The organism is Niabella pedocola, from assembly GCF_021044425.1.
GTDB classification, from domain to species: domain Bacteria; phylum Bacteroidota; class Bacteroidia; order Chitinophagales; family Chitinophagaceae; genus Niabella; species Niabella pedocola.
Map to the genome: position 1 here is coordinate 1,095,756 of NZ_JAJNEC010000005.1, position 57,307 is coordinate 1,153,062.

At 47.7% G+C, this 57,307-nt stretch carries 59 protein-coding genes and 1 tRNA gene (2 of these 60 only partly in view); 24 read left to right on the forward strand and 36 right to left on the reverse strand.

What is annotated here, in order from left to right:
• From LQ567_RS12140 to LQ567_RS12160, 5 genes are all read left to right on the forward strand, one after another.
• Positions 1-772: the 3' portion of a Gfo/Idh/MocA family protein gene (locus LQ567_RS12140; RefSeq protein WP_231004779.1), read on the forward strand. Its footprint begins 653 nt before the window's first position; 772 of the gene's 1,425 nt are visible here — the last part of the coding sequence; its start codon lies off the left edge, out of view; the stop codon is at positions 770-772.
• Positions 773-2,164: a putative oxidoreductase C-terminal domain-containing protein gene (locus tag LQ567_RS12145; protein WP_231004780.1), complete on the forward strand. Its 1,392-nt coding sequence runs from the start codon at positions 773-775 to the stop codon at positions 2,162-2,164.
• A gap of 4 nt (positions 2,165-2,168) precedes the next feature.
• A complete protein-coding gene (locus tag LQ567_RS12150) occupies positions 2,169-3,413 on the forward strand; it encodes a DUF6807 domain-containing protein (RefSeq protein WP_231004781.1) in 1,245 nt (414 codons plus the stop codon).
• Between the two features lie 9 nt (positions 3,414-3,422).
• Entirely contained in the window at positions 3,423-4,259 is an 837-nt protein-coding gene (locus tag LQ567_RS12155; RefSeq protein ID WP_231004782.1) for a ThuA domain-containing protein, read from the forward strand.
• 393 nt (positions 4,260-4,652) lie between these two features.
• Positions 4,653-7,088: a TonB-dependent receptor gene (locus LQ567_RS12160; RefSeq protein WP_231004783.1), complete on the forward strand. Its 2,436-nt coding sequence runs from the start codon at positions 4,653-4,655 to the stop codon at positions 7,086-7,088.
• Positions 7,089-7,170: 82 nt separating this feature from the next.
• Here LQ567_RS12160 and pncA read toward each other — a convergent pair whose 3' ends face one another.
• A complete protein-coding gene (gene pncA, locus LQ567_RS12165; RefSeq protein ID WP_231004784.1) occupies positions 7,171-7,770 on the reverse strand; it encodes a bifunctional nicotinamidase/pyrazinamidase in 600 nt (199 codons plus the stop codon).
• A gap of 473 nt (positions 7,771-8,243) precedes the next feature.
• Here pncA and eno point away from each other — a divergent pair, with 473 nt between their 5' ends.
• The 10 genes from eno (at position 8,244) to LQ567_RS12215 (ending at position 16,867) form a co-directional block, all read left to right on the forward strand.
• Positions 8,244-9,536, forward strand: a complete 1,293-nt coding sequence (gene eno, locus LQ567_RS12170; protein WP_090391398.1) for a phosphopyruvate hydratase — start codon at positions 8,244-8,246, stop codon at positions 9,534-9,536.
• Between the two features lie 110 nt (positions 9,537-9,646).
• The gene (locus LQ567_RS12175) at positions 9,647-10,030 is read left to right on the forward strand and encodes an FtsB family cell division protein (RefSeq protein WP_231004785.1); all 384 of its coding nucleotides are present in this window, start codon (positions 9,647-9,649) and stop codon (positions 10,028-10,030) included.
• A gap of 284 nt (positions 10,031-10,314) precedes the next feature.
• Complete coding sequence (locus LQ567_RS12180) at positions 10,315-12,039, forward strand: tetratricopeptide repeat protein (protein ID WP_231004786.1); 1,725 nt, start codon at positions 10,315-10,317, stop codon at positions 12,037-12,039.
• A gap of 392 nt (positions 12,040-12,431) precedes the next feature.
• On the forward strand, positions 12,432-12,956 hold the full coding sequence (locus LQ567_RS12185) for a hypothetical protein (protein WP_231004787.1): 525 nt from the start codon (positions 12,432-12,434) through the stop codon (positions 12,954-12,956).
• Between the two features lie 46 nt (positions 12,957-13,002).
• Positions 13,003-13,524: a phage tail protein gene (locus LQ567_RS12190; RefSeq protein ID WP_231004788.1), complete on the forward strand. Its 522-nt coding sequence runs from the start codon at positions 13,003-13,005 to the stop codon at positions 13,522-13,524.
• 19 nt (positions 13,525-13,543) lie between these two features.
• A complete protein-coding gene (locus LQ567_RS12195; protein WP_231004789.1) occupies positions 13,544-14,119 on the forward strand; it encodes a leucine-rich repeat protein in 576 nt (191 codons plus the stop codon).
• 56 nt (positions 14,120-14,175) lie between these two features.
• Positions 14,176-14,985, forward strand: a complete 810-nt coding sequence (locus LQ567_RS12200; protein ID WP_231004790.1) for a hypothetical protein — start codon at positions 14,176-14,178, stop codon at positions 14,983-14,985.
• Positions 14,986-15,077: 92 nt separating this feature from the next.
• Positions 15,078-15,620, forward strand: a complete 543-nt coding sequence (locus LQ567_RS12205) for a Crp/Fnr family transcriptional regulator (protein ID WP_231004791.1) — start codon at positions 15,078-15,080, stop codon at positions 15,618-15,620.
• A 73-nt stretch (positions 15,621-15,693) separates the two neighbouring features.
• The gene (locus LQ567_RS12210) at positions 15,694-16,284 is read left to right on the forward strand and encodes an NAD(P)H-dependent oxidoreductase (protein WP_231004792.1); all 591 of its coding nucleotides are present in this window, start codon (positions 15,694-15,696) and stop codon (positions 16,282-16,284) included.
• 181 nt (positions 16,285-16,465) lie between these two features.
• The gene (locus tag LQ567_RS12215) at positions 16,466-16,867 is read left to right on the forward strand and encodes an FKBP-type peptidyl-prolyl cis-trans isomerase (RefSeq protein WP_231004793.1); all 402 of its coding nucleotides are present in this window, start codon (positions 16,466-16,468) and stop codon (positions 16,865-16,867) included.
• Between the two features lie 40 nt (positions 16,868-16,907).
• On the opposite strand, the gene LQ567_RS12220 is transcribed toward LQ567_RS12215, so the two are convergent.
• The 4 genes from LQ567_RS12220 to LQ567_RS12235 form a co-directional block, all read right to left on the reverse strand.
• Positions 16,908-17,699 (reverse strand): phosphatase PAP2 family protein, encoded by a 792-nt coding sequence (locus tag LQ567_RS12220; protein ID WP_231004794.1) that lies wholly within the window; start codon positions 17,697-17,699, stop codon positions 16,908-16,910.
• A 155-nt stretch (positions 17,700-17,854) separates the two neighbouring features.
• Positions 17,855-18,916, reverse strand: coding sequence for an adenylate/guanylate cyclase domain-containing protein (locus LQ567_RS12225; protein WP_231004795.1), 1,062 nt, complete (start codon positions 18,914-18,916; stop codon positions 17,855-17,857).
• Positions 18,917-19,036: 120 nt separating this feature from the next.
• Positions 19,037-20,164 (reverse strand): hypothetical protein, encoded by a 1,128-nt coding sequence (locus LQ567_RS12230; RefSeq protein ID WP_231004796.1) that lies wholly within the window; start codon positions 20,162-20,164, stop codon positions 19,037-19,039.
• A gap of 162 nt (positions 20,165-20,326) precedes the next feature.
• Positions 20,327-22,684, reverse strand: coding sequence for a 3-hydroxyacyl-CoA dehydrogenase/enoyl-CoA hydratase family protein (locus LQ567_RS12235; protein WP_231004797.1), 2,358 nt, complete (start codon positions 22,682-22,684; stop codon positions 20,327-20,329).
• Positions 22,685-23,093: 409 nt separating this feature from the next.
• On the opposite strand from LQ567_RS12235, the gene LQ567_RS12240 reads away from it, so the two are divergent.
• Both LQ567_RS12240 and LQ567_RS12245 read left to right on the forward strand, forming a co-directional pair.
• Positions 23,094-24,008: an ABC transporter ATP-binding protein gene (locus tag LQ567_RS12240; RefSeq protein WP_231004798.1), complete on the forward strand. Its 915-nt coding sequence runs from the start codon at positions 23,094-23,096 to the stop codon at positions 24,006-24,008.
• A gap of 54 nt (positions 24,009-24,062) precedes the next feature.
• Complete coding sequence (locus tag LQ567_RS12245; RefSeq protein ID WP_231004799.1) at positions 24,063-24,881, forward strand: ABC transporter permease; 819 nt, start codon at positions 24,063-24,065, stop codon at positions 24,879-24,881.
• On the opposite strand, the gene LQ567_RS12250 is transcribed toward LQ567_RS12245, so the two are convergent.
• The 26 genes from LQ567_RS12250 to LQ567_RS12375 all read right to left on the reverse strand — a co-directional run bounded on the left by LQ567_RS12250 (position 24,870) and on the right by LQ567_RS12375 (position 49,339).
• Positions 24,870-25,808, reverse strand: coding sequence for a TIGR01777 family oxidoreductase (locus LQ567_RS12250; protein WP_231004800.1), 939 nt, complete (start codon positions 25,806-25,808; stop codon positions 24,870-24,872). The genes LQ567_RS12245 and LQ567_RS12250 overlap by 12 nt on opposite strands.
• A 58-nt stretch (positions 25,809-25,866) precedes the next feature.
• Positions 25,867-26,769 (reverse strand): hypothetical protein, encoded by a 903-nt coding sequence (locus tag LQ567_RS12255; RefSeq protein WP_231004801.1) that lies wholly within the window; start codon positions 26,767-26,769, stop codon positions 25,867-25,869.
• A gap of 129 nt (positions 26,770-26,898) precedes the next feature.
• Entirely contained in the window at positions 26,899-27,726 is an 828-nt protein-coding gene (locus LQ567_RS12260) for an energy transducer TonB (protein ID WP_231004802.1), read from the reverse strand.
• Positions 27,727-27,782: 56 nt separating this feature from the next.
• Positions 27,783-28,424 carry an ExbD/TolR family protein gene (locus LQ567_RS12265; RefSeq protein WP_231004803.1) on the reverse strand — a complete coding sequence of 214 codons (642 nt, stop codon included), beginning with the start codon at positions 28,422-28,424 and terminating at the stop codon, positions 27,783-27,785.
• A 37-nt stretch (positions 28,425-28,461) separates the two neighbouring features.
• Positions 28,462-29,115, reverse strand: coding sequence for an ExbD/TolR family protein (locus LQ567_RS12270; protein WP_231004804.1), 654 nt, complete (start codon positions 29,113-29,115; stop codon positions 28,462-28,464).
• Positions 29,116-29,184: 69 nt separating this feature from the next.
• Positions 29,185-30,039: a MotA/TolQ/ExbB proton channel family protein gene (locus LQ567_RS12275; protein WP_231004805.1), complete on the reverse strand. Its 855-nt coding sequence runs from the start codon at positions 30,037-30,039 to the stop codon at positions 29,185-29,187.
• 229 nt (positions 30,040-30,268) lie between these two features.
• Complete coding sequence (locus tag LQ567_RS12280) at positions 30,269-31,549, reverse strand: ABC transporter permease (protein ID WP_231004806.1); 1,281 nt, start codon at positions 31,547-31,549, stop codon at positions 30,269-30,271.
• Positions 31,550-31,676: 127 nt separating this feature from the next.
• The gene (locus LQ567_RS12285) at positions 31,677-33,050 is read right to left on the reverse strand and encodes an NADH-quinone oxidoreductase subunit N (RefSeq protein ID WP_231004807.1); all 1,374 of its coding nucleotides are present in this window, start codon (positions 33,048-33,050) and stop codon (positions 31,677-31,679) included.
• Between the two features lie 10 nt (positions 33,051-33,060).
• Complete coding sequence (locus LQ567_RS12290) at positions 33,061-34,539, reverse strand: complex I subunit 4 family protein (protein ID WP_231004808.1); 1,479 nt, start codon at positions 34,537-34,539, stop codon at positions 33,061-33,063.
• Positions 34,540-34,588: 49 nt separating this feature from the next.
• A complete protein-coding gene (gene nuoL / locus LQ567_RS12295; RefSeq protein WP_231004809.1) occupies positions 34,589-36,496 on the reverse strand; it encodes an NADH-quinone oxidoreductase subunit L in 1,908 nt (635 codons plus the stop codon).
• 22 nt (positions 36,497-36,518) lie between these two features.
• A complete protein-coding gene (gene nuoK, locus LQ567_RS12300) occupies positions 36,519-36,845 on the reverse strand; it encodes an NADH-quinone oxidoreductase subunit NuoK (protein ID WP_231004810.1) in 327 nt (108 codons plus the stop codon).
• Positions 36,846-36,958: 113 nt separating this feature from the next.
• Positions 36,959-37,459: an NADH-quinone oxidoreductase subunit J family protein gene (locus LQ567_RS12305; protein ID WP_231004811.1), complete on the reverse strand. Its 501-nt coding sequence runs from the start codon at positions 37,457-37,459 to the stop codon at positions 36,959-36,961.
• A gap of 19 nt (positions 37,460-37,478) precedes the next feature.
• Complete coding sequence (gene nuoI, locus LQ567_RS12310) at positions 37,479-38,036, reverse strand: NADH-quinone oxidoreductase subunit NuoI (RefSeq protein ID WP_231004812.1); 558 nt, start codon at positions 38,034-38,036, stop codon at positions 37,479-37,481.
• Positions 38,037-38,169: 133 nt separating this feature from the next.
• Positions 38,170-39,225, reverse strand: a complete 1,056-nt coding sequence (nuoH, locus tag LQ567_RS12315) for an NADH-quinone oxidoreductase subunit NuoH (protein ID WP_231004813.1) — start codon at positions 39,223-39,225, stop codon at positions 38,170-38,172.
• A gap of 18 nt (positions 39,226-39,243) precedes the next feature.
• Positions 39,244-40,389 (reverse strand): 2Fe-2S iron-sulfur cluster-binding protein, encoded by a 1,146-nt coding sequence (locus LQ567_RS12320; RefSeq protein ID WP_231004814.1) that lies wholly within the window; start codon positions 40,387-40,389, stop codon positions 39,244-39,246.
• Between the two features lie 43 nt (positions 40,390-40,432).
• Positions 40,433-40,813, reverse strand: a complete 381-nt coding sequence (locus LQ567_RS12325) for a GxxExxY protein (protein WP_231004815.1) — start codon at positions 40,811-40,813, stop codon at positions 40,433-40,435.
• 90 nt (positions 40,814-40,903) lie between these two features.
• The gene (nuoF, locus tag LQ567_RS12330) at positions 40,904-42,265 is read right to left on the reverse strand and encodes an NADH-quinone oxidoreductase subunit NuoF (RefSeq protein WP_231004816.1); all 1,362 of its coding nucleotides are present in this window, start codon (positions 42,263-42,265) and stop codon (positions 40,904-40,906) included.
• Between the two features lie 36 nt (positions 42,266-42,301).
• Positions 42,302-42,721 carry a VOC family protein gene (locus LQ567_RS12335; protein WP_231004817.1) on the reverse strand — a complete coding sequence of 140 codons (420 nt, stop codon included), beginning with the start codon at positions 42,719-42,721 and terminating at the stop codon, positions 42,302-42,304.
• Between the two features lie 11 nt (positions 42,722-42,732).
• Positions 42,733-43,230 (reverse strand): NADH-quinone oxidoreductase subunit NuoE family protein, encoded by a 498-nt coding sequence (locus LQ567_RS12340; protein WP_231004818.1) that lies wholly within the window; start codon positions 43,228-43,230, stop codon positions 42,733-42,735.
• Between the two features lie 26 nt (positions 43,231-43,256).
• The gene (locus LQ567_RS12345) at positions 43,257-44,477 is read right to left on the reverse strand and encodes an NADH-quinone oxidoreductase subunit D (RefSeq protein WP_231004819.1); all 1,221 of its coding nucleotides are present in this window, start codon (positions 44,475-44,477) and stop codon (positions 43,257-43,259) included.
• Between the two features lie 72 nt (positions 44,478-44,549).
• Positions 44,550-45,053 (reverse strand): NADH-quinone oxidoreductase subunit C, encoded by a 504-nt coding sequence (locus LQ567_RS12350; protein ID WP_231004820.1) that lies wholly within the window; start codon positions 45,051-45,053, stop codon positions 44,550-44,552.
• Between the two features lie 123 nt (positions 45,054-45,176).
• Positions 45,177-45,758, reverse strand: a complete 582-nt coding sequence (locus LQ567_RS12355; protein WP_231004821.1) for an NADH-quinone oxidoreductase subunit B — start codon at positions 45,756-45,758, stop codon at positions 45,177-45,179.
• A gap of 72 nt (positions 45,759-45,830) precedes the next feature.
• On the reverse strand, positions 45,831-46,223 hold the full coding sequence (locus LQ567_RS12360; protein ID WP_231004822.1) for an NADH-quinone oxidoreductase subunit A: 393 nt from the start codon (positions 46,221-46,223) through the stop codon (positions 45,831-45,833).
• 116 nt (positions 46,224-46,339) lie between these two features.
• Complete coding sequence (locus LQ567_RS12365) at positions 46,340-48,100, reverse strand: tetratricopeptide repeat protein (RefSeq protein WP_231004823.1); 1,761 nt, start codon at positions 48,098-48,100, stop codon at positions 46,340-46,342.
• Positions 48,101-48,159: 59 nt separating this feature from the next.
• Complete coding sequence (locus LQ567_RS12370) at positions 48,160-49,080, reverse strand: PstS family phosphate ABC transporter substrate-binding protein (RefSeq protein ID WP_231004824.1); 921 nt, start codon at positions 49,078-49,080, stop codon at positions 48,160-48,162.
• Positions 49,081-49,084: 4 nt separating this feature from the next.
• Complete coding sequence (locus LQ567_RS12375; RefSeq protein ID WP_231004825.1) at positions 49,085-49,339, reverse strand: hypothetical protein; 255 nt, start codon at positions 49,337-49,339, stop codon at positions 49,085-49,087.
• Positions 49,340-49,505: 166 nt separating this feature from the next.
• On the opposite strand from LQ567_RS12375, the gene LQ567_RS12380 reads away from it, so the two are divergent.
• The 7 genes from LQ567_RS12380 to LQ567_RS12405 all read left to right on the forward strand — a co-directional run bounded on the left by LQ567_RS12380 (position 49,506) and on the right by LQ567_RS12405 (position 53,198).
• Positions 49,506-50,120 (forward strand): polysaccharide deacetylase family protein, encoded by a 615-nt coding sequence (locus LQ567_RS12380; RefSeq protein WP_231004826.1) that lies wholly within the window; start codon positions 49,506-49,508, stop codon positions 50,118-50,120.
• Positions 50,121-50,255: 135 nt separating this feature from the next.
• Positions 50,256-51,020 carry a TatD family hydrolase gene (locus LQ567_RS12385; protein ID WP_231004827.1) on the forward strand — a complete coding sequence of 255 codons (765 nt, stop codon included), beginning with the start codon at positions 50,256-50,258 and terminating at the stop codon, positions 51,018-51,020.
• Positions 51,021-51,213: 193 nt separating this feature from the next.
• Positions 51,214-51,300, forward strand: a tRNA-Ser gene (locus tag LQ567_RS12390).
• Positions 51,301-51,319: 19 nt separating this feature from the next.
• Entirely contained in the window at positions 51,320-51,616 is a 297-nt protein-coding gene (locus tag LQ567_RS12395; RefSeq protein WP_231004828.1) for a GIY-YIG nuclease family protein, read from the forward strand.
• Between the two features lie 124 nt (positions 51,617-51,740).
• Entirely contained in the window at positions 51,741-52,037 is a 297-nt protein-coding gene (locus LQ567_RS12400; RefSeq protein ID WP_231004829.1) for a GIY-YIG nuclease family protein, read from the forward strand.
• Between the two features lie 124 nt (positions 52,038-52,161).
• Positions 52,162-52,413, forward strand: a complete 252-nt coding sequence (locus LQ567_RS26275; protein ID WP_394800373.1) for a GIY-YIG nuclease family protein — start codon at positions 52,162-52,164, stop codon at positions 52,411-52,413.
• Between the two features lie 23 nt (positions 52,414-52,436).
• Entirely contained in the window at positions 52,437-53,198 is a 762-nt protein-coding gene (locus LQ567_RS12405; protein ID WP_262909599.1) for a sulfite exporter TauE/SafE family protein, read from the forward strand.
• A gap of 455 nt (positions 53,199-53,653) precedes the next feature.
• Here LQ567_RS12405 and tssD (LQ567_RS12410) read toward each other — a convergent pair whose 3' ends face one another.
• From tssD (LQ567_RS12410) to LQ567_RS12430, 5 genes are all read right to left on the reverse strand, one after another.
• Positions 53,654-54,049, reverse strand: a complete 396-nt coding sequence (gene tssD / locus LQ567_RS12410) for a type VI secretion system tube protein TssD (RefSeq protein ID WP_231004831.1) — start codon at positions 54,047-54,049, stop codon at positions 53,654-53,656.
• 96 nt (positions 54,050-54,145) lie between these two features.
• Entirely contained in the window at positions 54,146-54,535 is a 390-nt protein-coding gene (gene tssD, locus LQ567_RS12415) for a type VI secretion system tube protein TssD (RefSeq protein ID WP_231004832.1), read from the reverse strand.
• 148 nt (positions 54,536-54,683) lie between these two features.
• Positions 54,684-56,078 (reverse strand): DUF5458 family protein, encoded by a 1,395-nt coding sequence (locus LQ567_RS12420; protein ID WP_231004833.1) that lies wholly within the window; start codon positions 56,076-56,078, stop codon positions 54,684-54,686.
• A gap of 32 nt (positions 56,079-56,110) precedes the next feature.
• A complete protein-coding gene (locus LQ567_RS12425) occupies positions 56,111-56,563 on the reverse strand; it encodes a hypothetical protein (protein ID WP_231004834.1) in 453 nt (150 codons plus the stop codon).
• Positions 56,564-56,814: 251 nt separating this feature from the next.
• Positions 56,815-57,307 carry the 3' portion of an ATP-dependent Clp protease ATP-binding subunit gene (locus LQ567_RS12430; RefSeq protein ID WP_231004835.1) on the reverse strand. It continues 1,985 nt past the right edge of the window, so only the last 493 of its 2,478 coding nucleotides appear in the window; its start codon lies beyond the right edge, outside the window — the gene reads right to left on this strand; its stop codon occupies positions 56,815-56,817.

Consider the following 57,307-nt stretch of genomic DNA (forward strand, 5'->3'; position numbering starts at 1 on the left):
CAATACCACGGAAATGCCCATACCCGAAGGCTTCAACTATGATATGTGGCTGGGATCTACACCCTATATTTATTATACACAGGACCGGGTGCATAACCAGAAAGATGTGGAATCAAGAGGCGGCTGGCTGCGGATGGAGCAATTCGGCGCCGGTATGATCACGGGCTGGGGAGTACACCATATCGACATCGCACATTGGGGAATGGACACGGAGTTAACCGGTCCCATTGAAGTGGAAGGCAGCGCACAATTTCCTAAAACCGGTTTATGGAATGTGCACGGAGACTACGAAGTAAAAGCCAAATATGCCAATGGAGTAACCATGCTCATTAACAGTAAGAACCCAAATGGCGTTAAATTTGAAGGCAGTAACGGATGGATCTTTGTATCCCGGGGCAATGTGGGCGTAACCGCTTCCGATCCCGGCGCCGGTGCGGGCGCGCAGAACAAAGCCTTCAATGCCAGCGACCCAAAAATCCTTACTTCAGTTATTGGTCCTAATGAGGTACATTTGTATGAAAGCCGGGAGCAGCACCTGAACTGGGTAGACTGCATCATCAATAAAAAACCGAACATCAGCCCTGCAGAAGTGGCACATCGCTCCTGCAGTGCCTGCCTGGTGGCCCATACCGCCATGAAGCTGGGAACCAAATTATACTGGGATCCTAAAAAAGAGGTTTTTAAAGATAATATTGAGGCCAACAAACTCTTGTCAAGACCGCAACGATATCCATATGGAACCAATTATGTATTGAATAAATTAAAAAAATAAATGAAACAACTCCTTCTACCGGTTGCACTGCTCACTGTTATGATGTCCTGTAAAAACAACGAATCCGGCAGCGCTGCTACAGCAGACTCATCCCGGATCACACTGATCACACTGGATCCCGGGCATTTTCATGCAGCCCTCGTGCAAAAAGAAATGTACCCCGATGTGGACAGCAATGTGTATGTGTACGCACCCGAAGGTCCGGATGTGGGACTGCATCTGAAAAGGATCGAGGCTTACAATACCCGTGCAGCGAATCCTACACATTGGAAAGAGAACGTGTATACCGGGGCCGATTTCTTCCAGAAGATGATCGCAGAAAGAAAAGGCAATGTTGTAGTCATGAGCGGCAACAACCAGAAGAAGGCAGAATATGTGCTCAATACGGTGGATGCCGGGCTGAATGTGCTTGCCGATAAACCCATGGCTATTGATAAAGCAGGGTTTGAGCAGGTAAAAAATGCCTTTGCAAAAGCCGCCGAAAAAAAGGTACTCCTTTATGATATCATGACCGAGCGCTTTGAGATCAACACCCTGTTGCAACGGGAGTTTTCACAGATCAAAGCGGTATTTGGCGACCTCGAAAAAGGCACGCCTGAAAACCCTGCTGTTACCAAAGAGAGTGTGCATTACCTGTATAAACTGGTTTCCGGGGCTGTATTGCAGCGCCCGGCCTGGTTCCTGGATGTAACACAACAGGGCGAAGGCATTGTGGATGTAACCACACACCTGGTAGACCTGGTACAGTGGGAGTGTTTCCCCGAGCAGGTCATCGATTATCAGAAAGACATTGAAATGGTATCCGCAAAACGCTGGACCACCCCCATTACCCTCAGCCAGTTTTCGGATCTTACCAAACAGGCCGCATTCCCGGATTACCTGAAGAAGGATGTTAAGAATGATTCCATACTCAACATCTACAGTAACGGAAGCTTCAACTATAAATTGCGCGGCGTAAATGCCAAGGTATCGGTAACCTGGGGCTATAAAGCACCCGAAGGAACGGGCGATACGCACTATTCCATCATGAGAGGAACCCGTGCCAACCTGATCATCCGTCAGGGAGCCGAACAAAAATACAAGCCGGTATTATACATTGAGCCGGTTAAAAAATCCGATGCCGGTTTTGAAAAGGACCTCACTGCTGCATTAGCAGGTGTACAGGCAAAATACCCGGGTGTTGAGCTTACGAAAACCGCAACAGGATGGCAGGTGATGGTACCCGAAAAATATAATACCGGGCATGAAGCACATTTTGGTCAGGTAATGCAGCGCTACCTCCAGTTCCTGAAAGAAAAGAAAATGCCCGACTGGGAGGTGCCCAATATGATTGCCAAATATTTTACCACCACCTCCGCATTGGAACTCGCAAAAAAATCAGAAACCAAATAGTACAATGACAAAGACCATCCTTTGCCTGCTGGCTTTTATCACATTAGCCGGGAGTGCCCCGCTTTGTGCCCAACGCATCCACAGCTGGCAGGTGAAAACCGCGGGAACAGAAACATTTTCCATTCCAATGAGCGTGGACCTGGACGCGGTTACGTTTGAAGCAGACAGCAGCCTGCAGCTCCTGGAAACGACAGGAGGCCGGAAAACACCGGTTCCGTTCCAGGTTGAAACCAATGGCGGCCGCAGGCTTTACTGGATGCTGGAACCGGCAAAACAAACAACCCGCAATTTTGAGCTGGCCAAAACAACCTCCGCCAAAGATGCAGCCACCAGCATGCAGACCCGTTTAAACGACGGAGCCCTTACCGTTCAATACGGCAGCAAAAACCTCCTCCGTTATCATTCCGAAACGGTATACCCGCCCAAAGGGATCGATACCGCCTACAAACGCAGCGGGTTCATTCATCCTTTATGGACACCCAACGGCGAAGAGCTGACAAGGATCAACGCTCCGGATCATTATCATCACTGGGGTATGTGGAATCCCTGGACACATGTATTGTTTGAAAAAGATACCGTTGACTTCTGGAACCTCAGGGACCGCAAAGGAACCGTACGGTTTGCCGGATTCGGAGCCCTCTTCAATGGCCCGGTTTATTCCGGTTACGAAGCCCTGCACCAGCATATTGCCTTTAAAAAAGACGGCACGGAAAAAAATGCGCTCAACGAATTGCAAACCGTAAGGATCTACCGGCCGGATGACCGCAATAACAACTATTATATCATGGATGTAACGGTGCAATTGAGCTGTGCAGGATCCAGCCCGGTAAAATTGCTGGAATATCGTTATGGCGGATTGGGCATCCGGGCTACGGCTTCATGGAATAAAGACAACAGCATTATTTTTACCTCTGAAGGCAAAGACCGGAAGGCCGCCGATGGCAGCACCGCGCGCTGGTGCGTAGCACAGGGGCAGCTCAACCAGCAGTACGGCGGGCTGGAGATGATGAGTTTCCCTGCCAATTACAATTACCCCGAACCTCTGCGGGTATGGCCCGAAAATATGAATAACCGGGGCGATGTATTTTTAAACTTCTCCCCCACCAAGAATAAAGACTGGCTGCTGGAACCCGGCAAACAATACCTATTGCGGTACCGCTTCCTGGTATTTAACAACCGGCTTCCAAAAGAACAAGCCGAGGAAGCCTGGCAGGCCTTTGCACATCCTCCAAAAATCACTTTTAAATAATATATGCTGATGAAAAAAATTGCTTCCGTACTGGTTTTTGCATTGTTTTGGATAACCGGTATCCATGCCCAAAACGCATTCAACTGGCAAAAAGTGCGCGTACTGGTATACACCAAAAACGGTAAAGGCTATGTGCATGATAATATTCCGTTTGCCGTAAAAGCCATTCAACAGTTGGGCGCCGTTCACAAATTTAAGGTAGATACCAGCTCCCGCGCGGAAGTGATGACGGAAGCCAACCTGAAACAGTATACCCTGCTGATCTTCCCCAGTACCAATAACGATGTATTTGATACCGATGACCAACGGCTGGCCTTCCGGCGCTACATTGAGGCCGGTGGCGGTTTTGTAGGACTGCACTCCGTAACCGGAACGGAACGGAACTGGCGCTGGTTCAAAATGATGCTGGGGGGTACTTTTTCCTGGCATGCCAAATTCCAGCCCTTTACGGTTAGGGTCATAGATACCCGTCATCCTTCCATGAAAGGAGTGCCGGCCGTTTGGGAAAAAGGTGATGAATGTTATTTTGCCAAGGAAATGTATCCGGGCCCGCGGGTGCTGATGGTACACGACCTGCGCACCATTGACACCTCCAGCATCCAGCAAAAAGAAACGCTTCAGAAAAACCGCGGCAATTACGGCGACTTTTATCCCACCGCCTGGGAATATGCCTTCGACGGCGGACATACCTGGGTAACCACCCTGGGCCACGACAAAAAGGACTACAGCGACCCCGTTTACCTGAACCATATCCTGGGAGGGATCCGGTTTATTGCCGGCCAGGTAAAACCGGTCGACTTTAAAAAGGCCTACGCCCGGCACCGGGACGACGAGGTACGGTTTTAAGCGGTCGGCTTTCAGTTATCAGATTTCAGATTCGAGACTTCAGATTCGAGACTTCAGATTTGAGATTTCAGATTAGATTCGGTTCCCTATGACCTGGAATTTTTAAATAAATAGAGCGGCTGGTTATGGTTGCTCAGGTTCCCTGTTGCCCGCCCCGGGAGCCGGGCAATAACCGAGCGGGGTTTCTTTGCTTTGAGGTTTAACGTTCAAAATTGAATCCTGTGAAGCAGGACGGGGATCGAACCATGGAACTTTGGACCGGAAACATTAAACCACCGGGTCCCCTTTTCCCGATTTCGTAAACGATTTTTTCCCGATTTCGTAAATGAATTTCCGCATTTAGAAAATGAATGCTGGGAAAATGAACGTCTTTCGCGGCGAAAATTAGAATAAATGAGAAGATTTTTGCTGTTTTTAGTGGCGTTTGTAACGTTCTTAGGTGTAAATGCGCAAACCAATACCGGTAATATTGAAGGAGTGATCACCACTCCGGAGGGAAACCCGGTTCCCAATGTGAACATTACGATAAAGGGAAAAAAGAAACATGCCGTTACCAATGAGAAAGGCTATTTTGAATTTACAGAAATTCCTTATGGTGAATATACACTGATTTACTCCTTTGAAGGCGAAACCAGCCAGGAAGTACCGGTTACCGTTCCTCCGGTTAGCTCGGAAGCAGCCAAATACAATCTTTCGCTGAATGCCCGTGAACTGAAAGAAGTGATCGTACGCATCGGGGGCAGCATCAACCAGGGTACTGCGCGCATCGGAAAATCCAATATTCCCATTATGGACCTGCCGCAGGCGGTTACCATTATCGGGCAGTCGACCATTGAAAACCAGCAGGCACAGCGGTTGAGCGATGTAATCAAAAATGTGAACGGGGTATACCTGGGCGGGGCCCGCGCCAGCACCCAGGAAACTTTTTACGCCCGCGGTTATAACCTGGGCAATACCAATACTTTTAAGAACGGATTTCGTGTAAACAGCGGTGCCATGCCCGAAATGAGCGCCATTGAAAGCGTAGAGGTTTTAAAGGGCGGTGCAGCGCTGTTATATGGCAACGTGGCACCCGGCGGCATCATCAATATGGTTACCAAGAAACCCCGTTTCAACTTTGGCGGTGAGGTAAATATGCGGGTGGGCAGCTATGATCTTTACAAACCATCGGTTGATATTTATGGCCCCATCAGCCAGTCGGTAGCCTACCGGTTGAACGGTACTTATGAAAAGGCCAACAGTTACCGCAACGGGGTACATTCCGAGCGTTACTATGTAAACCCTTCACTGCTGTTCAAATTAAGCGATAAAACTAAATTGCTGGTGCAGGGCGATTACCTGCAGCACGAGTTTACACCGGATTTTGGAATTGGCTCCATGAATGCAGATGCATCCAAACCTGCAGCTGTGGGTGGCAAGAAAGTAACGCCGGTATCACGGAACACCTTTTTCGGAGCGCCCTGGCAATATGCAAAAACAACACAGGCTACGGCTTCACTGGAGTTAAATCATCAGTTTAATGACCGTTGGGCCCTGAATGCATTGGGAGGCTACCAGAATTATGAAAGGGATTATTTCTCCACTGAACGGATACAGGCCGATATCAACGGGAAATTTTTACGCCCTTTAGGGAAAACCAACAATAAAGAAGACTACCTTACAGGACAACTGAATTTAAATGGAGATGTAAAAACAGGGGCAGTCGGTCATAAGTTACTGATTGGTGCCGATGTAGAGAAAGTGACCAGTACCGCTCTTGCATCTGATATTGCTACAGTAGTTCCTAAAGGGATCTATGATTCCATCAACCTGCTGGACCCTACCATGTATGTACGCAGAACGGATATGCCACAGGCCAACTGGATCACAAGCACCAAAACTCCGGTAACCCGTTTCGGTGCCTATGTACAAGACCTGGTTTCACTTTCCGAAAAATTCAAATTACTGGCAGGCGTACGTTGGTCATTCCAACAGTCGGATCGTTCTAAAACAACGACTCTTGCGACCAATGCTGTAAAAGAAGGCGCTGTATTTCAGATCGATAAAGCATTTTCTCCAAGGATTGGCTTGGTTTACCAACCCACGAATCATACAACTGCTTTTGCAAGCTACTCCAACTCGTTCTCCCCGAACTCCGGACTGGATATCGACAGCAATACCTTAAAGCCCTCCATTATCGACCAATTTGAAATTGGTGTTAAGAATGACTTTTTCGACGGGCTGCTGAGTGCGAACCTGACCATATATCGGATTATCAACAACAATCTTTCGCAGCCGATTCAATCCTTTAGAAATGGAGATCCTGTTGTCGGAACAACTACGCTGCGCGAACTTACAGGGCAAACCACCAGTGACGGTATTGAAATAGATCTCAAAAGCCAGCCTATAAAAGGATGGGACGTCCTTGCCGGCTATAGCTACAACAATATGCGCTATACCAACACTTCCGGTAAGATCGGAAGCTATGTAGAGGATGAGCGGCTGGTAAACAGCCCCGCACACACCGCCAATGCCACCACCTTTTATACCTTCCAGGACGGATCGGTTAAAGGTCTTAAATTAGGCGCCGGGTTCTATTATGTGGGCGAGCGCAACGCAGGTTGGAACACCACCTACTCAGATAATAATGGCACGCTGAATGACCGTTTATTTCAGGTAAAAGGCTTTGCAACGGTGGATGTATCTGCAGGTTACACGTTCCAGAAATGGTCCTTGCTGGCAAAGCTGTCGAACATTACCAATACGTTTAACTACTATATACACGAGAACTACAGCATCAACCCCATTCCCCCGCGGAGTTTTGTGGTAACCGCTGCCTTTAAGTTCTGATGATCTTTTTTAAAATAAGCGCGCCCTGCAATACATGTTGCGGGGCTTTTTTTATGAGGACCGAGATACAATATTCCGGCTTTTAGCCTTCAGCTTTCAGTTCTCCGCCCCACTCAACAAACTGCTGTTTCGTTCTTGCATAGGTTACTGCATCGATCGGCAGCGTGGCATGGTCTGCAATCACGGACTTCAGCCCCAGTTCCAGCGCGTCCAGCGCCGTAAAATACACACAAAAGTCGGCGGCCAGTCCGCATACATGTACTTCCGTTACCCCCCTGCCCTTCAGGTAATCGCCGAGGCCGGTCGACTTCAGATGACCATTGTCAAAAAAGCCACTGTAACTGTCAATCTCAGTGTTCATCCCCTTGCGGAAGATCGCTTCGATCCGGTGCTGGTCCAGTCCGGGGTGTAATTCCGCACCATGCGTGCCCTGCACACAATGATCCGGCCAAAGGGTCTGCCGGTCGCCCTTCCATTCGATCACCTCAAAAGGCTTTTTCCCTTCGTGCTGGGATGCAAAGCTTTTATGATCCGCCGGATGCCAGTCCTGGGTAGCTACCACCAGTTCATAATCCGGCTGCAACCGGTTGATCACCGGGATGAGGGCATCACCCCCCGCCACGGGCAAGGCGCCACCCGGCAAAAAGTCATATTGCATGTCTACAATGATCAGGCATTTCATAATGCGTTATTTTAGAAGGAAAGGTAGGATATAGATATGAGATTCGAGAGGCCAGAATTGAGAGGTCAGCTTTTAGCCCTCAGCCTTCAGCATTCAGCCTTCAGCATTCAGCATTCAGCCTTCAGCATTCAGCCTTCAGCATTCAGCCTTTAGCATTCAGCCTTTAGCTTTGCAATCAGCCCTCATGGATCCGGTATCGGACCTGGAACCTGGAACCTGGAACCTGAAACCTGAAACGTCACATTTCACACCTCCCAACCCACTTCTCGCAGCATACCTCACAAACCAGAATGCTCAACGCCGGAATCTGGATTCTCAATTCTGGATTCTCAATTCTGAAATCTGAACTCCAAAACTCTCAACCGTTCGTTACCCTATTCTAATTTTTTCCCCATAGTGTTTCCCGTACGCAAACGATTCGTTAACTTGCGGCCACAAATCAAATTTTCAAAAAATCACTTCAATTTTTTCCAATGAGCTACATTTCAGAGGTATTTGCCAGACAAATTTTGGACAGCCGCGGTAATCCTACTATCGAGGTGGATGTACTAACAGACGAAGGTGCCCTTGGCCGCGCCGCCGTTCCAAGCGGAGCCAGCACCGGTATCCACGAAGCCGTAGAGCTGCGTGACGGCGACAAGAAAAAATACCTGGGAAAAGGTACCTTAAAAGCTGTTAAAAACGTTAATAATACCATCGCTCCGGCATTGCTGGGCTATGATGTAGCTGATCAAACCGGTATCGACCAGTTAATGATCGAACTGGATGGTACACCCAATAAAGGAAAACTAGGCGCCAACGCCCTCCTGGCGGTGAGTATGGCGGCTGCCAAAGCGGCTGCTGAAGAAGCCGGTTTGCCTCTGTACCGCTACGTAGGCGGCACCAACGCCAAAACCCTGCCCATCCCGATGATGAACATCCTCAACGGGGGTGCGCACGCCGATAACAAAATCGACTTCCAGGAATTTATGGTAATGCCCATCGGTGCATCTACCTTCAGCGAAGGACTGCGCTGGGGTGTGGAGATCTTCCATGCACTGAAATCAGTACTGAAGAAAAAAGGCTTTAGCACCAACGTGGGTGATGAAGGTGGCTTTGCCCCCAATATCCAAAGCAATGAAGAAGCCATCGAAACCGTACTGGCTGCGATCGATGCTGCGGGCTACAAAGCCGGTTCTCAGATCGTAATTGCCATGGACGCTGCCAACAGCGAACTTTGGGACGCCAAAAAGAAAAAATATGTATTCCATAAAAGCAGCGGCAAAGCTGTTAGCAGCGACGAGCTGGTAAAATTCTGGGAAAGCTGGGTAAAACAATACCCCATTGCCAGCATTGAAGATGGTATGGCCGAAGACGACTGGAAAGGATGGGCCGCTCTCACACAGGCAGTAGGCGATAAATGCCAGCTGGTGGGCGACGACTTGTTTGTAACCAATGTAACCCGCTTACAGCAGGGCATCGACAAAAGCATTGCCAACGGATTGCTGGTAAAAGTAAACCAGATCGGTACCATTACCGAAACCATCAACGCGGTAACCCTGGCACAGCACAATGGCTACAACACCATTATGAGCCACAGAAGCGGTGAAACAGAAGATACAACGATCGCGGACCTGGCGGTAGCGCTGAATTGCGGACAGATCAAAACCGGTTCTGCAAGCCGTACCGACCGGATCGCGAAATACAACCAGCTGATCCGTATCGAGGAACAACTGGGCGAAAGCGCGGTTTATCCGAAAGGAACCATTAAATTTGGTAAGAAATAATTATTTGATCATCGCCAGTGCTGCTATCAGCTTCCTTGTGTCACTCCCTTGTACCCCGGTACAGGCATCAGCAAAAGCCCAGATAGCGCACGCGCAAATCAGCAATCAGCATGGAAACATTTGTTGACTTTGTTCCGGAAAAAGAGCCCGCGCGGGAAGCGGCTCCGCAAAAGCCGCGCAAGGCGCTCAGCAAAATTTCGCGGTTCCTCACCAATAAGTTTTTCCTGGCTACTATTGGCTTTTTAGCGATCATGCTGTTCCTGGATAAGAACGACCTGTTCTCCATCATGGAGCGCCGGAAGGAGCTCAACGACCTGGAACTGAGCAAAGAGCATTATAATAAAGAGCTGATCGAGCTGCACAAGATCAAAAACGATCTGGAAACCGATCCGGCCACTATTGAAAAACTGGCCAGGGAAAAATACCTCATGAAACGGAACAATGAAGATATTTTTCTCACAGAAGATCAAACCAAGTTAAAACAGGCTGATTAATTTTTCAGACGTTATACAAACACCCGGACTACCTCCGGGTGTTTTTTTATGCAGCTACTTTTCAGGGAACTCCGGGCCACACCGTAATAACCGCAACCGGGAAGGTATGCAAAGTGCCCCGGCAGATCGTAATTCTGCGCTTAGGCCGTCCACAACAGCCTCACCATTTTTAGCTATCCCTGTTTTTAACCCCTTTTGTACCTTTACCAACGGGCAATATGTTTCCCGCCTGCAGGTGCACCATTGCGTTGGCATTCTTTGTAACAGCTTCCAAAATTACCAGCATGAACCATTTTGCAATTCTATTTGCCGCATGCCTGTTCACTGCCGGCTGCAAGGTATCCCCCAAAAAAACGGAGCAGGCCTCCGTTACTACAGCAAAAGAAAAGACAGGGTGTGCACCGGCCACCACCGATAAGGCATGGTATACGGCCGGCACCAAGGCACCCTTGTTTAAAGGGCTAGATGGCATCCGGTTTCAGATTTCCACCTCCAGCAAAGAAGCCCAGGATTATTTTAACCAGGGCATGATGCTGGCTTACGGCTTTAATCATGCAGAGGCTGCCCGCTCTTTTTTTGAAGCCGCCCGTATTGACTCAAACTGTGCGATGGCCTATTGGGGATTTGCCTATGTGTTGGGGCCGAATTACAATGCCGGCATGGAAGACGACAATTATCAACGCGCCTGGCAGGCGGCTCAAAAAGCGCTTTCCCTTAGTGCAGGCTGTACGGCAAAAGAAAAGGCCCTCATCCAGGCCCTGGGCCACCGGTATACAGCGCAGGTTCCCAAAAGCAGGGGGCACCTCGACAGTGCTTTTGCCAGGGCCATGAAAACGGTGTATGATACCTATCCGGATGATCCGGATATCGGCGCCCTCTATGCCGAATCGCTGATGGACCTGCACCCCTGGGACCTGTATGATAAAAAAACAAAAGCACCCAAACCCTGGACTCCTGAAATTGTAGCCATACTTGAAAAACTGATCCGTCAATATCCCAAACATCCCGGCGCGCCGCATTTCTACATTCATGCTGTGGAAGCATCCGCAACGCCTCAAAAGGGATTGGCCAGCGCGCAGCTGTTGATGCAGCTGGTGCCCGGCTCCGGACATTTACTGCACATGCCCTCCCATATCTACATCTGGACCGGTGATTATCACCTGGGCTCCGTTGCCAACCTCAATGCCATCAAAGCAGACAGTATCTATGTAACCACCTGTCATGCCCAGGGCGCCTATCCCCTAGCCTACTATCTGCACAATTACCACTACCTGGCAGCTACAGCCACCTTTGAAGGAAACACAAAGCTTGCATGGATGGCAGCGAAACAGGTTCAGGAAAAAACGGCAAAGGACGTGATGACGCAGCCCGGATGGGGCACCCTGCAACATTATTATACGATCCCCTATTTTGTAGCCGTAAAGCTGGCGTTATGGGACAGCATACTGGCCATGAAACCGGAACGAAAAGATCTTGTTTACCCCCGCGCCATACGGCATTATGCAAGGGGCATGGCCCTTTTGGGGAAAAAGGATATTGCCGGCGCACAGGAGGAACTGGTGCAGCTCAATGAACTGGCCGCCGACACGGTCTTAAAAGAAATGACCATCTGGAATATTAATACCATGAACGACATTGTACAAATTGCGGTGCATACCCTCACAGCAACACTGCAACTGAATAAAAAGGAATATGATCGCGCTGTTGCATCCTTCAACAAGGCCATTGTTATTGAAGACAACCTGAATTATAACGAACCTCCGGATTGGTTCTTTTCTGTACGGCACCACCTGGGAGCGGCGCTGATACAAGCAGGGAAATACAGCCAGGCAGAAAAAATATACCGTGAGGATCTGAAAACCTGGAAGGAAAACGGCTGGGCCCTGGCGGGTTTGCAACTGGCCCTGCAAAAACAGGGAAAGGAACAGGACGCCCGGCTTACCGGCCAGCGGCTGGCCAGGGCCTGGCAATATGCTGATATTAACCGAACATCTGTATTGTTTCCCTGAGTATTCCAATTTGCGTTGCAGAAACAATGAGGCGATGACAATACCTGCTTATAGTTATCCTGAAGATGTTATCCCGGACTTGTTCCGGGATCTGTTCTTATGCAAAGAACGTTTGATGCTCAAAACAGCATATCCATCATTGCCCCTTTTCTAAACGTCCCACGGACAGCCACCCGGTTTATGCCGGTTTCAACCTGTGTATACGAAAGCGCTTTATTTGATCATTGTCATCTACACGCACCAGCTTCGGCCAACAGCGCCGGAGGCCGGCTTTCGGTATCACCAGATTCAGCTATTTTCATCCACATATTTCTTTATTATTTTTATAGCTACAGTTGTTCGAATGGTAGATAAAGGTGATATTTGTACTGAGCTTATCTAAACGGAAACGAATGCAAACGATCCAATCAAGCCGAAGAGGCTTTTTAACCAACCTGGCTGTACTAACTGCAGGTACCGTGTGGGGCAGTGCTGTTTCCCCGTTCTTTTCAGAAAGCCATGTTGTACCCGGCCCCGAATCAACCTGGCAGGCCATCTGCACCCTCTATAAAAGCGTTCCGGGTAAGCTGGCCATAAAAGAAAAAAAAGAATTACAGCCCTGTAAAGGGCATACGCATGAAGAGGGACCACTGGTTTATTTTCCTGCGGAAAAAATAAGCGCACAACCCGTTTGGATTTACTGGGCCGGCAGGAAACGCCCTTCAGACCTTATCGTTCATTTTTATAAACAGGATGATTCTATTATTACCCTGAACCAGTACGAGCTCCAATCGCTGTTGCGCCCCGAAAATGCAGCACAAAAAAGCGTCAACCATCCGATAACAGCGCTGCTGAAGATAAACGACAACGGGCAGCGGGTATTGATCACCCAAACCTCCGTTTATAGAAATAAAACAAGAACCGTTTACATATCCTGATGCCGCAAGCCCGGTATATTTCCTCACCAATTCTAAATATTCAATTATGGAACCTTATTTAAGTATGATCGTATTGTTTGGATGCAATTTCGCACCGCGTGGATGGGCTTTCTGCCAGGGACAAATCTTATCCATTGCCCAGAATACTGCTCTTTTTTCCTTACTGGGAACCACCTATGGCGGTAACGGACAAACCACGTTTGCCCTGCCCGACCTGCGGGGCAGAGTACCCATCGGGTTTGGACAGGGACCAGGGCTTTCCAACTATGTCCTTGGGCAACTGGGAGGCATAGAAAACGTGACCCTTACAATCAATCAGATCCCTGCACATACCCATGCCCTTATGGCCACGGCGGAAGCGGGCGATACGTCCGACCCTACCGGTGCATTTCCGGCCAATACAGGTGCACTGGATAAGGAGTACAAGCAAGCGCCGGTTAACAAGGCCGCAATGAATGCTGCTGCAGTGGAAACCAAGGGAGGCAGCCAGCCGCATACGATTATGCAGCCCTACCTGGCGCTGAATTATTGCATTGCGCTTGAAGGCATTTTCCCATCGAGGAACTAACATTAAAAAGCAGTAACACATGATCGGCTTAAATTGGTGGAACGCTTTGGAACTGCAGTGGAAAAATGCATTTTCAATGACGGTTTTTCAACAGCCGGAAGTACCCGCTATCGCCGATATCGAACAATTTTACACTGCAACAGCCCTTCGCCTCGCCGGCCCCCGCGCCCCCTATCCCAATATGTCATTTGAGCTTACCAATCTCTCTGGCATTGCACAGCTCGATCAACTGGAGATACTGGTGATCACCCATCACCAGATAAAAACAATAACCGCGCTGCAGTCATTAAAACGCCTTAAAGCCCTCTTCCTGTTCAATAACCAGATCGAAAGTCTGGCCGGTATAGAGCAGCTCGCCAATCTGGAGCAGCTCTACGTACAATACAATCATATTCATTCTCTGGAACCGCTGAAGCAACTGATCCGCTTAAAAGAGCTCTATGTGCACAACAATGCCATCACAACGCTCAGCGGGTTAACGGAGGCTCATGCAGATGAGCTGACGCAGTTTTTCTGTACCCCCAATGCCAACCTCAAACAGAAAGAGCTCCTTGATGTAGAGCACCGGTTGGGTATCCGGTGCAGGAGCGTATAAATTTCAAGTCTGCTGGTCAATGCGCTTTACATAAGTTTCCTCTAAAAAGGCATAAGATGAAAAAGATTTATTTACTATTTACTGCGCTGGTCGTTTTTATGACAACGGCGGCACAAACCATACTGGTTTCCGGAGGCTGCATAGAAAGCCCCGTAACATTAACAGTTGCACCGGAAAGCCCGATTGGTGGCAAAACCGCCTATTCCGGAACCGGAACCATTGCGGGAAAAGCCACCCCTATCAGCATATACTGGATCGGCGCACCGGATAATGTTTGGGCGCTGGCATATGACGGACAGCCCTATTATTCCTGTCCGAAAGATACGCCGCTTCCTCCCGGTACCAGCTCCTTTTCGTGGACGGCGGTAACGCCAGCGCCCTGCCCATCGCCTGCCGCTTTAACGGTAGCCGGAAATGTGGCGTTATGGGTAACTTTTGGCTCCATTACAGCAAACCTTCGGGGGCACCAGCTTTCATTACACTGGGAGGCGCTCACCGAAGTAAACAATGATCACTTTGAAATAGAAGCCTCAAAAGATGGGAGCGAGTTTACGGAAATTGCAACCGTACAATCAAAGGCTGAAAATGGCAACAGCGATGCCACCATCACCTACGACTGGAATTCCGGAGGGGTGATTTCGCTGGCGGCATTAACGGGTATTTTCCTGCTCGTTCTTTTGATGCTGTGCTCAAAGCGCAATAAAATGATGCTGGCTGGCGCCTGGCTGATTTTACTGGTTGCACCGAATTGCACCAAGACAAAGGACATTGATTCAAAAGACAAACCCCAGTATATCCGCATCGCACATGTTGCGAAAGATGGCGTTAAGCTCTACTCCAGGATCGTAAAGATTGTAGAGGAATAGGGCCTGCCGCACGGCGCTCCGCGGCCCGGTTATCAAAAACCGCGTATATTTAGGGGTCTCCATGGCATCAGAAAGCCATGGAGGCCTCTAATATGGACATCCGTTCAATATCCCCCTCCGGCGAATGGGACCGCTTCTTCCATCTTTTTCAGCAACAGGAAATTCCTGCAAAAACAATGCTGTTACGGGAAGGGCAGGTTTCAAGAACAGCCTATTTTATTGAAAGAGGAGCACTGCGCATCTGGTTCAATAACAATGGCAGGGACATCACGTTCCAGTTCTTTTTCGAGGGCGAAGGCGTTTCATCCATAGAAAGTTTCCGCACCGGCCAGCCCAGCCTGTTCAACCTCGAAACGCTTGAACCCTGTACGCTGCACAGCATTTCCCACATCAGCTTTCAATACATCCTCGATCATTCGCCCATTATAAAAAATGAAATCGAACAGCAAATGCTGCACCGGCTCATCTTTTACCAGCGGCTATTCCTTTCGCGCATCAAGGACAATCCCCAGAAGCGCTACAAAGAACTGCTGGAGCAACGCCCCGATATCCTGCAACGGGTACCGCAGCACTATATTGCATCCTACCTGGGTATCACTGCCGTTTCGCTCAGCCGGATCCGCAACCGGCGTTAGGGATTTCTTTACAATTGTTATCGTGTAACCTGCCGGGATATGGCAGCTTTGTGTGGTAACAAACAGTAAAAAAATGCATATAGTAATCATCTTCAATCATCCCTATGAGGGCAGTTACTGCAACGCTATTTTAAGATCCGTAAAGACCGGACTTGAGCGCGCGGCACACACGGTTGACACGATACATCTCGACAACGAAAGGTTTAACCCCGTAATGACCGCCGCAGACCTGCAAGCCTTTAGGAACAGGGTGCCTGTTGATCCAACAGTAATCGCGTACCGGCAGCGGCTTGCCGCGGCAGACCACTTGGTCTTTATCTTTCCCATCTGGTGGGAGCTTATGCCGGCCCTTACGAAAGGTTTTATTGACAAAGTGATCTTTCCGGGTGTGGCTTATGATTACACGCCCCGCGGGTATGGAATGATCCCACTTTTCAAAAAGATCCGGAGCATCACCGTAATCACCACGATGAACACACCGGGCTTTTTATACCGGCTGGTGTTTGGCAATGCGATCCGGAAAGCCGTTATTACCGGCACCTTCTGGAAAATGGGTTATAAAAACCGGAAATGGATCAATCTTTCCGGGGTAAAACAGGCATCAGAAAAAAAACGCAGCAACTGGCTCAGGAATATTGAACACCGGTATGCACAACTCCGGTAATGCGGTGATGCTTGGATGCCGCCTTATCCACAGATAGCGGCTCCCCCCATGCGCGCAAAAGAAAATGCAGGTAACAACCATTACTTTATTAACTTTAGAACAGCCAATGAGCGCCTGTGTTTGCAGATATGGCAATGGGCTAAAACACGTCTTTACGATACGCTTAAATTCATGAATGCGCATGATTCAATATCGCTGTATGTTTCCCGTGTTGTTTTTATTAGCCAGCTGTTCCGCCGGCATGATCAGCACCAGCTCCGGTCTGCAATATAAGGTGCTGCAACGGGGTACAGGGAAAAAAGCAGTAGCCGGAGATGAGGTCCTTATTTATGAAACCACCAGCTACCGTAACGGGAACGTGCTGTATTCAAATTTTAATTCCACCAGTCCGGTCAAGGTGCTGATCGGAGGCAACCAGGCCACGCAGGCCGTAGACGAAGGCCTTAGAGGAATGCAGGCAGGAGAAATACGTGAGCTCATTGCGCCGCCGGAACTGGTAAAACGGAAAAGTTATCCCAAAAATGTCTCCCCGGATTCTACGCTGGTTATAAAGATGAAATTAGACCGGATCCTTTCAAAATAGTCGAAGACCGGCAAGGCCGCTGTTCAACAGGCGCATATGTTCATCGCCAAACAAGCTGCAGTCCCGTACGCCTCTTTACCCGGTTATTTTTAAATACAGACCGGGTTACAAAATACCCCAGGCTGGCGCCGATCCATACATCACTGGACCAATGCCGGTTATGATAAATGCGGGAAACACCGGTAAGCCCCGCAATACTGTAGGCCACCCAGGGTATCCACCGGTGCTCCTTCCCGTAAGCTTCGGAAACGGCGGTGGCCAGTGTCATTACCGTTAGCGTATGACCGGAGGGAAAGGAGGTATGATACCGATCGTTGGAAAAAGGCGGGTGAAAATCCAGGTTATTATCGGTATAAGCCGGCCGGTTCCGCCGGATCATTGACTTTGTTAACAGGTATAAGGATGTAGAGATCGCGTATGATTTAAAGGTAAGCAGTGCCGTGTTTTTGAGTTTCCGGTTCTTAATAACGGCTCCGGCTACATACATCCCGGCCATGATATACGGCGAATACCGGTTGCCGAAAGGCTCAACGATATTGGCCACGCTGTTTACAAAGGGATTGTAATTCCGTTGGGCCATCCGTTTGATCTCCTTGTCGGCCAGCAGCAGTGCACCGGTTGTTCCCAGCACAATACCCAGGTTCCTGAAATCACGGCCCTGCCAATGCGCCGGCCGGCTAACCACATACGCCGCATCTGAAAAAATACTTTTAAAAAAGGCACCGTTCAGCCGGTACTGGATCAGGCTGTCTTCCATCTCCGCTGCTTTCGGATCCGGCGCGCTGTAAAACAGGTTGCCGGCCACGCTATCCGGTACCGGCGTACCCGCCATAATACGCACGGAATCTTTATAGGAAACATCCGAAGAGGTTTGCGCTCCGCATAAACCGGATATCGTTAAAAAAAACCAGCAGTACAGGATATATTTTACAGGATACAGGCGCAAGTTGTTTCTTACAAAAATAGGGGAATGTACGGTGCGGAAGATCACTCAAATTCCAATGAAAAAAGCGGCTCCTTTTCCAATCGCCCTTTTAGTTCCATTTCCCCGATGGCGGTAATTTTATAGGCAAAAGGCTGGTAAAAATCCTGCATGAATCCTCCGGATAAAATAAAGGACTGCTGCAGTTCATGGCATTTTCCGCGGAGCCTTGCGGCAGTATTCAGTGTGTCGCCGCTGTACACCAGGTCTTTTTTTATAATGCCCACAAAACCGGATGTTACAGCCCCGCTGTGTATACCGGCTTTAAAAGTAGGTGCCACGGTATACTGCTGCAGGTAGTACTTTTCCCTTCGTTTTAAAATGTAAAAGGCCTGCCGGATAAACCGCAGCGCATAGATCTTGTTCTCCGGTGATTCCTTCCAGGACAGCACCACTTCATCGCCCACATACTGGTAAATTTCCCCGCCGTTAGCCAATACAGGGTTGGTGATATCCGAAAAAAAATCTTTCAGCAGCAGAAAATATTGTTCATGCCCGATCTTTTCGGCAATGGTAGTGGCATTGTTAATATCCAGGAAAATAAAGATCCTACGCTCTTTCCGCGGCTGATGATATTCTCCCCGCATCATGCTCCAGAACCCGCCCGGCCCGTACTTATCGGTTACCTCCAGCAATACCAGCGAAATCAACGTCAGTAACCCGAGGTCTGCCATCAGGATCAGGAATCCTTTTGTTAAAAAAACCGTTTCAAAAAAGCGGTTGGCAAAGGCCGGCAGGCTTCCATGATAGCTGAACACAAAATAACCTGCCAGCATGCAAAAAGCCACCAATACAAACAAGCCGAAGGCCAGTGCCAGCTTTAACAGGAATGCGATCCATAACGGATACCTGCGGAAGGCCGCTTTTAAATAAAAGATCAGCGCGGAAGAGATCACTAGGCCAACCAGTGCAAAGCTGAGGCAAAAGATAACCAGGGACCGGTTACTCAGCAGCTGCTTTTCAATTTCAAGAATGTTGAATAAAAAAAGAAATCCGAACAGGATCCAGATCACGCACAGGATCAGGAGCATCTTCAGGCGGAAATATAGGATACGTTTGGAAAGCATGATCGTTACAGTATCTTAAAGACGTTCCTGCAAAATTAAGACGAAACGGCATACAAAGCCTAGGATATGAAGCAGACCGGTTATTAAAAAACAGGTATGTAAAAAAACAGCGTCCGCAGGTTATGCTTCACTGATCTTTTTTGCGGCTTCCAGGATGATTTGTTTCAGATCGTTGCCCTTACCGATCAGTATAGGCAATGCTTCCTTCATATTGCTGCAGGATAGTGCCAGGAATTTCCGCCAGCCTTCCAGTCCCTGCCTTGTGTAGATAAGTTTTGCCAAAACGCCGCCGGTAGCATATAACCGGGATACATCATCATCCGTGCGCATGTCTTTAAACAGCAGTTCATCAACCGGCACATTGGGGTATTTCAACAAATACCGGTAAAGGGATCCGGCCGTTTCCTTAAAGGTTTTCGGGTCGCTTCCGCCAAAACAGGTAGCAATCCCTTCGGAGGCAAGGGTACATGAGGCGCTTTTTCCTTCAAGTTCGGGAATATAAAAATGAGCGATCTCATGCGGATAAGATTCTGCATTCCGGGCCGAATACAGCCGGTTCCCGATACGCATGCCGCCCGTTCTGGATAAAAACATTTCATACCGGAAATCATACCCCATCAGGTTAAACATCTGAACCGGGTCTTTACAGGAATAGTAAATAATCTTTTTAGGCGGCACTTTAAAAACAGCGGCAATGCTGTCGTTATACCGGCTACAGGCGGCTGCCTCCCGGAAATTAAAGGATTCCCGGCGTTCTTTATAAAAGCAGATCGTTCCTACCTGCTGCTGGTACCAGTCTTTTATAAAATAGTTCGTATACTGCTCAAATGTAAATTGGCCGGTAATCCTATCATAGTTGGCGATCAGATTGAGTACACGCCCCATGTTTCTTTTTAAAGAATCGATGGCCGGCAGAAAAGCAAGCTTAACCAGGTATTGTCGCTGCGGAACAATATCAATTGCTCCCAGGTAAACAGGTGGAAAATTATCTTTTCCTTTATCCGTATATCCAAGATATGCGATCTCCCATGGATAACCGAATTGTTCCAGATCTGCCTTACTCCAGTATTGCACCGCTTTCTCTGCCGTCCGGCTGTTTGTAAAAAAAGAGTCCAGCGTCCGGATCAGTATATCCTTTTTATAAAGCGGATTGATGTTGTATTGGTCTGCAAGATTTACTGATAAACGCTGGGCGCCGACACCGTGCGCTATGGTTACAAAAAAAATCAGCAGGAAGAGGCGATTCATAAATTGAATGTATTGAGGAACAATATACAGGATGTTTAAGCCGATTCATGACTCATCGACGCATTGGTACTGTTGCCATTTGTACTGCCGCACAAGCGAGCGTGGCAACGAAGCCGATAGCAGCACTCCGGCCGATCCAATCATAAACTGCGGCAACATGTTTTAATTCCTTACCGGCTTCCCGGTCTTGATCACACTTTGCAGGCGTTCCAGCGTTTTACGTTCACCACAAAGCGATAAAAAGTTTTGGCGCTCCAGGTCGAGCAGGTATTGCTCAGATACCAGGGTGGGCTCGCTAAGATCTCCGCCGCACATCACGTAAGCAAGTTTCTTCGCCACCAGTGCATCATGATCGGTTGCATAGTTTCCCTTCTGCATGCCATTGATACCTGCCAGCAGCGCACCCAGCGCGCTCCGGCCCAGTACCCGGATATCGGTTCTTGGAACGGGTGCTACATAACCGCTGTCGTACAACTCGGTTACGCTCCGCTTGGCTTCTGCGATCCGGCGGTCCTGGTTGGGCACCACCACATCCGTTCCGTGCCGGTAGATACCCAGCTCAAACGCTTCGGCTGCCGATGTGCTCACTTTGGCTGTTGCAATGGTCAGAAAGCGGTTCTGCAACGGAATATTGTCGGGCTCGCCATGCTGCACCTCGTCGGCCGCGCGCAATGCAAATTCTTTTGTTCCGCCACCACCGGGAATCAGTCCCACCCCCAATTCTACCAGGCCGGTATACGTTTCTGCTGCTGCACATACTTTATCCGCATGCAGGCTCAGTTCACAGCCGCCACCCAGTGCCAGGCCGTGGGGTGCCACAACCACCGGAACCGATGCATACCGGGCACGCATGGTCGTATTCTGAAACAGGCGTACGGCCATATCCAGCTCATCATACTCCTGTTCTATCGCCAGCATAAAGATCATTCCCACATTGGCTCCGGCAGAAAAATTAGCGCCTTCATTGGCAATCACCAGGCCTTTAAAATTCTTCTCCGCCTTTTCAATAGAAGTCTGGATACCGCTAAGCACGTCCCCGCCAATGGTGCCCATCTTGGTATTCCATTGAAGAGCCAGCACAGCGTCACCGATATCATACAAGCGGCAACTGTTATTCTTCCATACAAGCTGATCGCTGTAATTGCTCAAAATAATAAAGGCTTCGCTTCCGGGCAACAGCTTATACGTTTGGGTAGCCGGATCGTAGGCCTTCCGCTTACCGTTTTCAATGGTATAAAAAGTTTGATGTCCTGCCGCCAGCATTTCCTCCACCCAGGCAGCTACGGGAAAACCGGCGGCCTTCATGGCTGCTGCCGTTTTAGCCACCCCTACAGCATCCCAGCTTTCAAAAGGACCGATCTCCCAGCCAAAGCCGGCCTTCATGGCATCATCAATCCGGTACAGCTCATCACTGATCTCCGGTATCCGGTGACTTACATAGGCAAATAAACGATAATGGAACTGCCGGTAAAATTCACCTGCCTTATCCTGGCCACCCAGGAGCATTTTCAATTTGGCAGGCAGTGATTCAATCAATTTTGCCGCCTCAAGACTCGCAAACTTTGGTTTTACCCGCGGACCGTATTCAAAAGTTTTCAGATCCAGTGTTAAGATCTCCGAAGCACCTTTGTCGTTTTTTATCTTCTTAAAAAATCCCTGCCCGGTTTTGTCGCCCAGCCATTTATTGGTAACCATTTGCTCCAGCCATGCGGGAATCACGAATAATTGCTTGGCTTCATCCCCCGGACAATTTTCAAATACACCGTTGGCCACTTTTACCAGGGTATCGATACCCACCACATCTGCCGTACGGAATGTGGCCGATTTCGGGCGGCCGATCACCGGCCCCGTCAGCGCCTCAATTTCATCAATACCCAACCCAAGCTGGTCCATCAGCGAAAAGACCGCCATGATGCTGAATACACCCACGCGATTGGCAATAAATGCCGGTGTGTCTTTACAAAGCACCGTGGTTTTACCGAGGATGCGATCGCCAAATTCCATGAGGAAATCAGTTACCTCAGGGTCCGTATCCGGAGTAGGAATGATTTCCAGCAACCGCAGATAGCGCGGCGGATTGAAGAAATGCGTACCGCAAAAATGTTTTTTAAAATCGGCGCTCCTGCCCGCTGTCATCAGATGGATCGGGATACCCGAGGTATTGGAAGTAATGAGGGTTCCCGGCCTGCGGTATTGCTCTACCTTTTCAAAGAGTTGTTGTTTAATATCCAGCCGTTCCACCACTACCTCAATGACCCAGTCGCAACCGGCTATCTTTTCCAGGTCCTCATCAAAATTGCCGGTGGCGATCTTTTTTACCGCGTCCTTTGTATATACGGGAGAGGGACTGCTTTTAACAGCTGCCGCCAGGGCATCCTTTACAATCTTATTTTTATCGGCACCTTCCGCAGCGATATCCAGCAGCAATACCGGAATGCCTGTTCCTGCAAAATGACAGGCGATGCGCGATCCCATTACCCCGCTTCCAAGAACGGCAACACGTTTGATGATCCTTTTCATATTCAATAAATATATTTAACTGTTGTAACGGGAGGCAGCAGCCGGTTGCGTTTCAGTCAGTGCGTAAGGCCATGCAGCTGTTAACACCCGGCAACTTTCCGTTGAAATCGTATACAAACAACAATTAGTTAGATAAACAACTATCTACTGTGAAGGTAAGGAGAAAAACAGCAACATTCAAAAAACTAACCGCCGGAAAAAAGGAGCACATCCGCCGGTTTTCATACCGCTGATGCTTTACTTTTATGGGTACAATGCCCGCTGATCCCCGGTTTCAGCGGCTTACAACCGCATTGCCGGAAGACGGCTTTGGGTGTTTACCTGTTCCGGCTGTAGCTTTGCCGATTTTATTTCTTGTGTGGGATCAATTAGTGATACATTTGAATCTGTTAAACCCAACCAACGAGGTATGCATGTATTATCTACCAACAACCTTTCAAAAAACTACGGCGCTGTACAGGCATTGAACCAGGTAAACATCGAAGTTCCCCCAGGTTCCGTATACGGCATCCTGGGGCCCAATGGCAGCGGAAAAACCACGTTGCTGGGCATTGTGATGAATGTGCTGGAAGCCAGTTCCGGCAGCTATTTATGGAACGGGCAGAGCGGAAGTGAAGCGCAGCGCAAACGTATCGGCACCCTGCTGGAAACACCCAACTTTTATCCCTACCTGAGTGCAGAGCGAAACCTGGAAATAGCCGCCTCCATCAAAGGCTACAGCACGGAGGATATTCCCCGGGTTTTAAAAATCGTGAACCTCTTTGAACGCAGGCAGTCTGCTTTCAGCACCTATTCCCTGGGAATGAAGCAGCGCCTGGCCATTGCATCCGCCCTGCTGGGCGACCCGCAGGTGCTGGTGCTGGATGAACCTACCAACGGACTGGATCCCGCCGGAATTGCAGAGATCCGGTCCCTGATCCGGCAGCTGCATGCATCGGGGAAAACCATCATTATGGCCAGTCATATACTGGATGAAGTGGAAAAAGTATGCACGCATGTAACCATTATTCAAAAAGGAAATGTAAAAGCAAGCGGTACGGTAAATGACGTATTGCATACGGATGGACCGGCACCGGAGCGGATCATAGAAATCGTTGCTGAAGACCTGCAGCTGCTGCGGGAGGTAATCACCGGTTTACAACAGGTAACAGAAGTGACCGGCACACCGTCCATGCTTCAACTGATTGGCACAGCGGAACTGACGCCACAACTGGTAAACCGGTATTGCTTTGAAAAAGGCATCACACTTAGCTACCTGGCACTAAAAAAGAAAAGTCTCGAAACACGCTTCCTCGAAATCACCGGCTCCCGCAGCGACCAGTAAATGCCCCGTTTGATATCCAACTGCACGCCCATTATTCATATAACTCCCATCGATATGCTACAACTTTTTAAAACAGAATGGCTGAAAATAAAAAACTACCGCACATTCTGGATCCTGTTTGGCTCCTTCTTTATCTTTCTCCCATCGATGTTCCTGCTCACGGCCCAGCAGTTCATGCGCCAGTTTGATCAGATTGCCGGTAAAAGTATTGAAGGCGCCGTCTTGAAACGGATGTTCAGTTCTCCCTTTGTATTTCCCAATACCTGGCACGGTGCGGCGTGGTTCGGGGGAATGTTCTTTGTTATTATCGGCATGCTCTTTATCCTGCTTATCACAAACGAAGTGCAATACAGAACGCACCGGCAGAACATTATCGACGGTTGGAGCCGGATGGATTATATCAAGGCCAAACTAACCCTGCTGATCTTTTTTGTAGTCACCACCACGGTGATGGTGTTCCTGTGCGGATTGGTGTGCGGGTTGCTGTTTACACCCGATCTTTCATCCGCCTCTATTTTTGAGAACGTTTACTATGTGGGCTATTATGCAATGATGGCCACCCTGTACCTGATCGTTGCCTTTCTGGTTGCAATATTCATTAAGCGAACGGGGCTGGCGATCGTGCTATATTTTGGTTATGTATTTGTTATTGACAACCTGCTATGGCTGGCGCTTACATTCCGTAAGGGACAGGTGGGTTATTTTCTTCCGCTGGAGAGTACCGATTCCCTGGTTCCCAATCCCTTTAAACCAAGCGTGGTAGAAACCCGCAGCGTCTCCGATCTCAGTCTGCTGATTACAGCAGCCGTCTATGGCATCCTGATGATTTACGGAATCATCCGGTACTATAAACGTACCGATCTAAAAACCTGATGCGGTCATTAGTGCACGGGCCGCAGCCTGTATATCCGGATAGCGGAATTCAAACCCGCAGGCCAGCAATTGCTGTGCACTTACCGTGCAGCTTTTAAGTGCTTCAGATCCCCGTTCTCCCAGTGTCCATTTCAGTGCTACAGCGGGTATGTGAATGGTCATAAAAGCAGTCCCATAGCGCGCTACGGCCAGCGTCTGTACCAGTTGGGCATTGGAAACCGGATACGGAGCTACCGCATTCAACGAACCTTTGTATACCGCCTGTTCCATAGCTGCCTGGTACAGGCTTACCAGGTCATCCAGGTGGATCCAGCTGATCACCTGCCGGCCGTTACCGGGTATCACCGCAAGCCTCCATTTAAGGGCCTGCTTTAAGGCAGCCAGTACGCCTCCGCCGGGGCCCAGCACAATCCCTGTTCTGAGATGCACCACCCGGATACCAATTTGAACCAGGTCTTCGGTACTCTCTTCCCATTTCCGGCAGCACGCTCCCAGAAAGTCCGGCGCGGCAGGCCATGCTTCTGTAAAAGGAGCCGGGTTTGGCACCTCCGGGTCCGCGCCATACCACCCTGTTGCAGCGGCGCTAACCAGTACCTTTAACCGGTTGGGCGCACTGAGGAGCGTGTCTGCAAGCAACTGCCCGCTTTGCACACGGCTGTTAACGATTACGTTCTTGCGTTTGGCAGACCAGGGACGATCCATTACGCCGGCACCCGCCAGATGAATGATCGCATCTGCCGTCAACACTGCCTCCCGGTCAATTTCCCCGGCATCCACATTCCAATAATGATACGACAACGCCTTCTCTGTATCTGCCGGCAGTCCCTTTTTCCGGGTAAATACCATTACCTGGTATCCACGCTCCAGAAGCCGGTTTACAACAGCCGTTCCAATCATTCCGGTTCCCCCGGTTACAATTACTTTCATTCCTTGCCGGTTAAAATAAAACCCGCCTGTATTGCGGGTTTTATACACGTTCAGTTATTTATTTTTTTCGGGAGCCGCCCAAGGGCTTTTTGGGCAAAGGCATATTCATTCCCTTCCCCTGCATCGGATCATGGGGACCATGCAAGGGATCATGCGGTTTTTCTTTAAATGCATCCGGAACCGGATCGGGTCGTTGTGCTTCCGCTCCCGCAGCACCCGCATCTTCCGGCAGGAGCTCATCGATCACCTCCTTATTAATATCTGCTACCTCACTCAACTCCGATGGTTCCATAAGCGGAGCGGCGATGATCGGCTCTTCCCGCTCCGGAAGTGCTGTTGCTTTTTTGTTTACGGGTTTGGCCGCATTTTTTGCTTTTCCAGGAGCCCGTTTTTTAGCCGCCGGGGTTGCTGCACTCTTTTTAACAGGCGCTTTTTTGGCAGCCGCCTTTGACGCCGGGGCCGGATTGGCTGTTTTCTTTTTGGCGGCCGTTTTTTTGGAGACCGTTTTTTTTGCAGCTGCCGGGGTTGCTTTCGCAGGAACTTTTTTGGCTGCCGCCTTTTTCACGGGTGCTTTCTTCGCCGGTGCTTTTTTTGCAGCGGCCTTTGTGTTACCGGTTGGTGTTGACTTTGCAGCTGCACTCCTGGCTTCAGTAACAGCAGGAACCGGTACAGAGCGGGCTGCTTTTTTATCCGCCTTCTTTTTTTCCTTCTTTATCGCCTTCTTCAGCTCCCTGCCTTTTTGCTTCAGCTTACCGGCAGCCTCTTTCTTTGCCTTCTTTTCGGCTTTTTTAGAAGACGTATCTTTATCTTTTTTCTTTTTGGAATCCGGTTTCTTTGCAGTTGTTTTTTTTAGCTCTATTTTTCCTGGAGCAGACCGGGCAGTTTTAGCATTCGTCTTTTTCTTGGAGTCCTTACTGGAAGCACTTCCTTTTTTTGATGCCGATTTTTTTTTCTTTGCCATCCTGTTTTGTTTTAAATAATGAACAATAGAGAACCAGCGAAAAAATAATAAACCTTAACCTCAACAATTATACCATTAAAAAATCCCCATTTTTACAAATGAGGATTTCAAATTCAATATGATCAGGACCTATCCTTCTGTTACCTGGAAGGTGATCGGCTGTTTCCGGTAAGCTTTTACTTCCCGTCCGTTCTGGATAGCGGGTTTCCATTTACCGGATTTTTTAATTACACGTACAGCTTCTGCACCCATTCCAAATCCCGGATCCTTGATAACTTTTACATCGCTCACGTTGCCCTGAACGTCCACAACAAACTGAACAATTACCTGGTAGTTACCGGGTGATGCTCCGTTTTCCACGGGCACTTCCCCTCTCAGGTTGGTGGTCAGATAGCGCGACCAGTCGCCCGGATATTGCGCATCTTTTTCCACTTTTGTAAAGATCTCGGGTTCCTTTTCTACAGGTTTTGTTTCTACGATCCCTTTCCCACCGTCCACACCGGCAGGTGGTACAACAATACCTACATCTTTAACACCCTCCTGGTTAATGGTACCGATCTTGGTATCCTTTAACTCTTCCTGAACGGGTGGCGGCTCTTTTACTTCCTCATCTTTTACAATTTTGGGAGGAGTAAACGCCTTGGTTTCAATTTTTGGAGGTGGCTCCTGTTTTGGAGGGGGAGGAGGTGGCGGTGGCGGTTCTTCCTTCTTTTCCTCTTGTTTAATTTCCTGAATGGTTACTTCCTCCATCTTTACTTTCTCCTGAGCCGGGGGTTTCATCTGGCTTTTCAACACTACCAGACCAGCAATAACCACAGCGGCTATAACTGTTATACCCAGCGCTTTCCAGACGCGTTTGTTGTAGGTGCGGCGGAGCTCGTACGCCCCGTATTCCTTGTTCCGCCCTTCAAACACGATATCCAGAAGATCAGAGGATAAAATTTTATTGGCTTCCATTATCTAATTACGTTTTTAATATGATGCATGTTTCTAAAAATTCCATACGGAATCTTCTATTTAGCCGGTGGAGTTGCCGCCGGAGCAGCAGTTCCGCCACCTCCGCCAGACAAACGAACAGCGTCCAGTTCTGTATCGAAAGGTTTTACCAATGCATAGCGGGAAACTTTATTGATCGTCATCTCATCCAGCATGTCTACTACGTTCTTGTACGTAGCATCATCCGTGGGTTTAATCACTACGAAAAAGTCCTTCTGCTTACAATCGTCGATCGATTTCCCTTTTGACCGGGCCTCATTTTCACAAGCCGGATCGGTTACATAACGGGAAATCACCTCTCTTTTCTTACGGATGATCTCATCGCGGATATCCTTATACGTAGCATTTTTGAAATTTGAGCCCGTGGGATCCAGATCCCCCTCATAGTAGAAGATCTTGTTATCCTTGGCCAGGATTACCGACAAAGAGCCCGATTGTTTGATCTTGGTTTCCTCATCCTTCTTATCTGTATCCTTCGGCATGTTCAGGTCCATTGTGGTAGGATTGCTCATTGTAGCCGTAAAAATAAAGAAGGTAATCAGCAGGAAGCCCAGATCCACCATCGGGGTCATATCCACCCGGGTGCTTTGTTTTTTGGCCTTCTTGACCCCGGGGCCTTTCTTATGCCCGTCATCACCGCCAGTATCTAAACTTGCCATAATTTTTTCTTTTTACTGGTTATGTAAGTAATTGAATTTATTTTCCCTTTAACCGCTCCTGGTACAATTCGGTACCTGCAGGCGCATCCTGCGGCATAGTTACCAGGTTGTATTTCTGCTCATCGTTGCGCTTCATGGCATCGATAATTGCACCAAAGGTTGGATACTTTGAAGAGTTATCGCCTTTCACAAGGTACTTCAGTTGATCTCCGGAGAAAACATACTTCGCAGCCCCGATCCAGTTTACCAATTCGCTGGTGGCAGAATCTTTTACAGGAATCCCATCCTGGGCAACCTTTGCCCGCTGGGCGGGGGGAAGCGCTAGGTATCCTTTTATTTTATTAAAAGGCATCCCGATCATTTCTCCATCCTGGTACTGGCTCAGATCCGCATCGGTAAGGGTGACCCCTGCTCTTTTAGCGGCTTCCTTAATGATGTCCTTGCCCTTTTGAATATCAGACTTAGACATCACCGAAAAATAAACCTTGTTATCCTTATCAATACTCATCATAACAGCATTGTTATCGGGCATTACCTGGGATGCAACAGAATTCGGTGTTTCGATGGGAACCGGTTCTGACGGCTTGAATTTTGTAGCCATGATAAAGAAGGACAGGATCAGGAATGCCACATCCACGAAGGGTGTCATATCCGTATCCGTTGACTTCTTTTGTATTTTTGCTTTTGCCATTATTGACTCAATTTTGATATAAGACGAAAAATCTGCTTTATTCCATAAAAATCTTTGTTCCGCTGCACATTATTTGTACAGGGAAGCAAAGGATTGAGTCAGGGTAAAACCAGATTCGTCAATACCATAAGTAATGCTGTCAATACGGGTTGTAAGCATGTTATAGATGATCAACGCCAGAGCTGAAGTACCGATACCTAATGCCGTGTTATACAGGGCCTCAGAGATACCAATCGCCAGTTCTGCTGCGTTACCGCCGCCGCCTTCACCCAGGTTAGAGAACGATTTGATCATACCCATTACCGTACCCAATAACGCGATCAGCGTACCGGTAGATACGATTGTTGATAAGAACACCAGGTTTTTCTGCAGCATGGGAAGTTCCAGTGCGGTAGCTTCTTCCACTTCTTTTTGGATTGCTGCAATTTTTTGCTCGGTTTCCAGACCGGATTCGCCGATCATTTCTTTGTAACGACGCAGACCTGCTTTCATTACATTACCTACAGAACCTTTTTGTTTGTCGCACTCTGCAATGGCAGCGTCTACATTTTTATTCGCCAGGTGATACTGTACTTTGCGGATAAAATTGCTGATGTTTCCTTTACCCAGTGCTTTTGCGATGGTCAGGAACCTTTCAATAGCAAACACAATTACCATTAACAACATACCGATCAGCAGCGGTACGATGATACCACCCTCATAAATACGGTGAAATGCTCCTTTGGGACCTTTGTGGTTAGGCCAAAATCCACCTGCACTGTCTGGCTGTGCAAACCCACTGTCAGCACCAATTACAAAACGCCATATGCAATACCCAGCAACAATACACAGAATGGGCGCAACCCACGAAATCAGATTACTGCTTTTTTTAGGTTGAACAGAAGTAGTAGCCGTTACGGGCTTCGCTTGATTTGTCTCAGCCATGATCTTAGTTTTTTTAGTTTTTTAAATATTGAACAAGTTTGTTTGAGTGTACAATTCTAACAAAAAAAATCTAACAACAAAATTTTTCGTCATTATTTTTTTTTAACTGTTTGAAGTTAAAGCTTTTTTATAAAAACTCAAAAAAATCAAAAAAGTATTGACGGAAATTTATTTAACCCCGTCATTCATTTTACGACATTCAAAAAAATAGCTTCCGGATTGCGTTTTCTTATTCATAGCGCAACGCCTCTATGGGGTTCAATCTGCCCGCTTTTACAGCCGGGTAAATGCCCGCCGCCAGGCCTACAATTGTACAAATGACAATTCCGTATGCCACCCAATCCCAGGGTACCACAAAACCGGTATTCAGCACCAGTGAAAACAGGTTTCCTACAATGATACCCAGCAGGATACCCAATAATGCGCCCAATATACTGATGATGATGGCCTCCAGCAGGAACTGGGTTTTCACCGATTGTTTCTTTCCCCCGATGGCTTTTATCAGGCCTACTTCTTTCGTGCGTTCGGAAACGGAAACCAACATGATGTTCATAAGCCCGATGGCGGCCCCCAGGAGCGTTATCACGCCGATCACAATGGCGGCCCACCGGATATACCGCAATACATTCATCGCCGTTTGAACCGCACTGTCGCTGCGATCCATGGCAAAATTGCTGGCCTCGGTAATGCTGTTTTTCCGTATCGGGCGGAAAAGACTTTCGGCTTCTCCCATCGCGGCATCCAGCTGCTTCAGATCGTTTACTTTTACCGCAATGACGTAGGAAGCGGTGGTATTGCCAAAATTCCGGGCCCAGTTCGGATACCCCGTTACCACCATATTATCCCTGCTGAAACCAAAGGTAGAGCCCTTCCCTTCGAGGATCCCAAGCACCCGGTAGGGCATATTATTAATGCGCACCGTGGTGTTGATGCCTTTATCCATGGCCTCGCCGAAAAAGCTTTTGGCTACGTCAAACCCTAGTACACAAAGGTTCTGCGCGCCCCGGATTTCGCCGGCCGTAAAATTGCGCCCGTATAAAACCTTATACGCGTTGAGGTTCAGATAGTTTTCATCCCCTGCCATCAATACTACATTCGGACTTGTTTTTTTATCGCCAAACGACATGATATTGCTCCGGCCGCCAAATACCGAAATACCCGCCATCGCACCCGGAAAATGATAATGACTGATGAAATATTCGGCCTGTTCGCGGGTAATGACCTTATTGAGATTGGATTGTTTTTCCTTTTTTCCTTTTTTTGAAACAGCCAGATCATCGCCTCTGCCTCCGCCAAAATTCATATTGCGTTCCTTGAAACGAATGGTAAATCCATTGGCCCCCATAGACGAAAAGCTCTCAGAAAATTTTTGGTTCATCGCCTTGATGGCGGTAATAATACCCACCAGTGCCATAATGCCGAATGCAATAATGGTTACCGTAAGACCGGTACGCAGCCGGTTGCTTTTAACAGTGCGGAACGCAAGCAGCAATGTGTCGATAAATTTCACCCTGCTAAGTTACGAGATTTGAGATGTCAGCATTGAGAATCGAGCTATCAGATTAATCTGAAATCTGATATCTCAAATCTGATATCTGATGTCTGATATCTGAACACTGAAGTCTGACAGCTCAATCCTAAAAATACAGCCAGCTAAAGATCACATTCGGAAACAGTCCGGTGAAAACGATGAGTATACAAATACCTACCAGCACATATTTTTCAAAACTGCTGATCCCCGAAAAATGATTGGGGCCCTGCTTAAAGTACATGGCCTGTATCACCCGGAAATAATAATACGCACTAACAGCCGCCATCAGTACTCCGAAGATTACCAGCCACAGGTAATCGCCAGACTGGATCACGGCTTTCAGCATATAGAACTTGGCCAGGAACCCCGCAGACAGCGGTATACCGGCCAAAGAGAGCATAAAGATCGTAACGCATAATGCCACCAGCGGCTGATGCGTAGCAAGCCCGTTAAACCCATCGAACGAATAATCCGTCATCTTCGCGATCACCCCAAAAATACCGATCGTAGCCAGGCTGTAGGCAATGGCATAGAGCAGCAGGCCTTCATGTCCTGTTTCATTGAGCGCCACCAGAGCAAACAGCATAAAGCCGGCCTGGGCGATACTGGAGTACGCCAGCATGCGTTTTACGCTTTGCTGGAACACAGCAGTGATATTACCTACAAACAGCGTCAGCGCCGCCAGAATGGCCAGCCAAAGCTTCCATTGGACAGCCACCGTTTCAAATCCACTGTAAAACAGGTGCAGGAACCCTGCAAAGATGCCTACCTTCACAACGGTGGCCATAAAGGAAGTGAAAACGGTAGGTGCACCATCATATACATCGGGCGTCCAGAAATGAAACGGAGCCACGGATACTTTAAAGCACATAGAAAACAATAACAGCAGCATACCGGCAGTAAGCAGGTTGGATTTTGCCAGTCCGGCAATGTTCATGTTAGCAATTTCAAACGTACCGGTTGCCCCATAAATAAAGGCAATTCCCAGCAGCATAATGCCTGTTGAAAATGCCCCCATCAACAGGTACTTCAAAGCGGCCTCATTGCTTTTCAGGTCTTTCTTTGCAGCACCGGTAAGGATATATAACGGGATGGAAATGATCTCAATGCCCAGGAAGAGCATCAGCAGGTTGGTAAAGGATGTAACCAGGAAAATACCCGTGAGGATAAAAAAGATCAGCGCAAAATATTCAGCGTAATGATTGCCGGCCTTCTGCATGTCCTTGGACGAAATGAGGAAATAAACCAGGGTACAGGCAATGGCAATCGAATTAAAAAACAAAGCGTAACTGCTAAAAGAAAGAAAACCGGTCGTGTTCAGATGAAAGAGCCGGACACCTTTTGATTCCAGGATATTGACAACCAGCAACAGCAAGATGCCTAAAATAGCCAGCATGCGCACCGGGGCCTTTGTTTTAAACAAAAAGCTGGCGAACATCATCACAACACCTAATAAGCCTGATAGTAATACTGCGTTCATATCGTTTCTCTTAATGCTTCTGCTTCATCAACATGGGAAGCACGTCTGAATTTTTTAAAATGGATTGACTGGTCTGATCGACTGCGTTTAAAAAAGGCTGCGGGTAGATGCCCACAATTAAAATGGCGCCGATGATAATTATAAGAAGGGCCTTTTCGTGAAAGGCGATATCGGTTCCCTTTTCAGTGAGCGTATTGGTTTCGCCAAAGAATACCTTACGCCCCATGCGAAGCGTGTAAACCGCACCCAGAATAATACCCACACCTGCGGCGGCCATGATCCATATCCCATTTTGAGACACTTTTGATCCTAAGATGCCCTTGAACATCAGGAATTCCCCGATAAAGGCATTGGTCAACGGCAAGGCTATGTTGGCAAATGCGATGATCACAAAGAAGAACGTAAGTGCCGGGGCTTTTTGAGCAATGCCACCCAGCGCAGATATTTTTACGGTACCAAATTTTCGTTCAATGATCGCTACCACCATCCACATTCCCAGGATATTGATCCCGTGGGAGAACATCTGGATCATGGTGCCCTGCAACGCGCTTTTGTCTTCGGCAAAAACAGCAGCACACATCAACCCGATATGCGCGATGGAGGAGTAAGCCACCAGCCGCTTCATATCATCCTGCCGCATCGCAATCAGCGAAGCATAGATGATACCCGTTACGGCCAGCAGGGAAATGGTATCCCCGTTCAAATAAGAGGCGATCGGAAACACGGGCAGCAGCCAGCGCAGCAAACCCAGTACTCCCATCTTTACCATTAAAGCACTGAGTACCATGGTGGCAGCCGTGGGCGACTGCTGATAGGTATCCGGTTGCCAGGTATGGAACGGGAATATGGGCATTTTTACGGCAAAAGCGATAAAGAACAACCAGAATAACCAGGTTTGTTCTTTCATTGAAAGACCGGATTTATAAAATGCCTCGATATCAAAAGAATGGCCAGGTGTATGGGAATACACATAAAGGATGCCCACCAGCATCAACAAAGAACCGATAAATGTGTAGATGAAGAACTTAAAGGTAACCGCGATGCGTTTTTCGCCACCCCATTGAGAGCAGATAAAATACACGGGGATGAGGGCCAGCTCCCAGAAAAAATAAAACAACAGCGCATCCATCGCCAGGAATACGCCCATCAAACCTGCCTGCGCCAGCAACATCAGGCCGAAAAAGTTATTGACTTTTTTATACGCAGTGGTCCAGGTTGAAAGAAAAATAACGGGATAACAAAGAGCGGTTAGCAGGCAAAGCATGATGCCCATACCATCCCCCTTCAGCGAAAAGCTGCTGTTCAATAACCCCATCCAATCGGCCCTGAACGTCCAGTTAGTGGTATATACCGCCACACCCAATATGGCAATGATAAACGTAATAATGGCTGCCAGTAATGACCAGGTTCGCACCTGCTCTTCTTTCTTTATTAAAAAAGTAGCCAATCCGCTCACTAAAGGCACCAGTATCAACAACAATGCGATCATATGTCAAATTTCAAATTCTAAATTCTAAATTTCAGTCCCGGATCCCAGGTTATTTTCTCAAGAAAAACTGCACCACAAAAACCAGTACCATTCCCAGCACCATCATTAAAATATAAGAGCCGGTTTGCCCGCTCTGAACCCAGCGCAACTGGCGGCTGCCATAGCGTACCAACCGCCCTACCCCGTTTACAGCGCCGTCCACAATCCGTTTATCCACCACATTCCCCAGGAAGGAACCCAGTTTATTAAGCGGTTTTACGATCACAGTATCGTACAGTTCATCCACATACCATTTGTTCTCCAATACTTTTCCAAGGCCGGAAGCGGGTTCCAGGTCCGGCTTCTTCGAAAAACGGGTCCAGGCGATGATCACGGTAACGATAATAAGAACGGAAGATAGTCCGGCCAATCCCCACTCGGTGCTATGATCTGCTTCATGAACCGGCAGCAGGGCGTAGGAATCTTTAAAAATCGGATGCAGGAAATCCGACAATGCATGTGCCCCGTGCGCCATAAATTCCGGCACGCCCACAAAGCCACCTACCACCGAAAGGATGGCGAGGATGATCAACGGAATGGTGATGGCCGCAGGGCTCTCATGCAGGTGATGTTCCTGCTCATGCGTACCGCGGAAACTTCCTTTAAACGTAGTGGCATATAACCGGAACATATAGAAGGCGGTTAATAAGGCCCCCAGCAAACCCAGCGCATAGAGTACCGGTGACTTGGCAAAAGCGCCGGCCAGGATCTCATCTTTTGAAAAGAAGCCGGAGAAACCTGGGATACCGGCGATAGCGAGGCAGCCCAGTAAAAAAGTAAGATTGGTTATTTTCATGTACTTTGACAACCCACCCATTTTACGCATATCCTGCTCTCCCCCCATGGCATGGATCACACTACCGCTGCCAAGGAACAACAAGGCCTTAAAGAAAGCATGCGTCATTACATGGAATACCGCGGCCACATAGGCGCCGCTTCCCAGGGCCAGGAACATATAACCCAGCTGGCTCACCGTGGAATAGGCCAGTACTTTTTTGATATCGTTCTGCTTTAACGCAATGGTAGCGGCCAGCAGGGCAGTAGCAATACCAATGATTGCAATAATATTGAGTGTAGAAGGAGCCATGGAAAACAACAGGTTAGCCCGGGCAATCATATAAATGCCCGCAGTAACCATCGTAGCGGCGTGAATCAGGGCCGATACCGGAGTTGGACCGGCCATCGCATCGGGTAACCAGGTATACAACGGGATCTGGGCACTTTTGCCGGTAGCGCCTATAAACAAGAGTAAAGTAATCGCGCTGATTTCTTTAGCAGATAGCTTTGCAAGGGATGCCGGTGTGAAGATCTCGCTAAAGGTAGTGGTACCTAATTTGCTGATAAGGATGAACAATGCGATCAAAAAGGCCAGGTCACCCACACGGTTCATGATAAAGGCCTTATTGGCCGCTTTACTGTATTCTTTTTTCTTAAACCAGAAACCGATCAACAGGTAGGAACAAAGCCCTACGCCTTCCCAGCCGATGAACATGATCACAAAATTGGCGCCCATTACCAGCAGCAGCATCGAAAAAACGAACAGGTTCAGGTAGGCAAAATACCGCCCGAAATGCTCCGGCTTTTCATCATGCATGTAAGAGGTAGAATATACATGGATCAGGAACCCGATGCCGGTGATGATCAGCAGCCAGATGGCGGATAACTGATCGATCTGGAAGGCAAAGGGGATCTTCAGATTACCCACATTAATAAAAGGAAAATATTCGGCGGTATGCACATTCCCACCCCGCACCTGAAAAAACACCCAGAGGCTGAGTATAAAAGAAGCCAGGATCACACCACTGCCGATGAAGCCCACGGCACCCTTTGATAAGCTTTTTCTTCCCAGTCCGTTTATGATACAGCCCAGTAATGGTAACAGCGGGATCCAATAAACGATATCTAACACATTATTCATAATAAAAAGAATGCCGGCGCAATTAATGTTTCAGCCTGTTTAAGAAATTAATATTGATCGAGTGCACATTCCGGTACATCATTACAATGATCGCCAGCCCCACACTTACTTCTGCTGCGGCCACTACCATGATAAAGAACACAAACAATTGTCCGTCCGAACCTGCCGTGGCGGCCGCCCCTTTTGTCAGGTGATGCATTTTGGAGAATGCTACCAGCAACAGGTTCACCGCGTTCAGCATCAACTCAATACACATAAAAACAATAATAGCGTTCCTGCGTGTTAACACCCCTACCACGCCTATGGCAAACAAACAAAGAGCGAGGGTGATGTAATAATTTATTGGCATTTGAGATTTGAGTTTTCAGTTTTCAGATTTGAGACTTCAGATTTCAGATTCGAGATTTCAGAATTGAGATTCCAGAATTGAGATTTAGAATTTAGGATTTGAAATTTATTATCTTATTCCTTCTTACCAATTACCACGGAACCGATCATAGCGCTTAAAAACAGCACACTGCTGATCTCAAACGGGATCACAAACGTGGTGAACAGTTCCCGTCCCAGGCTTTTTACCAGCCCGATATCACCCGTTCCCATTTCCACCAGGTTCTTCTTTACTTCTGTATTCTTTAAAGCGGCAACCAACACCAGGAACAGGCAGCTGCCGGCAATGGCGCCTACAATCTGCAGCCATTTGTTCTTAAGCGTTTCCGTAGCCCTGCTCAGGTTCATCAGCATAATCACAAAAAGGAACAGCACCATAATGGCACCGGCGTAAACAATAATATTTACAATGGCCAGAAATTGTGCATTCATCAAAATATAATGACCGGAAATGGCAAAAAAGGTCACGATCAATCCCAATACACTGTAAACAGGATTTTTGCTGGTCACAATCATCAGCGCGCTGCCTATGGCAATCACCGTTAGTATCCAGAATAGTAGTTGCGTAATATTCATTTCGTTTCTTAATTAACCCTTAAACACCTTCTTTTTCCCTGCCGATGGTTCCCAATGCCTTTTGATAGCCTTCCGGGTCTGTAACCGGATTGGGGATCAGCAGATCTTCTTTTTTATAAATAAATCCTTTACGCTGGTAGTTGGCAGGAGTAAATGTCTGCGACAGGTAAATGGCATCTTTAGGACAAGCCTCTTCGCAATACCCGCAGAAGATACAGCGTAGCATATTGATCTCATATTTTGCTGCATATTTCTCCTCGCGATACAGGTTTTCTTCGCCCTCCTGGCGTTCTGCAGCCTCCATGGTAATGGCTTCTGCCGGACAGGCTACGGCACAAAGTCCGCAAGCAGTACACCGTTCACGGCCCTCCTCATCCCGGTTCAGGATCTGTAGCCCGCGGAACACCTTGCTGAAGGGCCGGGTTTCCTCCGGATATTTTATGGTGGCTTTTTTCTTAAAGAAATGCTTCAACGTGATCGCCATTCCCCTAAAAATATTGATCAGGTATAAACGCTCTACCCAGTTCATCGGTCTGCGATCAACGGGCTTGCTTCTGTTTGTTAATTGTACACTCATGTTTCTTTATAAAGCGCTTTACTTTTTTATTTTTTGGTGCCGGCCTCCGTCTACATCCCGGCCTGCTTGCGTCGCACACTTGTGCACCCGTATTGCTATCATCATCGATTCACTCCTCACTATTGCTTTCTTACTATTTCTTCAACCAAAGGATCACCAATGCGGTAATGATCATATTGGCCAGTGCCAGCGGTATGAGGCGTTTCCAGCCCAGGTGCATCAGCTGATCGAAGCGGAAACGCGGGATGGTCCAGCGGATCCACATAAATACAAATACAAAGAACAGCGCCTTGGCCATCAGGGTAAGGAAGGTAAGCAGTGCCACCCAGTTTTCCCCGATATGCTGTGCCAGGCTCACCTCATTTACGAACGGGATATCGTACCCGCCAAAATACAGGGTGGCCATGATCACGCCGCTGATGAACATATTAATATATTCTGCAAACAGATAGAAGCCCAGCTTCATACTGGAATACTCCTGGTGATACCCGAAGTTCAGCTCATTTTCTGCCTCCGGAAGGTCAAAAGGCGTACGGTTTGTTTCTGCCAGCGCACAGATAAAAAAGATAATAAAGCCAATGGGCTGGTAAACGATATTCCAAACGGAATTGTATTGCTCGCCTACAATAACGCTCATCTGCAACGAACCGGTGAGCATCAGTACCGCAATCAGCGACAGACCCATAGCCAGTTCATACGAAACCATCTGCGAAGCTCCCCGGATGGCAGCCAGCAGCGAGAATTTATTGTTGGAGGCCCATCCGCCCAGCATAATACCATAAACACCCAGGCTCACTACTCCAAATACATAAAGGATACCGATGTTTACATCCGCTACCTGCAGCGGAACCTGGCGGTTACCGATATTCATTGTAGCGCCCCAGGGAATGACCGCGCTGGTCAGCAGGGCAGTAACCATTGCCAGCAGGGGCCCCAGGATGAATAAGAATTTTGAAGAAGCCAGGGGAATGATCTCTTCTTTGAAAAAGAGCTTTCCGCCATCGGCCAGCGGCTGCAGCAATCCCAGGGGGCCCGCCCTGTTGGGACCGATACGGTCCTGTATAAAGGCCGCAACCTTCCGCTCACCGTAAGTAGCATACATGGCCACTACCATCGATAAGGTAACAATGGCAGCGATCAGCACCAGTTTCTCAATAATAAAAATCCAATCAATAGCCAGTAAGTACATGTTAAAAAATATAGCTTGTTAATCTTTCTTTTCTTCGATCATTTTCTTTCCGTTGAAGACCGCGCCCGTTGCCGGTCCGGGAATCTTGCTGAGGTCTACGGCCGGGTCGTTCACGTCGCTGATGCTGTGGATGTCCATTAACAGCTTCGGCGCGCGGCCACCCATCACCTCGCTGATGGTTTCCTTTGGCCGGTCCAGCACCTCATAGTGGTTGGTACCAATTACCGAATGCCGGGCTACTTTCATAGGGCCTTCAATTACCCAATCTTTGATGTCTTTCTTTTCAAAGCGGCATTCGTTGCAGATCCAGCCGGTTTTGCCATCCTCCGTAGGTAATATTTCTCCCCACTGGTCTTTCCGCGCTGTTACCCGTAATACTTCATTGCCCCGCTCCCATAGCGTAACCTTGCCGCAACAGGTTGGACAATCGCGATGTGCATCTACCGGTTTGGTAAACCACACCCGGTTTTTAAAACGGAATGTTTTATCGGTTAAGGCACCCACCGGGCATACATCGATCACGTTACCGATAAATTCATTGTCTAGCGATTTTTCAATATATGTTGCAATCTCGGCATGATCGCCCCGGTCCAGCACCCCGTGCTGCCGCTTGTTGGTAAGCTGGTCTGCCGTAAATACACAACGGTAGCAAAGAATGCAACGCGTCATATGCAGCTGGATGTATTTACCCAGGTTGTGCTTTTTAAAATTGCGCCGTTTAAATTCATAGCGGGTACCGGCCTTGCCATGTTCATAGCTCAGATCCTGTAAGTGGCATTCTCCCGCCTGGTCGCAAACGGGGCAATCCAGCGGATGATTGATGAGCAGGAACTCTACCACACTGTTGCGGGCGTTGATCACCCGTTCACTGGTAATGCTCTTTACCTCCATTCCATCCATAACGGTGGTACGGCAACTGGCCACCAGCTTGGGCATGGGGCGCGGATCTTTTTCTGAACCCTTGCTTACCTCTACAAGGCAGGTACGGCATTTACCACCACTACCCTTTAGCGGTGTGTAAAAGCACATGGCCGGGGGTGTTACATCCCCTCCAATACTTCTTGCGGCCTGCAAAATGGTGGTGCCGGGCGGCACTTCCAGGGTAACATTATCGATGGTTACCTTAAAATTTGCAGGTGGTTCTTGTTTTATTTCGTCTGCCATATTTATTCCTCGCAGCGAACGCAGCGGAGCAGCGACGCAGCTTTTATAATTTATTCACAATTCTTTTTATCTCATTCTTCAACAGGCTTACATTAAAATTGACCATAACACCAAGTTTAAGATCGGTCAGTTTCAAATATGTAAGCACCTGTTTGTAATGTACATTGGTACATGCTTCTATGCTTTTCAGTTCAAATAACACAATCTCCTCTACAATTAGATCCGCACGGAATCCAACCTCCATTCGCACTGTTTCATGAATCAACGGTATTCCTATTTGTCTTTCAAACGAGATACCCGCTTTTTTCAATTCAAAGCACAATATTTCCTCATACACACTTTCAAATAAACCCGGACCGTAGTGCCGGTGAATTTTAAAGCAAAGATCTAAAACCTTGGTTGCTATTTCATTTTCGGTTAACATCTGATTGTTCCTGACGCGCAACAAACTTGCATCGGCCCCAAAAACACATCGCGTCACTGCCTCGCTGCGTTCGCTGCGAGAAACAGTACTCTACACCACAGCAGGCTCCGGCACCGGTAACGGATCTGCATAATGCGCCAATCCAAAGTTCCGGGTCTGCGCTTCTGCGGCATTGGTGATATGCCACTCAAATTCATCCCTGAAATGACGGATCGCCGCTGCAACCGGCCAAGCGGCTGCATCACCCAGGGGGCAGATCGTATTTCCCTCAATCTTACTCTGGATATCCCACAACAGATCAATATCACTTATCTTTCCCTGCCCCTGATCCAGGCGCAGTAATAATTTTTCCATCCAGCCGGTTCCTTCACGGCAGGGAGAACACTGACCGCAGCTTTCATGACGGTAAAAGCGGGCAAGGGTGTACGTATGTTTCACTACACACTGATCCTCATCCAGCACAATAAAGCCTCCGCTTCCCATCATGGTACCAGTTGCAAATCCACCGTCGGAAAGGCTTTCATAATTCATGATCCGCGACTCTCCCTTCGCTGTTTTCAGCAACAGGTTGGCGGGCAAAATAGGAACAGATGATCCACCCGGGATACAGGCCTTCAGGCGTTTACCGTTTTTGATACCTCCGCACCATTCATCACTATAAATAAACTCCTCAACGGAAATCGTCATGTCGATTTCATAAACCCCCGGTTTATTGATATTTCCACAGGCTGAGATGAGTTTGGTGCCTGTAGACCGGCCAACCCCGATCTTTGCGTATTCCTCACCACCCATGTTGATAATGGGCACTACAGCAGCCAGTGTTTCTACATTATTTACCACCGTAGGACGGTCCCAGGCGCCTTTCACGGCCGGGAACGGAGGCTTGATCCGCGGATTGCCCCGCTTGCCTTCCAGGGATTCGATCAACGCGGTTTCTTCTCCGCAGATATACGCACCTGCACCCCGCTGCACATAGATCTCACAGTCGAAACCCGTGTTTAAAATATTTTTTCCAAGAAAACCATTGGCCCGGGCTTCCTCAATCGCCTGCTCCAGGATATCGGGGATCCAGGCATATTCTCCCCGGATATAGATATAGGTAACATTCGATCCGAGCGCATAGCTGGAAACGATCAATCCTTCAATCAACAGATGCGGAAGAAACTCCATCAGGTAACGGTCCTTAAAAGTACCCGGTTCGCTTTCATCGGCATTGCACACCAGGTGACGGGGTACGCCTTCCGGTTTGGCGATAAAGCTCCATTTCATTCCCGTTGGAAACCCCGCACCACCACGGCCTCTTAAACCGCTTTTCTTTACTTCCTCCACCACTTCATCCGGCGCCATCTTCAACGCCTTTTCCACACTGCGGTACCCCCCGTTTTTACGGTAGGCATCAAAATAGCGGATGTCCTCGATATGCGCGTTCTCTAAAAGTAATTTTATTCCCATTGCTCCGTTTTCCTGTTCAATAATTTGTTTGCCGTATTAATCCTTGGGCTTGTCGTAGTTAAACATCCAGCTGACACCGAACCGGTCCGTGATCATCCCGAATTTAGCTCCCCAAAAGGTATCCTGCAACGGCATGGTGATGGTTCCGCCGGCAGCCATTGCATTAAAGGTTTTTACAATCGCTTCCTCATCCTCAAAATTCAATGCCAGACTTACATTGGAACCGGAGGTTACCGAAACATCGGGGGGACAATCACTCACCATAAAGTTCAGTGCTCCTGCATTGAACAAGGCATGCATGATCTTATCCTTATGCGATTCAGGGCTTGGAAAGTCTGCCTGCGTATCTCCAAAGGTTTGACGATGTACTACCTGCCCGCCCAGCGCCTGCGTATAAAAATCCAGGGCTTCGGCGGCATCCCCGTTAAAATTCAGATATGGAGTAATTGCCTGCATGCTTGTATTATTTATTGATTTACCAATGCCTGGCTTCTGCACTCGGCAATGATCGCATCCACTTTTTCTTTGGTCAGGTGCTCTTTATAAAATTTCCCCATCTGCATCATCGGCGCATAACCGCAGGCGCCCAGGCATTCTGCTGTTTTCAGGGTAAACAGGCCGTCGGGCGTGGTTTCCCCGGGTTTAATGTCCAGCTTTTCTCCTATATAGGCAACGATATCATCGCTTCCCTGGATCATACAGGGACCGGTTTGGCATACCTCGAAAACGTATTTACCTACCGGCTTCAGGTTGTACATCGTATAAAAAGTAGCCACTTCATATACTTCGATCGGCTCAATATTCAAAAGCGTTGCTACATAGTCCATTGTTTCCGTGCTCAGCCAGCCAAACACTTCCTGTGCCAGGTGCAGTACCGGCAGCAAGGCGCTTTTTTGTTTGCCCTGCGGGTACCGGGCTATGATCCGGTTCACTTTATCCAATTGTTCCTGAGAAAACTGTATCATTCTTTTGCTCTATTATTAATTTCCGTTTAGGCATCCATTTCCCCTGCAATCAGGTTCATAGACGACATTACCACGATCGCATCGCTCAGCATTGCACCCTTTACCATTTCGGCGTATGCCTGGTAATAAATAAAACAGGGTCTTCTGAAATGCAGGCGGTAAGGAGTGCGGCCGCCATCGCTGATAAAATAAAAGCCCAACTCACCATTTGCGCCTTCTACGGCATTGTATACCTCACCGGCCGGCATGTTGATCTCGCCCATGATGATCTTAAAATGCCAGATCAGGGCTTCCATTTTGGTATATACATCCTTCTTGGGCGGCAGGTAGTATTCCGGAACATCGGCATGATATACGGTAGCTTCCTCGCCTTTCAGGTCGTTCAGTTTTTGCAGGGCCTGCTGAATAATGCGCAGACTTTGCCACATTTCGCCGTTGCGCACCAGGAACCGGTCATAAGAATCGCCGGTTGAGCCAACGGGAACTTCAAAATCAAATTCTTCATAACGGCTGTACGGAGCTACCGCACGCACGTCGTAATCCACCCCCGCCGCCCGGAGGTTGGGCCCGGTAAACCCGTAATTCAGCGCCCGTTCAGCACTGATAGGTCCGGCTCCGATGGCGCGTTCCATAAAGATCCGGTTACGGGTAAACAGATCTTCAAATTCTTTTAATACAGCGGGATATTCCTTTAAAAACCGCTCGATCTTTTCAAAGGCGGTATTGGTAAAATCACGCTCAAAACCACCGATACGGCCGATATTGGTTGTCAAACGGGAACCGCAGATCTCTTCGTAGATTTCATACACCAGCTCCCGGTATTGCATTACATATAAGAACCCGGTATAGGCGCCACTGTCTACCCCCATAATAGAGTTGCAGATCAGGTGGTCCGTGATCCGCGCCAGTTCCATAATAATTACGCGCAGATAATCGACCCGTTTGGGAACCTGTACCTTTAATAATTTTTCGCAGGTGAGGTGCCAGCCCATATTGTTGATGGGGGCCGAGCAATAATTTAAGCGGTCTGTAAGCGGTGTGATCTGGTATAAGGACCGGCGCTCGGCAATTTTCTCAAATGCCCTGTGAATATAGCCCACCGTAGAATCAGCGGCAACGATCTTTTCACCATCCAGTTCGATAATGTTCTGAAAAACCCCGTGGGTAGCCGGGTGCGTGGGACCCAGATTTAATGTAGTTGTCTGCTTCTCGATACTACCGCTCGGTAATAATACATTGTCGCTCATAATCTATATTCGATATAACCGTTCAAAATTGTGGTGCGTTACCAACCACCAACTTCAAGCTTAAAACTTTTTTTACCTTCCGAACATTTCATCGTCCTTATCGATACGGCTTTGGTCTTCCAGCGGATACTCTTTCCGCATGGGAAAATAGTCCATTTCCTCCACATTCAGGATCCGTTTCAGGTTGGGATGCCCGATGAAATTGACCCCGTAAAAATCGTAGGTTTCCCGTTCCATCCAGTTGGCACCCGCAAAAATACCGGTGGCTGTATATACGTCAGGTTTTGCAATGCTGGTAAATACTTTATACCGGATCCGTACGTTTTCCCGCATATTGTGCAGGTGATATACCACCGCTATTTCCTGTCCTTTATTATCCGGGTAATGCACACCGCAGAGATCCGTCAAAAACCCGAACTGCAGCGTTTCCTCCTCTACCAGGAAGTTCAGCACCTTCAGGTTTAGTTCCTTGTCTGACCGGAAACTTAATACCCCATACTGCTCTTCGAACCCGGTGACCTGATCACCAAATTTCGCTGCCAGCTTTTCCTTTATATATTCGTTGCTCAATGCCATTATTCTAATTTGAAAATTTTTAATTTGAGAATTTGAGAATGAGGGCCCACAATCATAAACTTCCAAAATCCAGGAATAACAAGATCCTGTCTCATTTTCAAATCTTCAAATTTTCAAATCTATTTATTGTATCCCGTAACTTTCCAATAATGCTTTATACTGCTCGCTGTTCCGTCTTCTGAGGCTTTCCTTACCCACCAGGTCCTGGATGCGCATCAACCCGTCCAGGATCGCTTCCGGTCTGGGAGGGCATCCCGGAACATATACATCTACCGGCACTACCTGGTCAATTCCCTGCAATACGCTGTAGGTATCGAAGATCCCCCCGCTGCTGGCGCAGGCACCAACGGCAATTACCCAGCGAGGTTCGGCCATTTGGAGATACACCTGTTTTACCACCGGGCCCATTTTTTTTGCGATCGTACCCATTACCATCAGCAGGTCGCACTGGCGGGGTGAAAATCCCACCCGCTCACTTCCAAACCGCGCAATGTCGTAGGTAGCGCCCATGGTGGCCATAAATTCAATACCGCAACAGGAAGTGGCAAAAGGCAGGGGCCATAAGGAATTCTTACGGGCCAACCCGATGACATTATCCAGTGTTGTTGCAAAAAAACCCTGTCCCTGGTGCCCCTCGGGCATGTCTACCATGCTGATATCGGCCTCCAGCGGCTTTTTCTTAATATTATATGATACCGGTCTCATAAATTTTGAATTTGAAGATTTGAAGATTTGAAAATGGCCATCGGCACATTCACCTATTTTCAAATTATTACATTAATCCTCCCACTTCAATGCTCCGCGTCGGATGATATAAATAAACCCACAGAGGAAAAAGGCCACAAACATCAGAACCGCGTAAAACCCGCCCCAGCCCAATTCTTTAAAATTGACTGCGTAGGGGTAAAAAAAGATCACCTCTACATCAAACAATACAAAAAGAATGGCGGTTAGGAAGTACTTGATTGCAATGGGCTGACGCGCCTCCCCGTGCGATTCGATACCACTGGCAAAGTTTTGCAGTTTATCGGAGGTCCGTCTTTTGGGTCCCAGCAGGTGGGTAACACCCATCAGGGTAACGATCATTCCCGCCGCAAATAACAGTTGTAAACCAATGGGCAGGTAGGAGCCTGATGTATCTAAATTCGTCTGTATAGCTAAATTTATCATCTCAATTATGCAATAAGCAAAAATAAGGTAACCATTTAACAAATCCTTTTTTTGAATGCTAAAAAGCAAACAGCCCCGAAAAATTCCGGAGCTGTTTTTATCTGAAAAATTTAAGACTACTGCTTACCGCTCGTGCTGTCCTTTCGGGGTGCGGCACTGGTGGTATCTTTAGCTCCTGCGGCGGTTCCTCCTGTCTGGCTTTTGGAGGAGCTGGCCGGTTTGGAATTCATTTTAGTCACCTGGTCAATTAAGCCCTGCACCTGTTGTTTCACATTATCATTTGGGGCATATTGCAGTGCCACATTCAAATACTTCAATCCGTTTTCTTTGTCGCCCTTTTCATTTACATAATAAGGGAACAGTACCGCGGCTGCACTAAAGGCATTGGTTTTTGCATCCCTAGCCGTATCTTTTTGAGAGAATGCCACCAGTTTTTCCGCATCCGGAATCAGGACATTCTTTGCATAGGAGGAGTCAAATACACGGCTGTTATTGAACGTCCACAGGTAACCATAGTTCACATCGGGGAATTTAGTACGCATGGCGTCAAACACCTTCCAGGATTTTTCATATTCCTTACCCTGATAGTATGCACGGTATCCGGCATCAAAATAATCATTGATCGTAGGGTTGGGTTTAATCTCCAGGATTTTGCTCAACAGATCGCCCTGCAGTGCGTATTGCTTCTTATCTGCAAAGAATTTAGCACCTTCCTGCAGCATTTTTATCCTGCCGGCAATGGTTGTATCGGCTTTCAAACCATCTTCGTACGCTTTCATTACTTCGGTTTCTTTACCCGGTGTAGCCGCATAAACGGTTGCCTTCAGGTTGAAATCCAGGGGATCCATATCTTCCTTATCCGCATTTGCGAAATACTTTTCCATATAGGGCAGGGCCGCTTTGGCGTCGCCCTTATCTACATAGCTCCAGGCCAGTAATTTGTACAGCTTGGGTTTGGCCAGGTCTCCCATTTTTTGCAGAATACCGGTACCGGATGCAATAGCCTGATCATATTTCTTTTCCAGGTAGAACGTTTGTGCCTTATAGTAGTCGTTCCAGGGGCTGGGGTCAGAATTGGCAATGATCTTATCAGCCACGGCATTTGCCCCGGCATAATCACCAGTACCTATTTTATATTCGTACAACGCATCATAAGCGGGAACGTAGGCAGGGTTGGCCGCAATGGCCTTATCAATGTTCTGCAGGTACAGGTCATAGTTCCGCTGCGATTTAAAGATCAGCCCGTTTCTCAGGTATGCTTTTGCAAAGCTGGGTTCTGCGCTTACCGCATCACTATAGGCCGTAAAAGCAGCCGTACCATCACCTGGTTTTGCCTTGCGATAGGCATCACCCAGGTTGGTAAGAATATCGGCGCGTAACCAGTTGTTCTTCGTTTTCTCTGTTTCCGCCTTAGCTTCTTCCAGTTTTTGCACGGCGTAGTTGATATCACCCACCTTGTCGATGTTATTGTATTCTTTAGCAATGGCCCCACCCACTGCATTCAGGATCTCGGGATCATTTCCCTTCCGGCCCTTGCTGGCAGTAAGCGCAGCTTCAAAGCTTTGTTTCGCTTCATTGGCCTTGCCGTCCATCAGCTGCAGCTGACCTTTAGCAGCCAGCAGCCAGGCATCATTGGGCTTTGCAGCCAGTGCCTTATCCAGTGCCTGTTGCGCACCAGCCTTGTCCTGATTATCGATATCTGCACGAACCAGCCAGTAGGTAGCTTCCGGTTTATCGCCCTGTTTTTCAAAAATTGATTTTGCTCCCAGCACTTTTCCCGAGTATAATGCTTTTACACCATCCTGTATGGATTGAGCATTTACTGCTACCCCCAGGATTACTGTAAGTGCCAAAAGACCGATTTTTTTGTTGATCATTTTTCTAATTTTATTTTACCAGTAAATAATAGAGTTGTAAATATACCTTTTTTTAAATTTTATTCTTTTGTTTGTGCCGGCCGGATGATGAAGTTCCGCCGTCCGGGCATCAAATATGCTCTTTTAAAAATCAACTGCCCGATTTCACCTGCCATAAACTCTGCAAACCCTGTGCCTAACCCCCTATGCCCTTCTTTTACAATGTACACCAGGTCCCTTGTCATCGGATACCGTTTGGTGTAGATATTAGCCTGTACCGGTAAGACATATTTTCCAGGCTTGTCGCTGCTTTCCAGCTGCACAATTTTAACCTTTTTTAAAAAACTTAACTGTTGCGCATCGTCCTGGTTGCCAATCCAGCTTACGCCGATAAACCCGATGGCATTGGGATTGTTGGCCACAAACTGGATCACCGAATCACTGGTACTGGCTCCCATCGCCTTGGAAGTGATCTTCTGACCTTTTAATACACTGTCTAACAAGAACCTTACCGTACTGGTGGCCGACAACCCGTCAAAAACCGGGATTAGCGGTTTTATATAATTACCTGTCAGCACAGACCGGATCTCTCCCATTGTTAATAAGGTGTCGCTGGATGACGGATTTACGATCACCGCAACCGCATCCCGGGCCACCGGTAATTGTTTTACCACTACATGCAGCGAATCCACAACCGACTGCAGCTGCTTTTCCGATAGCTTTATCGTGGCAATCACCATCCGGATGCTATCATTGAACAGGTCGGCCATACACTCGGCTTCCGGCTTATATTGTGCATGGATCTTTGTGCTGTCATTATTGGATTCGTACACCTGGATCAACGCATCTACAATCGGACGGAACGATTCATCCACGCTAATGGTAATTGCGCCTTTTTTTGGAGTATCGGTAAGCACCCGGGCCTGGTTGTCGCCCGATGCACAGGAATACAATAAGATCCACAACACACTGCCCAATAGTACAAGGCGCAATACTTTCATTTCTCTATTTAAAATAATTTTTCTTGTAGCCCCGGTAAATCCGCCACCCACCATAAATTACAAACAACGCTCCCAACAGGATATCTATTGTGTCCGGCGGAAATCGTTTGTTCAACGCCAGGTCAAATTGGTGCCGCACGATCAGAAACACCCCCACAAAAATGATCATCACACCCATGGCATAATCCAGTACCGATCGCATCCCGGCAACTCTTTTGTTCCGTTGCCTTTCATAATCTTCATTTGATTTTACAGTCATATCGTTGATGAGGAGCGGCAATTTATTGATTTTTCTAATTAGATACAAAATTTTAAAATTCCATAATACAGAAGGCCCCCATGCGGTGAAGTATCTGTTAAAATCGCCACTGTATGAATTAAGTGCTATTTTTATTAACTGTATGTATTTTGTAAAAACTCCCCGGTTGTTGAAAAAGCTCTACAGCCGCTACCTGTGGGATCTTCCGGCAACGGAAAAAAAGATTTTTTTAACATTTGACGACGGTCCGCACCCCGTGGCCACCCCGTTCGTGCTGGAGCAGCTGCGCTACTGGAATGCAAAAGCCACTTTTTTTTGCGTAGGAAAGAACGTGATCGCAGAAAACGGACTATTTCGGACACTTCAAAATGAAGGACATCGTATTGGAAATCATACACATAATCATCTTAATGGGTGGAAAACGGACACCTCTGCTTACCTGAGCAACGTGCTGCAGGCAGCCGGCCATATCGACTCCGAGCTGTTCCGGCCTCCTTACGGGCGCATCAAAAAAGAACAGGGCCGGCTTTTGCAGAAAGGCACTTTGGGACGAACGTTCCGGGTAATTATGTGGGATGTGTTAAGTGGCGACTTTGACCGCAGCCTGGCGCCCGAAAAATGTTTGGATCATGTATTGAAACATACGCGCAATGGTTCCATTGTGGTTTTCCACGACAGCGAAAAAGCCTTTAAAAACCTTTCTTTTGCGCTTCCCCGGATGCTTGAATATTTTTCAGGAAAAGGATTTTCTTTTGAAGCGCTGCCGGAGAAATTGTGGTAAAAACAGGGCCCGGGTGAACACCCAAGCCCGATTTTTAATCCGTACCCTATGAAAACTTAGGGGTGAAGGTAGATTGTTTTCAACACTTTGTCAAAAAAATATTGGTTAATATTGCCAATTTAACAACCCTGAATAATGCTGATAGATACGCATGCTCATATTTATAGTAAAGAATTTGATACCGACCGGGCCGAAATGATCCGGAGGGCTTTTGATGCCTCCGTGGATGCGATCCTGATGCCGGCCATCGACAGTGAAACCCATCCTTCCATGCTGCAGGTGGAAGCAGACTATCCGGGGAAATGCCTGAGTATGATCGGACTGCACCCGGTTTCTGTAAAAGAGAATTTCAGGGAGGAACTTCAAAAAATTGAAACGCTGCTAAAAGAGCGGTCCTTTATTGCCATTGGAGAAACGGGACTGGACTTTTACTGGGACCTGAGCTTTAAAGAACAACAGGAAGCCGCGTTGGAACAACAAATCGAATGGGCCCTGGAATATGCGCTGCCCCTGGTGATCCATAGCCGGGAATCGACGGATGCCTGCCTGGAGATCATCAAAAAACATACATCCCGGGGATTACGCGGCGTGTTCCACTGCTTCGGAGGCAGCCTGGACCAGGCAAAGGCGATCATCGATGCCGGTTTTTACCTGGGGATCGGGGGTGTGCTTACCTTTAAAAAAGCGGGGCTGGATCAGGTGTTAAAAGAGGTACCGTTAGAGCATATCATCCTGGAAACAGATGCGCCCTATCTGGCTCCTGTACCATACCGTGGAAAGCGGAATGAACCGGCATATCTGCCGCTGATCGCGCAAAAGCTGGCCGAGGTGACCGGAACAGACCTTGCAGAAATCGCACGGATCACTACCGCCAATGCAAAAAAATTATTCGCTTTATAGCGTCAGATCCCGTATTTTTGCAGCCCTTCCGATGGATACCGGGATTTTTTGGAGACGTGTCCGAGTGGTTGAAGGAGTCCCGCACAGCGGGAGAAAGTGTGTATACGGAAGAAACGCTATCACGAATTGATGTAAGGGGGCAGCCCCGAAATTTATTAGGCTCTTTGATTGAAGAAGATGAAGTTATAAAAATGGAGACGTGTCCGAGTGGTTGAAGGAGCACGCCTGGAAAGTGTGTATACGGGAAACTGTATCGCGAGTTCGAATCTCGCCGTCTCCGCAAAGCGCATTGATGATCAATGCGCTTTTTTTATTTTAACCCTGGAATAACCTTGCCTTATTTTGTCTATATTTTGCAGAGCGGGAAAGATGACTCTTTTTATATAGGTCAATGTGATGATTTAGACAGGCGCATGTCTAAGCACTTTGATGGATTCAGCAAATACACCGTATCTAAAAGACCGCTTAGAATGGTTTATTTTGAAGTTTTTCCCTTACGCGCTGATGCCATCAAGAGAGAGCGTCAGATCAAAAAAATGAAAAGCAGAAAGTTCATTCTGCAACTAATTGAAAATTGGAGTAAGGACTGGCAATAGATCTTCGTTAATATTGAAGTGGTTGAAGGAGTCCCGCATTGGCGGGAGAAAGTGTGTATACGGGAAACTGTATCGTCCCGATTTCGGGAAATCTCGCCGTCTCCGCAAAGCGCATTGATGATCAATGCACTTTTTTTATTTTAACCCTGGAATAACCTTGCCTTATTTTGTCTATATTTTGCAGAGCGGGAAAGATGCCTCTTTTTATATAGGTCAATGTGATGATTTAGACAGGCGCATGTCTAAGCACTTTGATGGATTCAGCAAATACACCGCATCTAAAAGACCGCTTAGAATGGTTTATTTTGAAGTTTTTCCCTTACGCGCTGATGCCATCAAGAGAGAGCGTCAGATCAAAAAAATGAAAAGCAGAAAGTTCATTCTGCAACTAATTGAAAATTGGAGTAAGGACTGGCAATAGATCTTCGTTAATATTGAAGTGGTTGAAGGAGTCCCGCATTGGCGGGAGAAAGTGTGTATACGGGAAACTGTATCGTCCCGATTTCGGGAAATCTCGCCGTCTCCGCAAAGCGCATTGATGATCAATGCGCTTTTTTTATTTTAACCCTGGAACAACCTTGCCTTATTTTGTCTATATTTTGCAGAGCGGGAAAGATGCCTCTTTTTATATAGGTCAATGCAATGACTTGGACAGGCGCATGGCTAAGCATTTTGATGACCTCAACTCATTGAGTTTTAAACTGCAAACTTCAAACTTGAAACCTACTGCCCCGGTAGGCTGCTTTTTCGAACCGGATATTCTTCCGATATTGGGAAAATTTTTCAGGATCTGCTAGAAGTAACCGGATATATATGCTCATTGTTGATTGGTGTGTCGTTAGGACTTATCGGCAGCGGCGGTTCTATTTTAGCCATCCCGATACTGGTATATTTTTTTGGGCTCACACCGGAACATGCCACCACCCACTCCCTGTTTATTGTAGGCATTACTTCGGCTATCGCTGTGAGGAAACATTACCGGTTTGGGAACCTGAAACTCCGGGAGGCGCTTTATTTTGCAATTCCCTCGATCATCAGCCTGCTGCTTTCCCGCAAGTATCTCCTGCCGGCCATTCCCGAGGTGATTTTTGACCGGGGTCTTATCATCACCAAGCATATGGCAATGATGGTATTGTTTGCCCTGCTTATGATGGGTGCTTCGCTTTCGATGATCCGGAAGCCCATTCCATCAACTGTTTCAGGACAGGTTTCGATCAGCCGCCTGGTACTACTGGGCTTACTCATTGGAATCGTGACGGGTTTCCTGGGCGCGGGAGGAGGTTTTCTGATTGTACCCGTTCTGATTTTCTATGGCGGTATGAGCATGCGGCATGCCATCGCCACATCCCTGCTTATTATTACCATTAACTCGCTCAGTGGGTTTATCGGCGACCTTGTGAACCATGTGGTGTTTGACAAACGGATCCTGGTTACCGTGTCTGCCACCGCAATCACCGGTATGTTTGCAGGACTCTATCTATCCAACCGGATCGACACCTACAAGCTGAAGCCGGTTTTCGGATGGTTTATTTTCCTGATGGGTATTTTTATACTTACCAAAGAGCTGTTCTTTAGCCGGTAAAGTGTTTTTTGCCGGAAGCTGCTTTACTTAGTGAAATGGAACTTTCAACATCGAAAGATTATCGGTTATTGTGAACGTTTGGCCATCAAGCCATGTTTGTGCTGGCTCTCCGGATAACTGCGATGGTTTCCGATTACCCCTGCAGGGTTTCGGGCTGTTCTTTGAGGCTGTTTTAGAATTATTTCATCCCTTCGGGATTTGTGTCTGCACCATTCCCATCATTCCCATTTACATCCGGAGGATATAAAAAGGCACGCCTGAAAATCATTCAATCGAACACTTATAAAAGAACGTCGGTGCGCGTCATCCGGCCAGTTGTTCCTATTAGCGGATCTAATTTGCTCAGCCCCGGGATTTTTGCGCTTATATCATCCCGATCCACATCCGGAGGATATAAAAAAAGTACCCCCTGAAAACCATTCAGTCCGGTACTTTTACAAAAGAGGCCTGATCCGTTACGCTTCGTCCGGCCAGTTATTTTTGTAAGTGGAATCGTTCAGCTTAATTTCCTTGGCACTGAGCTGCATGGAAATCTGCATGGGATAATCACCGTCATGATTGTATTCTTCCTGGTAATCGATACAATGGGCATCGCTAAACTTTAGTGTTTTTAGTTTGCTCATGCTATCCCGCCTGTAAAATACCACTTCGCCGCTTTTTGTTTGTGTGGAGCTGATCATCCAGTCGAACAGATTGGTATCACCGTTGCTTTCAATGGTAATGTCGATCACGCCCCCCATCGGAATGGAGGTGGGCCGGTTGGTACGGTCGGTTTCCTGTGAAAACCGGAAACGGCAACTGAGCACCGTCAGCTCCTCGCCATCGGCCGTAAATTTTGCTAGAAATGACATAGATAACAGTTTAAATAACCCGGTCCGTTAGCCAGACCGGGTTATGATTCGATTAGAGATAAAAGCTGATCCAGCTTAAGGAGTTCAGGCCCGGTATTAAACCGCCCATTGGTTTACATGAGAAGCATTTCCCATTGAAATTTCTTTTGCAGAAATGGTAAATGTTTCTGTAATGGGATTATCACTGGTGGAATTGAAGTTTTCCCGATACTGCACAAGATATCCTTCCTTGAAGTTTAGCTCTTTCATAGTGGCATCCGAGTCTCTTTTAGTGAACACGATCTTCCCATCTTTTCTTTCGAAATTGTTGCACATCCATTCGAAGAAGTTGGTTTCACCGGTCGATTCAACGGTGAGGGTGATTTTTCCGCCACGGGTGATCGAAGACGGACGACCCGTTGCATCGGTTTCCTGGTTCAGCGCGTAGTTCATGTCGAGGACATTGACCTTTTTGCCTGCTACCTCCAATTGTGCTTTAAATGACATAACTGTACATTTTAGGTTAAAAAATAAAAAGTATAAAAACTATAAATAAAAAAAACATGTTCAAGGCAACCAATAATGCGGCCTTCCGCTGCATTGCTGGTTGCATGCCGGTACTGTTCCTTATGTTAGCGCCCTCAAAATCGTACGTTTACTTTCCCTCCTGTTCGTATTTCGATAACCATTCTACACCATCCGGGTCATCTCCCTTCTGGCCCTCCAGCTTAATAAGGAACGTTTTAGCCGGGAAATAGGGTTTCAAGTGTATATCTAAATGGATCCGGTCTTTTTGAACCGGGTCCTGTTCAAACCGTTTAATGGTAAAGTTTTCAATGAGCTTGCTGGGGCCTGTAATCCCATCCAGGAATTTAACGATCTGGGAGTTGAGTTCTTTGCGGGTATTGGCATTGAAGTTTTCAAATGCCCGCCGGTTCAGGAAGTCCATCATCACCTTTGCCACATAATCAAATACCCGTACCACCGAATAGGTTTGCAAGCCGATATTATCGCCATTGAAAAGGGTTTTGGCAGAAAAAGCCATTACCTTTCCATATTCTTTGGCCATGGGTACCAGCCCCAGTTTTTCCAGTGAGGCGATCTCACTCTTTTTCAGGTCAAATTTCACACCGTCGACCTCGTTCATACTTCCGTATTTCTTACCGGCCGTTACCTGAGACATTAATGTGTAATAGATCTTTCCTGCCAGGGAGCTCGATGGCGGTACAAACAGGTGATCCTCTTCCCCAACGGCGTCTACCTTGCCCCGGCCTACCAGCCAGTTACAGGCCATGATCACATTGGAGCGATAAGGATCTCCACCGGTCAGATTGGCCGCTTCAAACAATTCCATCACATCATCCGGTGTATCCAGGTTTTCAAAATCCGTTACCAGCATCACCTTATTGTCGTGCGCAATCTTTGCCCATTTTTCCACCACTTTGTTTGAGCCCAGGTATCCCGGCAATACCAGGAGACCATAGTTGTTCCGCAGATCCAACCGGTCATAATTATTTACCAGTTCTGCCTGAACATAATCGATAAAACGGGTATTATCCAGATCTTTCAGCTGATCCAGTTCCGCGTTCATGACGGAAATATTTTTTACTTTCTGACTCTCGGTATTCTTATAAAACAACGCAACCGAACGATACGAGCGTTCCAGCTCCTGCGTCCGTTCGAGCGACTTACGAAGGTTCGATTTCAGGGTATTTTCAGCAGACTGTGCCTTTTGCTCACAATCATTTACCATTTCGCTGAGGTCATCTGTTTTACTTAACACATCGGCCCACCATTCCAGCGTTTTTTTCAGTTCGGCACGATCTGTTTTTTTTGTGGACTCCTCGAGGAAGATCTTTTTCCGCGCCTTGCGTTCGGGGTTCAGGTTCTGTACATTGTCGATTGCAGATTCCAGCAGGTCGAAACCTCCCAGCCGCGCCAGGCCTTGTAAATAGGAGTCCAGCGACCCGAGTTCCCGGACCTCCGGCTGCTTATATTCTTTTTGCGCACCTTGTTCTTCCGGAGTTAAATTATTTTGAGCAGTTGCCATATATTAATCAAAAAAATAAAGTCAATGAATCGTTATTTAGAGCCATCCAGTTCCTGTATCAGAACCTGTAACGCAGCCAGCAGGTTCTGTTTGGTGTCCCTGTCTGCCAGCGCCTGTTTCAATAATTTATTTGTTTTTAACTGCTTTACAATTTTTTGGTATTGCTGCCGTTTCATATCCAGTTCACTTAAATAGGCACTCTGGCTGGTAATACCTGCGGCGCCAAAATCACTTAGCCCTTTGAAATGCAGGTCTTCCTTTTTAGTGGCCCCCTCTTCGGTTTCAAAATCCATAGAAACCGTTGGTGCAAAATGATTAAAGACCGCCTCTACATTGGTAAGCCCCTGTACAATTTCAGGTTTAACGGGCGGAAGATCGGTCAGCTTTTCGGCTAGTAAAACACGGTTCTGGGGAATATCTGCAAAAGCTTCAAACGCATCTGTTTTTACTTCCGTACCACCAATACCATAAGGTTCTAAAGGCATAGCTATTAATTTTACAGGTCTAAAAAATTTGATTCTTTTCTGTCAAGCACCTTTCAAAATATCTCTAGTCGGTTATGAGACCCCGTTCGACGTATTGCTATTTTTCCAGGTCAGCTTCTCTCAAAAATAAAAATAAATTTCAAAACAAATCTAAAAAATAAATACAATCCTATAATAAATAATTATTAAATATACCCGGAAATAGCGATATCCCGGAGAGGCTGTTTAAGGGTCCGAAAGCCGTTTACCCCTCATTCCTGCACATTTTCCCAAACCAGTTCCTCCTGCTCCAGCTTCAACCGGGCTTTTCCTCCCGGCTGCAGCTCACCTGAAATGATTTTTTTTGAAAGCGGCCTCCGGATCTGCGACCGGATAACACCATGAAGCGGACGGGCTCCGTATTCCGGCGTAAAGCCCATAATGGCCAGCTTCTTTTTCGCCTCGGGGGTAATTTCAATGCCTACCTGTTGCTTTTCGAGCGCGGCATACAGCGATTTCAGGTGAATGTCGAGAATGCGTTCTACCATCTGCTCTTTCATAGGCGCAAAGGGTACGATTTCCGTAAGACGGCCCAGGAATTCCGGGCGGAAATGATTGCCCATGATATTCAGCAAACTTACAGGATCCGGCGGGGCCTGAGTGGTATTAAACGAGTCAACCACATGCTTACTGCCAATATTCGAGGTAAAGATCACCAGGGAATTGGAGAAGTCGCCCTCCTTGCCCAGCTTGTCATGGATCTTG

What these genes read in the sequence shown, in the direction of transcription:
- LQ567_RS12240 (WP_231004798.1), top strand. Translation starts at nt 23,094, where the DNA reads ATGCATGTATTATCTACCAACAACCTTTCAAAAAACTACGGCGCTGTA.
- LQ567_RS12225 (WP_231004795.1), bottom strand. Translation starts at nt 18,916, where the DNA reads ATGCTTTCCAAACGTATCCTATATTTCCGCCTGAAGATGCTCCTGATC.
- LQ567_RS12350 (WP_231004820.1), bottom strand. Translation starts at nt 45,053, where the DNA reads ATGGCATTGAGCAACGAATATATAAAGGAAAAGCTGGCAGCGAAATTT.
- LQ567_RS12340 (WP_231004818.1), bottom strand. Translation starts at nt 43,230, where the DNA reads ATGATACAGTTTTCTCAGGAACAATTGGATAAAGTGAACCGGATCATA.
- LQ567_RS12305 (WP_231004811.1), bottom strand. Translation starts at nt 37,459, where the DNA reads ATGAATATTACGCAACTACTATTCTGGATACTAACGGTGATTGCCATA.
- tssD (WP_231004832.1), bottom strand. Translation starts at nt 54,535, where the DNA reads ATGTCATTTAAAGCACAATTGGAGGTAGCAGGCAAAAAGGTCAATGTC.
- tssD (WP_231004831.1), bottom strand. Translation starts at nt 54,049, where the DNA reads ATGTCATTTCTAGCAAAATTTACGGCCGATGGCGAGGAGCTGACGGTG.
- nuoF (WP_231004816.1), bottom strand. Translation starts at nt 42,265, where the DNA reads ATGGGAATAAAATTACTTTTAGAGAACGCGCATATCGAGGACATCCGC.
- LQ567_RS12205 (WP_231004791.1), top strand. Translation starts at nt 15,078, where the DNA reads ATGGACATCCGTTCAATATCCCCCTCCGGCGAATGGGACCGCTTCTTC.
- LQ567_RS12375 (WP_231004825.1), bottom strand. Translation starts at nt 49,339, where the DNA reads ATGACTGTAAAATCAAATGAAGATTATGAAAGGCAACGGAACAAAAGA.
- LQ567_RS12365 (WP_231004823.1), bottom strand. Translation starts at nt 48,100, where the DNA reads ATGATCAACAAAAAAATCGGTCTTTTGGCACTTACAGTAATCCTGGGG.
- LQ567_RS12155 (WP_231004782.1), top strand. Translation starts at nt 3,423, where the DNA reads ATGAAAAAAATTGCTTCCGTACTGGTTTTTGCATTGTTTTGGATAACC.
- LQ567_RS12175 (WP_231004785.1), top strand. Translation starts at nt 9,647, where the DNA reads ATGGAAACATTTGTTGACTTTGTTCCGGAAAAAGAGCCCGCGCGGGAA.
- LQ567_RS12150 (WP_231004781.1), top strand. Translation starts at nt 2,169, where the DNA reads ATGACAAAGACCATCCTTTGCCTGCTGGCTTTTATCACATTAGCCGGG.
- LQ567_RS12290 (WP_231004808.1), bottom strand. Translation starts at nt 34,539, where the DNA reads ATGATCGCATTGTTGTTGATACTGGTGCCTTTAGTGAGCGGATTGGCT.
- LQ567_RS12400 (WP_231004829.1), top strand. Translation starts at nt 51,741, where the DNA reads ATGCACTTTTTTTATTTTAACCCTGGAATAACCTTGCCTTATTTTGTC.
- LQ567_RS26275 (WP_394800373.1), top strand. Translation starts at nt 52,162, where the DNA reads ATGCGCTTTTTTTATTTTAACCCTGGAACAACCTTGCCTTATTTTGTC.
- LQ567_RS12195 (WP_231004789.1), top strand. Translation starts at nt 13,544, where the DNA reads ATGATCGGCTTAAATTGGTGGAACGCTTTGGAACTGCAGTGGAAAAAT.
- LQ567_RS12355 (WP_231004821.1), bottom strand. Translation starts at nt 45,758, where the DNA reads ATGAGACCGGTATCATATAATATTAAGAAAAAGCCGCTGGAGGCCGAT.
- LQ567_RS12210 (WP_231004792.1), top strand. Translation starts at nt 15,694, where the DNA reads ATGCATATAGTAATCATCTTCAATCATCCCTATGAGGGCAGTTACTGC.
- nuoI (WP_231004812.1), bottom strand. Translation starts at nt 38,036, where the DNA reads ATGAGTGTACAATTAACAAACAGAAGCAAGCCCGTTGATCGCAGACCG.
- LQ567_RS12335 (WP_231004817.1), bottom strand. Translation starts at nt 42,721, where the DNA reads ATGCAGGCAATTACTCCATATCTGAATTTTAACGGGGATGCCGCCGAA.
- LQ567_RS12370 (WP_231004824.1), bottom strand. Translation starts at nt 49,080, where the DNA reads ATGAAAGTATTGCGCCTTGTACTATTGGGCAGTGTGTTGTGGATCTTA.
- LQ567_RS12250 (WP_231004800.1), bottom strand. Translation starts at nt 25,808, where the DNA reads ATGAAAGTAATTGTAACCGGGGGAACCGGAATGATTGGAACGGCTGTT.
- LQ567_RS12245 (WP_231004799.1), top strand. Translation starts at nt 24,063, where the DNA reads ATGCTACAACTTTTTAAAACAGAATGGCTGAAAATAAAAAACTACCGC.
- LQ567_RS12360 (WP_231004822.1), bottom strand. Translation starts at nt 46,223, where the DNA reads ATGATAAATTTAGCTATACAGACGAATTTAGATACATCAGGCTCCTAC.
- LQ567_RS12345 (WP_231004819.1), bottom strand. Translation starts at nt 44,477, where the DNA reads ATGAGCGACAATGTATTATTACCGAGCGGTAGTATCGAGAAGCAGACA.
- LQ567_RS12325 (WP_231004815.1), bottom strand. Translation starts at nt 40,813, where the DNA reads ATGTTAACCGAAAATGAAATAGCAACCAAGGTTTTAGATCTTTGCTTT.
- LQ567_RS12420 (WP_231004833.1), bottom strand. Translation starts at nt 56,078, where the DNA reads ATGGCAACTGCTCAAAATAATTTAACTCCGGAAGAACAAGGTGCGCAA.
- LQ567_RS12270 (WP_231004804.1), bottom strand. Translation starts at nt 29,115, where the DNA reads ATGGCAAAAGCAAAAATACAAAAGAAGTCAACGGATACGGATATGACA.
- LQ567_RS12215 (WP_231004793.1), top strand. Translation starts at nt 16,466, where the DNA reads ATGATTCAATATCGCTGTATGTTTCCCGTGTTGTTTTTATTAGCCAGC.
- LQ567_RS12265 (WP_231004803.1), bottom strand. Translation starts at nt 28,424, where the DNA reads ATGGCAAGTTTAGATACTGGCGGTGATGACGGGCATAAGAAAGGCCCC.
- LQ567_RS12285 (WP_231004807.1), bottom strand. Translation starts at nt 33,050, where the DNA reads ATGAACGCAGTATTACTATCAGGCTTATTAGGTGTTGTGATGATGTTC.
- LQ567_RS12235 (WP_231004797.1), bottom strand. Translation starts at nt 22,684, where the DNA reads ATGAAAAGGATCATCAAACGTGTTGCCGTTCTTGGAAGCGGGGTAATG.
- LQ567_RS12220 (WP_231004794.1), bottom strand. Translation starts at nt 17,699, where the DNA reads ATGGCGGGTACGCCGGTACCGGATAGCGTGGCCGGCAACCTGTTTTAC.
- LQ567_RS12230 (WP_231004796.1), bottom strand. Translation starts at nt 20,164, where the DNA reads ATGAATCGCCTCTTCCTGCTGATTTTTTTTGTAACCATAGCGCACGGT.
- LQ567_RS12200 (WP_231004790.1), top strand. Translation starts at nt 14,176, where the DNA reads ATGAAAAAGATTTATTTACTATTTACTGCGCTGGTCGTTTTTATGACA.
- LQ567_RS12425 (WP_231004834.1), bottom strand. Translation starts at nt 56,563, where the DNA reads ATGCCTTTAGAACCTTATGGTATTGGTGGTACGGAAGTAAAAACAGAT.
- nuoL (WP_231004809.1), bottom strand. Translation starts at nt 36,496, where the DNA reads ATGAATAATGTGTTAGATATCGTTTATTGGATCCCGCTGTTACCATTA.
- eno (WP_090391398.1), top strand. Translation starts at nt 8,244, where the DNA reads ATGAGCTACATTTCAGAGGTATTTGCCAGACAAATTTTGGACAGCCGC.
- pncA (WP_231004784.1), bottom strand. Translation starts at nt 7,770, where the DNA reads ATGAAATGCCTGATCATTGTAGACATGCAATATGACTTTTTGCCGGGT.
- LQ567_RS12145 (WP_231004780.1), top strand. Translation starts at nt 773, where the DNA reads ATGAAACAACTCCTTCTACCGGTTGCACTGCTCACTGTTATGATGTCC.
- LQ567_RS12255 (WP_231004801.1), bottom strand. Translation starts at nt 26,769, where the DNA reads ATGGCAAAGAAAAAAAAATCGGCATCAAAAAAAGGAAGTGCTTCCAGT.
- nuoH (WP_231004813.1), bottom strand. Translation starts at nt 39,225, where the DNA reads ATGTACTTACTGGCTATTGATTGGATTTTTATTATTGAGAAACTGGTG.
- LQ567_RS12180 (WP_231004786.1), top strand. Translation starts at nt 10,315, where the DNA reads ATGAACCATTTTGCAATTCTATTTGCCGCATGCCTGTTCACTGCCGGC.
- LQ567_RS12395 (WP_231004828.1), top strand. Translation starts at nt 51,320, where the DNA reads ATGCGCTTTTTTTATTTTAACCCTGGAATAACCTTGCCTTATTTTGTC.
- LQ567_RS12190 (WP_231004788.1), top strand. Translation starts at nt 13,003, where the DNA reads ATGGAACCTTATTTAAGTATGATCGTATTGTTTGGATGCAATTTCGCA.
- LQ567_RS12385 (WP_231004827.1), top strand. Translation starts at nt 50,256, where the DNA reads ATGCTGATAGATACGCATGCTCATATTTATAGTAAAGAATTTGATACC.
- LQ567_RS12185 (WP_231004787.1), top strand. Translation starts at nt 12,432, where the DNA reads ATGCAAACGATCCAATCAAGCCGAAGAGGCTTTTTAACCAACCTGGCT.
- LQ567_RS12275 (WP_231004805.1), bottom strand. Translation starts at nt 30,039, where the DNA reads ATGGCTGAGACAAATCAAGCGAAGCCCGTAACGGCTACTACTTCTGTT.
- nuoK (WP_231004810.1), bottom strand. Translation starts at nt 36,845, where the DNA reads ATGCCAATAAATTATTACATCACCCTCGCTCTTTGTTTGTTTGCCATA.
- LQ567_RS12260 (WP_231004802.1), bottom strand. Translation starts at nt 27,726, where the DNA reads ATGGAAGCCAATAAAATTTTATCCTCTGATCTTCTGGATATCGTGTTT.
- LQ567_RS12320 (WP_231004814.1), bottom strand. Translation starts at nt 40,389, where the DNA reads ATGGCAGACGAAATAAAACAAGAACCACCTGCAAATTTTAAGGTAACC.
- LQ567_RS12160 (WP_231004783.1), top strand. Translation starts at nt 4,653, where the DNA reads ATGAGAAGATTTTTGCTGTTTTTAGTGGCGTTTGTAACGTTCTTAGGT.